This window comes from Aurantibrevibacter litoralis (assembly GCF_034651555.1).
Classification (GTDB): domain Bacteria; phylum Bacteroidota; class Bacteroidia; order Flavobacteriales; family Flavobacteriaceae; genus Aurantibrevibacter; species Aurantibrevibacter litoralis.
Map to the genome: position 1 here is coordinate 1 of NZ_JAYEEQ010000025.1, position 43,097 is coordinate 43,097.

Here is a 43,097-nt window from a genome sequence, read left to right on the forward strand (position 1 = left end):
TCTATGCTCCATAGTATAAGATATTATTTGCTCTAATTTAATGACTTTATATCTAATAACAAAGTGCCTAAGTCAATTGTTTCATTTGGTTGGCCTAGTACATAGAAACTATTCTTTTAAAGTGTGGTAAAGCGATTTCAGGCTCGGCCAATTCGGGATGCCATCGTTTTTCCCATTCAAAACTAAGATACCCATTATAATGGGTACGGTCTAAAAGTGCTAAAATTTCTGCAATAGGCACTTCGCCGTTACCGGTTAGCGTATATTTTGTAGCTGCGTCATTTTTAAAATAACCGTCTTTAAGTTGTACTAAACTGATGTAATCTTTTAAGGTATGATACATTTTTTCGGGGCTTTCTCCCGTTTGTAGATGCATATTAAAAAAGTCCCAGATAATACCGGTGTGTTCATTGCTCATACCTTGCATTACAAAGCTAATATCGGTTGCCCATACCAAGTCACTATGTGTATCTAACAAAACTTTTACTCTAGAACCGCTACAATAATCAGCAAGGATAGCCAGATTTTCTTGTATGGTAGCTAAGGCAAACGCTTTGGTTTTTTCTTTCGGAAAATAGTTGGGAAAAACACGGATATAAGGGCAATCGAGTTCCTGAGCCATATCAATATAGCGTTTCGCAGTATCTAAATTGAGGTTTTTTTTCGATGGTTCATACTCATGGAGTACCGCAGATGAATTTAAATTGAGGATGTTTACATCAAAATTTGCAGCCATTTCTTTGATCTTGTGCCGTTGACTCTTTTGAAAATAGGGACTTTGAAGCAAATCTACTTCGTTTAATATCCCTCTAAATTCAACAGCTTGATACCCCATTTTCTGGGCATTTTCAAAAATTTCCGGTAAACTCCAATCCGGACAGGCCAACGTATTGAAACATAATTTTCTTTGGGGTGCTGTTGTCGGCTTTGAAAATAGTGCGGGAGCTAACAGGCCAAGCGCGCTTAGTTGAAGAAAAGACTTTCGGTTCATTCCGTTTTTTTATAAAATTAAGCAATAGGCTTTAAATTAACTAGAGTACATTTTTGGAAGTTAGGTATAGGCCTATATAATGCATAGCAAAAACTCCATTTGTAGGCTAAGTGAAAAAAACACAAAATAAATTGATGAAGATTTTTGTGCGTTAATATAACATTAAAAGGAATTGGTGTTAAATTTTTTAAAAGTCGTTTCAATTTGAGTATTTTCGATTTGTTAATCTTTAACTCGCTACAATGCACCAAAAATTAATTTACCTTTTTGGGATATGGATATTTTCCGTCCCAATTTGGTCTCAAACAAATTACCCCACCATCCCGCAAATTGCCCAACGGCTTCAAAAAATAAATGCAAATTCCGATGCTACCCTATCATCTTTAGTAAAAACGGAAGGGGGGAATGATATCTGGGTACTTAAGATAGGCATAGGAGATTTAGATAACAAACCAGGAATTGCAGTTGTAGGAGGTACAGAGGGCTTTCATGTGCTTGGTGTAGAATTGGCGCTTCAGTTTGCAGAACGATTGGTGGCGAATCATTCAAAAATTTTAGAGACTACTACCTTTTACATATTTCCTAATATGTCTCCCGATGCTTATGGTCAGTACCATACTTCCTTACAATATGAGCGAAGAGGAAATGCGGTAAAAGTTGATCATGATAGGGATGGCATGGCAGATGAAGATCCGTATGAAGATTTAAATAACGATGGTTGGATTACCAATATGCGGGTAGAAAGTCCGTTAGGCGATTACAAACTACATCCAACTGATCCAAGGGTTTTGGTTAAAGCCGACCGATCGAAAGGCGAATCCGGAAATTATTTGTTGTACTCCGAAGGAATAGATAATGACAAGGACGGGAAGTTTAATGAAGATGGTACCGAGGGCATCGCTTTTAACAAAAACTTTACCTATCAATTTCCGGTGTTTCAGCCTTTAGCCGGAGATTATCCGGTGTCGCAAAAGGAAACTAGGGCACTTATAGATTACCTTTTTCAACAGTGGAATATTTTTGCATTTGTTACGTTTAGTCCGGCTAATAATCTTTCTACTCCTTTAAAATATGATGAGAAAGGGGCTAAAAAAAGAGTGATTAGTTCAATGCTAGAAAAAGATGTAGACTTAAATAAAATGCTTTCTGAACTTTATAATAGTACCATTTCGCAGAACGCTTTTCTGCAAGACAATCAGGGTACGCCTGGTGATTTTTATCAGTGGGCCTATTTTCATTTCGGAAGATTAAGTTTTAGTACGCCGGGATGGTGGGTGCCAGAAGTAAAGTCGGATAAAGAAAAGGATAAAAATGAGGAAGAAGCGAAACAAGAAAAGAAAGATTCAAAAAAGGAAGAAGACAAAGATAAACCAGTAATAACCAAAGAATCTAATTTTTTGGCATGGGCAGCACCGCATGGCCTCAATAATGTGTTTGTACCATGGACAGAAGTATCGCATCCGGATTTCCCGAATCTAAAGGTAGAAGTTGGCGGAATAAAACCATTTGTATTGCATAATGCACCCTTTAGGCAGGTAGACAGTATTGCCATTCAGCACACTAATTTTATTGTAAAATTGGCTGAAATTCAGCCTAAACTGGAATTTCACAATGTAAAAGTAGAAAAATTGGGCAACAGATTACATAGAATTACAGCAGATCTCTTTAATAATTCCCCCTTGCCAACGCATTCAGAATTGGGTGAAAAATCGCGGTGGCTTCGTAAAATTCGCATCGACATTACCAAAGATAAAAAAGAAGTATTGGCGGGCAACACCTTGAATTTGATAGATAAATTAGGTGCTTTTGAAACAAAAAAGGTTTCATGGATTGTTCAAGGTACCGGAAATGTAGTTATAAAAGCAGGTGCATCGCACTGTGGTATTGCCACACTAAACGTAAAATTATAATAATGATGAAGTCTTTTGTTTCCTTTAGTACTGTGGTTTGCTTGCTAACCATTTCTCTATCGCAGGCGCAAGAAAAGTTTTTTCGAGCCATAGGTACACCACATCAACCTAAAGTAGAAGTGAGCTGGAATCGTTATTATACTTATGATGGACTCGTAGATATTATGCAGAAAATTGCTAAAGCGCATCCTCAGCTCGCAAAACTTCAAAGTATTGGAAAATCCGTTGAAGGTAGGGAAATCTGGTCGCTTACCATTTCCGATTTTGGCACAGGTAATCCCAATCGGAAGCCCGCTATGTACATCGATGTAAAAATTTATGATGCCATAGCCAAAAAGGGAGAAGAAATGATTCCCGGTTATCGTTATTTAGTAGTATACAAAGATTTATATTCTGTATTTGGAGGAGAATTGGATTGGTTTTATGGAGGTAGAGGAATTTACACCTACACGAATGAGTTAATGGTCTCGTATCTATACTATCATAAAAATGAGGTGAGAGCCAACCAAGAAGAAGAATTAAAAGTAGATAAATACCTTACCTTTGGGGACGCTTTTGTTCCTTGGGAAACCTACCAGCATCCCCAATTTGGTGCTATTGAAGTTGGTGGATTTAAAAAGAATTTCAGTAGGGCACACCCCGGGTTTTTGTTAGAGCAAGATGCACATAGAAATATGGCGTTTACTCTGTATCATGGATATCACACCCCTAAATTAAGTGTCTTAGATGTTCAAGAAGAAGCTCTTGGTAATGGGCTAACGGCACTAACGGCAACCATTTATAACGAACGTCTTATGCCTACACACTCCGGTCAAGATTTAAAATACAACATAGAACGTCCGGATTACATTACCATTAAAGGGGCGAAAGTATTAGCGGGAATGATCGTGGAAAATGCGGATTTTAATATCGTTAAAGAACAAAGGAATTCGCCCGAAAAAATCGCCGTACCTAATATTCCGGGTATGGGTACCGTTAAAGTGCGATGGATCGTTTCTGGAAGCGGTAATTATTCCCTTACGGTAGATTCTGCCAAAGGCGGTGTTGTAGATTGGAAGAACTAAAATGGCCATAAAAAATGGGGTTTTCACCGTTCAGGTAAACCCCATTTAATCTAAAGATTCCCCGACCCGAAGGTCGGGGTTTCCTATTTACCTCTCCTTTGGAGAGGTCGGAACTGCCTTTTTGCAGTTCCGGGTGAGGTAAAATACAAAATTTCGGTTTTTGGCCCAAAGGCCAAAATGAAACTGGCGAAATACCCCTATGGCTTGCCTCGGGGATAGTCAGTTTCAAGAAATTTTTTATTACACGTGTAGTGATTTTACTTTTTAAAATCCCCTGCATTTACGACCGTCCATTTTTCAAAGGGCTTAATGTACTTTACTATCACCTTATTTACATCTTCCACGGTGAGTTTGCGTAGTTTTTCTTCTATCGATTTTTGAAAATCCATGGTTCTGTTGTAGAAAATGTTATTGTTGATAAGGCTCGACAGTTCATTGTCTTGTGCTCGAGATACCGTCTCTTCCTGAATCCACCCATTAACAGCATTGTCTAGTTCTTCCTGAGTAATTCCATCCTTAATAAAACGAGCCAGTTCCTCTTTAAAGCCTAATTGTACTTTGTCATAATTTTCCGGAGCATAAATAGCATAGAGATATAATTGCGAATTTTCGTCATCTTTATCAGAATCGGCCTGAAATCCCGCTCCGGCACCATAACTCACACCATCTTTCTGGCGTAGCCTATCTGCGAATCGGGAATTTAAAAATCCGCCTCCCAATATGGTAGCAGCTACCTGTACTGCCACATAATCATAGCTATATTCACTTAGTTTTAGGTATAGTCCGCCAAAAGTCATGGCGTTCTTCTTATCCGGTGTTACAATATTCTCATTCACAGCCTTTGAGGGCGTGTGAGGCGCAGAAATTTTAGCATAGGGTGTTTTACTGTTAAATTGCGCAAACTCGGTTTCTATAAAGGCCTTTATTTCGTCCGACTTTAGGTTGCCTATACCTACTAAAATGGACTTACCTAATCCATAAAAATCGTTATAAAATGAGGATACATCGGTTAATGTTACTTTTTTAATGGCATCAATGCGTTCTTCAATAGTCATTCTGTACAGCGGATGTCCCTTAGGGTAGGCATTATTGATTTCTCCAAATCGGGTTTGCGCTAAGAACTGGGGCTCCGTTTTGTTGGCTTCAATAGTTGCCAGCGCTTCCGTTTTTAGTTTTTCCAGTTCGCCTGCATCAAACGCAGGGTTTTTTAAGATATCGGCCATAAGCTGTAGTGTTGGCAGTAGGTTTTCTTCCGTAGAAGCTATATTGGCATAAACGTTACCGTTTCTAGCACTAAAATTTAAGGTCGATTTTAGTTTACTTAGTTCATCCTCTATTTGTTGTCTGGTTCTGCTTGTTGTTCCCTTATTTAATAAATCGGCAGTAAATGATGGAATAACTCCCTTATTAGATAAGGATTTTTCATCCCCATTACGGATGCTAAAACTAAGGGTTACTGTATTGCCTCGATTGTTTTTTTGTATAAAACCGTAATGAACCCCATTTTGCAAAGTGCCCCTTTCTAGCCGTTGTTCAATATGATCGTAAGCCACGTCAAATGCTTCCCCCATTCCCAGACTTTCTCTACCTTGATAATTTTGCACCAAGGAATCAAGGTTTTTAGTATGCGGAATTTCAATTCTTTCCGGGGTCTTTGTGGGCACAAAACGACCTATGGTTCTATTGGTTGGAATAAAGTACTTTAAGGCAACATCATTTATGTCCTCCAACGTACTATTTTCAATACGGTCACGGTGTATAAATCCTAGGCGCCAATCGCCAGCACCTATATATTCGCTCATATACCTCCCCAGACTTTCAGAGTCTCGCGTTAATACATCGATTTGCTTTAACAAATTGGCTTTTGCTCTATCTACTTCTTCTTGCGTAATGGGTTCTAATTTTAAATGATCTAGAACTTGTTTTAAAATCGTTTCTACCTCTAAGGCATTTTTTTCTGAAGGCACATTCACATTGATGTATAAAAATCCGGGCTCTTTTGTAAAAGGTAATGACGACCAAAGGGATGATGCTTTTTGTGTTTCAACTACAGCCTTGTACAATCTTCCTGATGGTTCTGCGGTGAGCACTTCTTCTAGGATAGCTACTGCAGCATAATCGGCGTGAGAACCGGCGGGCGTATGATATAAAGCCGAAACCAATTGTAAATCTCCTACGCGACTTACGGTGACCAATTTTTCTCCATCTTGTGCCGGTTCTTCGGTGTAAGAATCTCTAATAGGGGTATTAGGTCTTGCTATCTTTCCAAATTTGCTATGTAGTAAGGCTAGTGTTTCTTCTGTATCAAATTTGCCTGTTACCATTAAGACGGCATTATCCGGTCTGTAGAATTTTTTGTAAAACGCCTTTAAGTTTTCGATAGGAACACGCTCAATATCAGATTTGTTGCCAATGGTAGTATTACCGTAATTATGCCATAAATAAGCTGCATCAATGACTTTCTGCATCAGTACTCTGGAAGGACTATTTTCACCGGATTCAAACTCGTTCCGAACAACGCTAAACTCAGATTCTAAATCTTCCTTGGCAATGTAAGAATTCACCATTCTGTCGGCTTCCAAATCCAAAGCCCAATCCAAATTATCAACCGTGGCATTAAAGGTTTCAAAATAGTTAGTGCGGTCGTACCATGTAGTGCCGTTAGGTCTTGCGCCTCGTGTACTAAGTTCTTTTGGGATATCCGGATGATTGGGCGTACCTTTAAAAATCATGTGTTCCAGCAAGTGTGCCATTCCTTTTTCTCCGTAACCTTCATGCCTAGAACCTACCAGATAGGTAATGTTTACGGTGATGGTTTGTGCCGAGTTATCCGGAAATAAAAGCACTTTTAGCCCATTGTCCATGTGATATTCTGTAATACCTTCTACACTGGCCGTTTGTGTAAATTGACTTACAAGTGTATGGCTACATATTACTAAGGTAATTACGGTAAGAATCGATTTTATTTTCATTTGTTTTCGTTTTAATTGCATCTTGATACGCATAATTTAATAATTGATTGTATGAGAAACCATTCAATTAGAAAATAGTCTTCCTATTTCTTCAGTACAACAACATTTGACAGAATATTCGGCAAAATACAAAATTGAACCCAAAGTTTTAACCCTGTATGCATCATCTAATGCTAAAAATAAACAACCTATTTATTTTAGAAATTTTAGTGCTTACACACTAATTTAAGAATCCGTTTGAAGGATTTAAAAGATTCGTTAAATTCCGTATTTTGCTAATAGATAAGTCTTTAAACCAATTTAAATACGCTTAAGAATGGGAATCAAAATAGGTGTTTATCCGCATAGCTTATAATATTCCCAATCAGGAATAACCCTGCCCAACACTGTTAGTTCGCAGTTCTTAAAGTTTTACGACACAGTTCTGTGCTGCCGAGGTATAAATGGCCTCAACAACCCTTATGTCCCGAAGACCTTCCTCGCCGGGCACTACCAAAGGAGCATTGGTTAAAATCGCTAGAGCGTCTGCATCCATTTGATTGGCTTGCTGATTTTCCAAAGGAAAATTAATGATGGTACCATCAGACATACTACCCTTATTGCCGCTGTACGAAGAATGTGGTTCCATTTTTAGCCAGCCCTTTTCGTAGTTTACTTGTAAATGGTTCATATTAATCCCAAAACTGGTTTGACAGGCGGCTCGTGCACCACTTGGAAATTCTAATTGAAACATCATGGTTTCTTCTACTTCATGGTATATTTCTGGACGTGTAGTTGATGCCTGAGCTATAACAGAAATGGGTTCCTCTCCGGAAGCCAAACGCGCTCCTTGCAATGCATACACGCCCATATCGCCCATAACACCGCCACCAAGAGCTTTGTTTTGCTTCCAATGGGTAGTTCGGCCATCAAAATAACCTGCGGCAGAGGTAATCATTTTTACTTTCCCGAATGGCCTTTCTTTGGCAACGTTCATATACGCCTTAATGTTGGGATCGTGTTGACAGCGATACCCTATAGCTAATTTTACCTTGTTATCTGCGCAGGCCTTAATCATTGCTTCACAATCTGCTACGGATGGCGCCATTGGCTTTTCGCACCACACGTGTTTTCCAGCCTTGGCAGCTCTAATGGTATATTCTGCATGCATGGAGGGAGGTAGCACTACATAGACCACATCAATATCCGGATTATTAGCAATTGTATCAAAATTAGAATACGAATACACATTCTTGTCTTTTATGCCGTAATTTTTCTGCCATACCGGAATTTTTTCAGGACTGCCGGTAACAATACCTCTTAATTCACAATTTTTGGTTAATTGCAATGCCGGTGCTAACAAATCCGTACTGTAATAGCCCAGGCCTACCAAAGCGATGCCTAATTTTTCTTTTTTCTGAAATGTAGAAGCCCATAAACCATTGGGCAGTAAGGCGGCTGAGGCGCCTACAAGGGTTGCTTGTTGTACAAAGTGTCGTCGTCCGTTTTTCATATTTTAAAGAAGTGTATTTTGTACGGTCAAGATACCTAAAAAAAAAGAAAGTGCAAACGAGAGTCGAAAATTTTTAAGTAGCTCACGATCGTGAAGCATAGGCAATGTTGAACCGTATAGTAGATTGGAAATAGTTGAGTGTTTTTAAACTGCTTTGGCTTGGCCTTACAAAATTTTTGAAAGGATCACATATAGAGCCCATAACAGACAAAAGGCACAGAAAATATAGACAATACAATTTATCGTAGTTTTCTTATCCATAGGGCATTGTTTAACGTATAAACGCCGCATAGCACACGATCTTCTAATTTCTCCGTGTATGGTAGGAAAATTCGACATAATTCCCTGAGATTCGATAAAAACTAGGAATTAAACGATAAAAGTCTATAACAGATATTTAGAAGGAAAGCACATTCAAATCATTACAATCCGTATTAAGTCATCGGATACCTAATGGTCGTAGGCTGCTTTTCCGCCTCAACAACAAATCATGCTAAAAAAATGAGTTGCTTTGCAATGAGGATCTAATTCAATATTAAAATGGTTGGTGTACATTCTTATGCACTTAATTACTTTTTGTTTAAAAACCGATTTTTCGTTATCCCAATACTTTTTTCAAAGCATCGGCAAAACGTTGTACTTCGGGCAATCTGCCGGTGCTTACACGCGCCCAGTCTGTTAAAGGTGGGAAAGGCCTTCCAATAAGTACGTTTTCTTTTCGCATTTTTTCGACAAGTTCCGTAATGGGTTTACCCGTTTTAAAGAAGACAAAATTGGTGTGAGAAGGAATATATTCTAAGCCGAGGTGGTCTAAGGTTTGGTAAATCGCAGTTTTTGCTTCGGTATTTTTCAGGATGCTGAATTTATAAAAATCGGTATCGTGTAATGCTGCTTTTGCCGCAGCAATCCCCAAAACATTGGTGTTTGCCATAACGCTTTTTTTTAGACGATCTGCAATATCCGGTCGTGCTATGAGATATCCGATACGCATGCCCGCAAGACCGAAAATTTTTGAAAAGGTTTTAGATACAATGATGTTCCTTCCTTCCTTTACCAAGGAAACCATGGAAGGATAATCGGGTTCGGTGATATAATCGTAGTAGGCCTCATCGCTAAATAATAGGGCTTGATGGTGGTGTGAAACACAGAAATCTTTTAGTTTGTTAGGCTCTAGTAAGGTGCCGGTAGGGTTATTGGGATTACAAATAAAGATAAGTCTAGTGCGATTGTTGATGCGATGCGCCATCGCTTCCAGATCGTGTTCCATTTTAGCGTTTAAGGGCACCCTGTGCACATAGCCACCAAATGTTTCCGTATAGGTGAGCATGGCTTGAAAAGTTGGGTCGGCTGCAATGACTTCGCCTCCAGATAACGCATAGGTGAGCCCTGTCGCCCTTAGTCCTTCAGTGGAGCCCCCAGTAATTACAATATGATCTTGGGAAACCCCTTCTTTAATAGCAATCATTTCAGTTAAACTAGACAAATATCCATGGGGATATCTACACGCATCATCGAAGCTGTTTAGGATTACATCGCGTACTTTCTTAGAAGGACCGAAAGGATTTTCATTAGAACTCAGTCGCACAAGATTATTTAAGGGATTCGACTTTTCCGGAGTATGGAATGCCATTGCTTCCAGTCCACCTAATAAGGCAAAAGAGCCCGATAACCCTATGGTTTTAAGCCAGTTTCTTCGATCTATCGTATTCATAACCCGTTTTTTGGTTTGGTTAAGGTACGAATTATGAAGTAGAAATAAAGTTAAGAATGGCAACTTTTTGCTGCGTGGGTATAATTGTAAATAAAAATGAGACTACAATCTATTTTGTGCTTAAGGCATCTTATATTCTTCGTGGAATTACAGTAGTAGTACGGGCTTCGACTTCATGCATTGATGGTCTTTACACCCGCTGCACAAGTTTCACATTTGCCTTTAACCCTTCCATAATGCCCAAAATATTATCTACGGTTTCGTTGAGGTAGTATTTAATTAATACATGAGGAATGCGTATGGTGGTAAAACCGTTTTTAAAAGAATTCATGGCTTTTTCCAAATCCTTTATCGCTTGTTGGTGCGTAATGCGCTGGTAGTTGGTATCAATTTCAATATTGAGCTTTACTCTTGAAATGGATAGATCCACAAATTTGGAGCCGTCCCACCATTCTAACGTAGGTTTTATTCCGGCCGCTTTGAGTCCAAAATAGAGTTGCACTGCTTCTTTGGGGGTATTATTGGCAGCCATTAAGTTTAGGATAAGCGATGTATGCCTATCGCACAATGCCACCCCCAATGTGGAAATGGATTTTTTGTATTGGCTATCCTGTAGTTCTTTTTTACATTCGAAACAATTCATTTAAATAGGTCAATTAGTAGATTTGGGATAATTATAACCGCTTTTTTTTACGAATAGTATTTTAAGCCATGCCTTAGGAAGCGTATTTTAGATGAAATGCAAACTTTTAGATGAACGGCATATTAAATTAAGATTATGCACAGTATTAATACGATCAGAAGCCGGCGTTTTTGTACCTAACGCTTTATCTTTACTCGATAATCGAGATGTATATGCGCCGACGCTTGCGTGGAAAGTTACTATAAAGATCCCTTTCTATTCCTCTTGAGCTTGCTCCAAGGTCGTTTGCTGCAAAATAAACATAGCAAAAGAGAATCAATGTTTAAAAAAGTAGGTCCAGGTGTTTTGGTAGCAGCTGCTTTTATAGGGCCGGGAACGGTTACCGTGTGCACTATGGCCGGTATTAGCTTTGGGTATACGCTACTTTGGGCCATGCTCGTTTCGCTGTTAGCGACCCTAATACTGCAAGAAATGGCAGCCCGTCTTGGCATTATAACGCAAAGAGGTTTGGCCGATGTTATTCGAAGCGAAGTCCATATTCCATGGTTGCGAAATACGATTAGTACGGTGATTTTGATAGCAATAGTGCTGGGGAATGCTGCTTATGAAGCCGGCAATATTGGCGGGGCAAGACTTGGTTTGGAAGCACTTTTTGGTGCGACATTGGCCTCCTACTATCCGTTTGCCATAGGGCTTTTGGCATGCGCATTATTGTATTTCGGGAATTACAAGCTTTTGGAAAAAACGCTGATAACACTCGTCGTACTAATGAGCCTCTCTTTCATTATTACCGCTTTTATGACCAAGCCCAGCCTGCTCGCTATTCTTAAAGGCCTGTTTGTTCCTACAATTCCTGAAAACGGTATTTTAACTGTAATTGCCTTGGTAGGTACCACAGTAGTGCCTTACAATCTCTTTTTGCACGCTTCGTTAGTCAGCGAAAAATGGAAGAACAAAACAGATTTGCCAAGTGCAAGAACCGATACTTTAGCATCCTTAACGGTGGGAGGTTTCGTCTCTATGGCTATAATAATCACTGCAGCTCCTATTGTAGGTAGCGGTGTTTTTTCGGTACTGGACTTGGCTAAAGGACTTGCCCCGTTATATGGAGATTACGCCACCATACTTATGGGGATTGGGTTATTTTCAGCAGGAATTACCTCGGCAATTACGGCACCGTTGGCTGCGGCTTATGTGGCCAGCAGCTGTTTTGGATGGAAGGAAGGAATGCAGGGAAAGCGCTTTAAAATCGTATGGATATGCATAATTGCGATGGGCGTTCTGTTTTTGTCTTTTGATATCCATCCTATTAAAATCATAGAAATGGCGCAAGTGGCCAATGGTATTTTGCTTCCGGTTACTGTTGTTTTTCTAATATGGGCCGTTAATAGAACTGGATTGATGGGCCATTACAAAAATAACCGCTTACAGAATTTCTTAGGATATGGCATTGTAGTGTTGGCGGTATTGCTGGGCGCAAAAAGTATTTTAACCGTATTTCAATTGTTGTAAAATGTATAGGTCTATCGATATTAATTGTGATGTAGGGGAAGGTTTGAATAATGAAGCCGATCTCTTGCCTTATGTGTCCTCGTGCAGTATTGCCTGTGGAGGACACGCAGGAACCTTGGAAACCATGAAGCATGCGGTGCAATTGGCAAAGCAACATCACGTAAAAATAGGGGCGCATCCCTCATACCCGGATCCCGCTAATTTTGGTCGAAAATCTATGGCGATTTCAGAAGCAGAACTAACCAAAAGTATTCAAGAACAAATTGAAAACTTAACAGTGATTTTGCGCGCAGAACGAGCGGAGTTATTCCATATTAAAGCACATGGTGCCCTGTATAATGACTTGGCGGTAGATCATCGCTTGGTTCAGCTTTATCTGAATGCTATTGCTGTGTATAAGGACAGTACCTATCTTTACGTTCCCTACAAGTCATTGATAGAAACCGAAGCATTACGCAATGGATTTCGCATAAAACGCGAGGCCTTTGCAGATCGTAATTATCATGCCAATCTCAGGCTCGTAGCAAGAAATGTCCCTAACGCCCTAATAGACAATCCAGAAAACGTTCTAGCCCATGTAGTGCGCATGGTCAATGAAAAGGAGGTGCAAACCATAGCCGGTACTAACGTAAAAATCGAGGCAGATACGTATTGTATTCATGGCGATACCCCATCCGCTTTAAAAATATTGATGTATCTTTCTAAAGAATTAAGAAAATATAAAATAAACTTTAGAGGTGCATAATTTTCCAATAACCATAAAACCTTTTGGTGCCTATGCCGTTATAATAGAATGGCCAAATAGGGTAGAAGAACCTATTTTGGATAACATATTACAGAGTATGGATGCGTTTCAAAAAGGGGGTTTTTTGGCTCCAAACTGGGAAATGATTCCCGCCTATAATTCGCTTACGCTTATTCATTGTCAAGCGATTAGTTCATTCAAAGAAATTCGCAATACACTAATTACGTTATATAATATAAAGGAAACTAGGCTCTTGCGTCAAAAGTTTTTATGGCGCTTGCCGGTCTGTTATGATTTGGATTTTGGCATAGACCTGCCTATGGTTTCAGAACAATTAGGATTAGACGTAAACCAAATTATTGAATTGCACACCACAAATGTGTATATCATTTACGGAATCGGGTTTTTACCCGGATTTATGTACTTGGGAGGCTTGCCCGATGCCTTGATTTTACCGCGAAGGGCTGCACCCCGGCCTAAAGTGCAAAAAGGAGCTGTTGGTTTGGCAGGAAAGCAAACAGGGATTTATCCACAAGAATCTCCGGGCGGATGGCATATTATTGGAAATTGCTCTGTTTCTATGTTTAACGCCGCAGCGGAAAACCCCTGCTTTGTTTGCGTGGGCGACAAGGTACAATTTTATCAAATCTCTAGAGCAGAATACGATTTGCATAAAATTGAAAGTGAAGTGGGTATTTATAAATTGGAAAAAATTAAGATAGATGCTTAAGTTACTAAAACCCGGATTCTTTACTACGCTTCAAGATTCCGGTCGTTTTGGATACCGGGACAAAGGCGTCCCTGTTTCGGGAGTAATGGACGCTATTTCTGCTAAATGGGCTAACCGTATCCTGCAAAACGACGCACAGGCTGCTTTACTCGAAATTACCATGACCGGTCCTGAACTCATTTTTGAGCAGTCTACGGTTTTTGCAGTTACAGGCGCAGAATTTGATATGCAATTAAATGAAACAAGCATCACAACGAATATGGCATATAAGGCGACTAAAGGCGACAGCGTCCTTTTTGGAGCACTGCGCAAAGGGTTTAGGGCCTATCTTGCCGTAAAAGATGGTTTTGCATCTCCGGAGGTTTTGGGTAGTAAATCACTATACGTGCCTATTACGTTGGAATCTCATTTTAAAAAGAATGACATTATTCCTTTCAAAGCCTACAAGGGTATTTTGCCCCCAAATCAAATGCCGTTTGCATTAAATTCCGTTACAGCGGAACCTGTATTAGAGGTATATCCTGGTCCGGAATATGCAATGTTATCAGATAGGCAATTAGCACAATTATTTTCTGAAAATTGGAGCATAGCCAAAGAGAACGATAGAATGGCGTATCAACTCAACGAGAATTTGGGAACTCACACCGTCTCTATGCTAACATCGGCCACCTTACCGGGTACAATGCAGTATACGCCTTCGGGTAAATTAATACTATTAATGAAAGATGGACAAACTACAGGCGGGTATCCTCGCATTTTACAATTAACAGAAAAAGCCATCTGCATATTGGCGCAAAAAAGAACAATGGAAAAAATTACGTTTAAATTGATGCGGTGAAAATGGCAATATGAGTCAAAAATATTAAAATTCGATAATGCTATTTTCGTCCATTCCTTTTTTTCGATCTTTTTTTCGTTGTCGTTTTAATTCTTTTTTTGAAGCGCCTAGTTTCGACGTATTTTTGGCTTGTTGTTTCATGGCATTCCTCGGAACTTCGCCATTTTCGCCACCTTCTTGTTCATCTATCGGAATGAGCACATCTTTGTGCATATCTAAGCGATAAGAAATTCCGACCGTGCCCTGAATTCGAGTAGGCGTGTCCTTGTAACTGGCAGCGATGTTGATATCGGCCTGTAAATTTTTGGAGATAAGATAGGCCGTTCCGGTTCTAAAAAGCACATCGGAGTACCGATCACTATCCACGATCTGGGTTTCTCCAAAAACACTCCATTTTGGATTTTTTAAGGCATGCGAAAGTGAAATAATATAGCTCCACTCCGGAAAATCGCTCGAAATACGGTCATACGTAATGTTCGAGATCAATACGAATCGCGGTGATAGTCGACTTTGAGTGGCCAGCATAATACGGGGCGAAACTGTAGGGTCTCCTGAAAAAAACGGATTATCTCCCAAATTAAAGGTAGCTCCGGCATACACCGAAATGGCAGGAATTAAATTTTTCCATTGAAATTTGTTATTGGCTCTCCAACTGTACAAATTGGGCGTATTGCGTTCCGGATTTTTATAGGGATCGTAGAGTAAATATTTTAGTCCCAATCTATTTCTCGAAAAATCGGTTCGGGTCTGTGATTCTCCAAAATTAAGGAAGCTAATGTTTTGAGTTTGGTAGGTGCCCTCCCAAATGAGTTCCAACGTTTCAAAAAGTAATCCATATCGCAGGGACAGATCGGATCCCCATATATTGGAGTCGGTTCGCAAAATATCGTGGTCTTGTTTTTCGTACGATACGCCAAATTCGGCTTGTAATACATTTTTGCCTACGGCATACGCACTTACCGTTTGTCCGGGCCGGTTAGAATTGATCACATCTGTGTATTGCGACATAAGGGAAAAGGAAGAAAAAAGCACCATACACAGTGCTAGATATAAGGTGTAATGGGGGGTTACAAGACTGCCTTTATGCATGATTTTATTATTATTTTAGGGATTTTACGCATTAAGTACGCTACTAGAATTGTATTTTTGATGTAAAATTGTGTTCATGATAAGTTTCATTACAACGGTATTAATCATACTATTAGTATATTATTTCTTTAAAATACTGGCAAAGTGGTTGGCTCCAAAAATCCTTGCCTATGTAGCGCAAAAAGCTGAAGCGCGTATTAGGGAACAGTTTGGTACTTTTAATTCCTATAATACCCCCGAAAAGGATGAAATAGACGATATTAGTATCGACAAGAAACCCGCTAAAAAATATAAAACCTCAAAAAAAGTGGGCGAATACATCGATTTTGAGGAAATAGAATAACCTTTACCACCAAACGCATATATGAAAAACGGAATAAAAGTATTGTTTATCCACTTTTTTGTGGTTGTATTTTTTGGTCTCGCGGCACTCGCTTATTTTCATCCCGTTCTTCAAGGAAAAGTAATTCTGCAATCGGACATTGAACAGTTTACGGGCATGGCGAAAGAGCAGATTGATTTTCGTATAAAAACAGGCGAAGAGCCGTATTGGACCAATAGTGCTTTTGGGGGTATGCCAACCTATCAATTAGGGGCATACTATCCTCATAATTATATCAAAAAGTTAGATTCGTATATTCGTTTTTTACCACGTCCGGCAGATTACCTTTTTCTCTATTTCATAAGTTTTTATATTTTACTATGCTGCCTTAACGTAGATTATAAACTGGCTATAGTCGGGGCTTTAGCTTTTGGATTTTCAACCTATTTAATTATTATACTTGGTGTAGGTCATAACGCCAAAGCACATGCATTGGGCTATTTGCCGATGCTTTTAGGTGGTATCGTGCTTACCTTCCGAAAGAAATACCTTTGGGGCTTTTTGTTAACCGCCATTGCCATGGGATTGGAAGTCAGCGCGAATCACTACCAGATGACCTATTATTTTATGCTTCTAGTGTTTATTTTGGGAATCGTTTACCTCATAGATACCATACGCCATAAAACGTATGCCCATTTTTTTAAGACTATTGGGATTTTAGTGATCGCCGTACTTTTAGGGATAGCGACCAACGCTACCGCCATTTTAACAACGAAAGAATATGCCGATTGGAGTACAAGGGGAAAATCGGAGTTAACCCTGCAGCCCAATGGCGCACCAAAGGAAAATACCCAGGGGTTAGAGAAGGCCTACATCACCCAATACAGCTATGGCATTACAGAATCTTTAAATTTATTTGTACCCCGTCTTTTTGGTGGATCCAACGGGGAGGCGCTGGGCGAGGATTCAAAAACGTTTCAATTCCTTATAAATCAAGGACTTCCAAAGTCTAAAGCACTGGAATTTACCGGTGCGTTACCTCTTTATTGGGGAAAACAACCCGGCACGGCAGGTCCTGCGTATATTGGCGCAATTGTATTTTTTCTATTCGTTTTGGGATTGTTTTTGGTAAAAGAAAGTACAAAATGGTGGCTATTAGGAGGTACTGTAATGTCTTTGGTACTATCTTGGGGGAAAAATTTTGGAGGATTGACGGATTTTATGATTGATTATTTTCCGCTGTACGATAAATTTAGAGCCGTTTCCTCTATTCAAGTAATTTTAGAATTATGTGCACCCATTCTGGCCATTTTGGCATTGGTAGCACTCGGTAAAACCGCAATAGCCACCGCTGTGAAACTAAGAGCGCTAAAATGGTCATTGGCTATTGTTTTTGGAATAGGAGTACTTTTAATCATAGCGAAAGGCATGTTCAATTTTGAAGCAGCCAATGATCGCATGTATCTACAGTATTTTGGAGCTGAGGTGATGGAGATGATTACCTTAGATAGAAAGACCGTTTACACAAATGATATTTTTCGTTCGCTGATCTTTGTTTTTTTGGCGGCGTTACCTATTTGGTTGTTTATTAAAGCTAAAATAAAGCAACCCGTTTTGGCTTTGTTGATAGGCATACTCATTGTAGTAGACTTAGTTGGCGTGAATCTGCGGTATGTGAATAGTTCCGATTTTGTGGCTCAAAAACGAATGACAGAGCCCTTTCCTAAAACGGCATTGGTGCAACAGATTCAGCAAGACGATGGTGTTTTTAGAGTTTATAATCCGTCAGAGGGATTAAATGGGGCTGCTACTTCCTATTACCATCAATCTATTGGAGGATATCATGCCGCCAAACCGGCCGGGATACAAGATTTGTTCGATTTTCATATTTACAAAAATAATATTCGGGTACTGAATATGTTGAATGTAAAATATGTAATTCAAGAAGATGAGGAGGGCAGAAGTTATCCTGCTTTAAACCCTAATGCCAATGGAAATGCTTGGTTTGTCTCCAAATTAATTGCTGTGGCGAATGCCGATGAAGAAATTAGGGCATTGGATAGTTTGGATGTACAAAACGAAGCAGTGGTGCAGGCAAGCAGGTTTAGTACGCTTAATAGATTTGATTTTCAGAAAGATACTTTGGCTAGTATCCAACTAATAGATTACAAACCCAATCACTTAAAATATCAATCTACTAATTCTAATTCGGGAGTGGCTGTATTCTCGGAAATGTATTATCCTAACGGTTGGAATGCGTATATCGATGGTGTTCTAACACCCCATTTTAAGGTGAATTATACCCTTCGTGCACTTCAAATACCGCCCGGTGAGCATCAAATAGAATTTAAGTTTCAACCTGAAATTGTTGCAACAGGGGCAAAAATATCCTTAATAAGTTCTTTAATTCTAGGGTTATTAGTGGTGGGTGTAATCGGTATTGCTGGCAAGGATTTAAGAAAAACCAATTAGTACGAAATGAGAAAAGTGCTCATTATCACCTACTATTGGCCACCGGCCGGCGGCCCGGGGGTACAACGTTGGCTTAAATTTGTTACCTACCTTCGGGATTTTAATATAGACCCTGTGGTCTATATTCCTGAAAATCCGGATTACCCTTTGGTAGATTTGTCGTTATGCAACGAGGTACCCGAAGGAATTACCATTTACAAACAACCTATTTGGGAGCCAAATAAAATTGCCGGATTTTTTTTTAAACAAAAAACTAAACGGATCAGTTCGGGGGTTATTCATACCAAAAATCAATCTGTATTAGAGCGAATTCTACTATGGATTAGGGGAAATCTTTTTATTCCCGATGCCCGTAAGTTTTGGGTGAAACCTTCAGTAAAGGTTTTATCCAAGATTATTGAAACAGAAGGCATCGATACCATCATTACCACTGGACCCCCACATAGCCTTCACCTTATAGGGTATCAGTTGCGCAAAAAACATCAATTGCAGTGGTTAGCCGATTTTAGAGATCCATGGACTTCAATAGGATATCACAAAAAATTAAAACTGACTAAAGCATCAAAAAAAAAGCATAAGTGTCTGGAGCGTCTTGTACTGCAACAGGCAGATAAGGTAATTGTCACCAGTACGGGCACCCAACGGGAATTTGCACAAATACGAAAAAATTCCATAAAAGTGATTACAAATGGCTTTGACAGGGCTTTTTCGGGCATCAGAAGCCTAGATACATTTTTTAGTATAGTCCATATTGGTTCTTTACTAACCGGAAGAAACCCCACAAAACTATGGGCGGTATTGCAAGAGTTGTTGATGGAAAATGCCGATTTTAAAAATAGTTTCAAACTTCGGTTGGTTGGGGTGGTCAGTTACGATGTGTTGGATGCCATCTATAGCTACGGCCTAGAACAAAATCTGGAATTGGTAGGCTATCTTTCTCATGCCGAGGCAGTAGCGTGTCAAAAATCGGCTCAAATACTGTTGTTGATTGAAATAGACTCCGAAGAAACCAAGTGCATTATTCCTGGAAAATTATTTGAGTATATGGCGGCGCAAAGACCTATTTTAGCCATAGGTCCGAAAGGTTGGGATGCAGGTACCATCATTAACGATACCCATACCGGTTTCGTTTTTGAGTATAAAGAAAAAGAGCATCTAAAAAGTCAGATTTTAACTTGGTTTTCCCTTTATCAGAAAAAACAATTAAGGGTCAACTCCAAAGGCATAGAAGCCTACAGTCGTAGCGCACTCACAGGAAAATTGGCCGAATATATCGCATGGGAATAATTTTCAAACAGTCTTTCCGCAATACCATCATTACGTACCTGGGTTTTGGTGTGGGTGCCATAAACACGCTTTTTTTGTATACCCGTTTTTTAACACCTGAATATTATGGATTGGTAAATGTAATTCTTTCTGTATCGGCAGTGCTGATGCCTTTGTTAGCCTTTGGCGTACCCAATACAATCGTAAAATATTACAGTGGATATTCGCGTACAGATGATGCCCATGGTTTTTTAACCTTGATGCTTATTTTGCCCTTGTTTTTAATTGTACCCATTGCGGTGTTATCCTATGGTTCTCATGAAGCCATTGCCAATTTCTTGTCTAGAGAGAACTCCATCGTAAAAGGTTATGTGTGGCATATTTTTTTTATTGGGGTAGCCATGGCCTATTTTGAAGTTTTTTACGCCTGGACTCGCATTCAGATGAAATCGGTTTTCGGGAACTTTCTGAAAGAGGTCTTTTGCCGGGTAGGGGTTACGCTTTTTTTAGGATTACTTTATTTCGATTTTTTTTCGGTTAACACATTTCTTACCCTATTGGTACTGCTGTACGTATTACGTGCTCTGGTAATGCTGAGTTATGCATTTTATTTGAAACCTCCAAGACTACGTTTTAGGTTTCCGCCCAACACCGCGTCTGTACTAAAGTATAGCACATTAATTATTTTGGGTGGCTCTGCCGCCATTGTGTTGTTAGAAATTGATAAGGTAATGATCAATCAATTTATTAAAATTGACAATGTGGCCTTTTATAGTGTAGCTGTATTTATTGCCACAGTTATTGCTGTACCTTCTCGAGCAATGCATCAAATTACCTACCCGCTAACCGCTGAACTTATTAATAAGGGCAATGCAACCGAATTGAAACAATTGTATCAACGTAGTTCACTTACCCTTTTTATAGTATCCGGACTTCTATTTGTTTTAATCATACTTAATTTGGAAGATCTATACCGCTTATTACCCGAGGCTTACAGGGGTGGATTTACGGTTGTTTTTCTTATCGGCATTAGCCGAGTGTACGATGCGCTATTAGGAAACAGTAATGCGCTGTTGTATAATTCAGATTATTATACTGCCCTTTTGTGGATGGGGGTTTTGTTGGCTGTTAGCACTATTCTTTTTAATTTATGGCTTATTCCTGCCTATGGACTTAATGGAGCTGCCTATGCTAGTTTCGCTGCTTTTTTTATCTATAATACCCTTAAGTTAGGGTTTGTGCAATGGAAATTTAATATGCTTCCCTTCACTCTAGAAACGCTTAAAATTTTAATGCTATTGTTTTCTATTACTGGGGGTTTTTATCTTGTTTCTTTTGCGCTGCACCCCATAACCAATATCTTAATAAAAAGTAGCTTAGTCGTTGTGTGCTTTGTGTGGGTACTATACAAATTTAAAATATCCCAAGATATCTACGCGCGCTTACATCATTATCTAAAACGAAAAACCCCGAAGGAATAAATTCGCATCGGGGCTTTAAACAACCAACCAACCTAAAAACTATTTTTGAACTCTAGAAGTACTTCTGCTAGAGGCACTTCGGGTGTTTGTAGAAGTACTTCTGGTGTTCGCAGTTACAGTTCTAGTTCTTGATTTAGAAACGGAGCTTCGCGAGTTTTGGGCAACCTTTGAAGTTTTAGTACCTACTGATCGTACCGATTAGGTGCGTTGAGGTGTACTGCTATTGTTTCTTTTTACGGTACTTCCTGTACTTCTGCTCGCAGCTGGTCTAGAGCTGGCATCGTTTATTTGACGCGTATTATTGCTACGGGTCACAACGCCTTTAGTCTGTGCATTCGCAGTGCTTCTATTGCTTACAGAGGCATTATTTCTTGTCGTGCTGCTGACCCTTGCAGGAACGTTATTACGTTCTGTTGACCTTGTGTTTACGGCTCGACTTTTTGGTGCAGTGCTTCGAGATGTAGCGGCATTTCGTTGTGTGCTGGTTGCCGATCTGGAAATAGCATTAGAACGGTTAGCCACACTACTTCGTTGCGCAGCGGTATTGGTTCTAGGGGTAGTAACATTAGACCTATTTACAGTGTTATTTGGTCTAATAACTTCTGTGCGTCTAGCATTGTTCACTGCAACCCTATTGTCATTTCTATACACATGAGCACGTTTATTGTGATGGTTTACATTGTAGTTATGGGTATGGCCTATCTGCGCATAAGCCCTTCTATAATTGTTGTGATACGGCCTGTAGTAGGTATAACGGATAGGCATATAATAGCGTCTGTACGGATTACCTAAAACTAAGGAAAATCCCAAAGCAGGTCTTACAAAATAAGCGTGATACGGCGCATACACATAATGTCTGTTATACACATTAATAAACCCTCTGTGGTGACTGTACAACCCTCTGTTATTGTAATAGACATGTAAACCACCTAATCTGGATACTCTGCCGTTCATATAATTTATATTAACACCTCCAATTTGGGTAACCCTACCGTAATAGTCATAATAAACCGGTACGTTTTCTACCTGTATTACTGCACCATAATCATCATACTGCACGAAAGGATTATAGTTAAATCCGGAATTAAAGGTGATATTGGCATTTCCGAAACTCACGTTGGCATTTATGGTATTTCTTTGGTCTATATAAAAATCGAACTCACCATCGGGATATACGGCAAATGAAATTCCGTTTTCCACAAAAATAAAGGAGTTGTTATAACCATAAGCATTGCTGAGAGCAACCTTATCTTCTAACGAAACAGCCGATGCACTTGAGGCACCAAAAATAAGAGCTGTAAAAATGAGTGCTAAATTTCTCATGATATAAGGTTTTAAGTTTCTAAAGACAACCATTTGTCTTCCCTTACTACATTACAAACAGCGTGCCAAAAAAACAACACCTAATGTAATAAATTGATTATCAAAATATTAATTATAAAAAGTGTAAATTTTAAACTAATAGTAACACTATTAACACCTCAAAAGTTAGGAACAAAAACCGAGCGTAGAACGCTTTGCAGCATGGATTTAAAGGCACTTTTTTACCGCAGCGTCGGACTCAAAGAACATCTTTATGTATCTAAAATGAGCATTGTTAAAAGAACAGATAATAAGAATTCTGTTGCCTAAGAATAAAACACGCCGGTTTTTTGCAAATAGAGCAGCCGCTTATAGTTTTTCTCGTAAATACCGCGCTGTATGCGATTTGACATCTTTGGCAACTTCTTCAGGGGTACCTTGAGCCATAAGATACCCGCCTTTATCACCACCTTCCGGCCCTAGATCAATGATGTAATCGGCACATTTAATGAGATCCAGATTGTGTTCGATAACTATAATGGAATGCCCTTTTTCAATTAAGGCTTCAAAAGCGGTGAGCAATTTTTTTATGTCGTGAAAATGAAGACCGGTGGTAGGTTCATCAAAAATAAACAATGCCTTTTCTGCCGCAGCTCCCTTTACAAGGAATGAAGCCAATTTTATGCGTTGTGCCTCACCACCCGAGAGGGTAGAGGAGGACTGTCCCAACTGCACATAACCCAAGCCTACATCTTGAAGTGGTTTTAATTTATTCCTTATTTTCGTCTGTTTATGCCCTTCAAAAAAGGCCAGAGCATCGTCTATGGTCATGTGCAATACATCGTCTATTGAACAATTTTCAAACTTTACCTCGAGTATTTCTTTTTTAAAACGCTTGCCTTGGCAGGCATCGCATTCTAAATGTACATCGGCCATAAATTGCATTTCTATCGTAATTTCGCCTTCCCCTTTACATTTTTCGCAGCGGCCGCCGTCTACGTTAAACGAAAAGTGTTTGGTTTGGTATCCTCGTATTTTGCTGAGCTTTTGATTGGCAAATAGAAGGCGAATATCATCATATGCCTTTATGTAGGTAACAGGATTAGATCTGGACGATCTGCCGATAGGATTTTGATCTACAAATTCGATGTGCTTTATACCCTTGTAGTTTCCTTTTAGTTCTGAATATTGTCCCGCTTTTTCACCAAAACCGCCTAAAGTCTTCCCTAAAATGGGATACAATAATTTCTTAACCAAGGTTGTTTTTCCACTACCGGAAACTCCGGTGACTACCGTAAGAACGTTAAGCGGGAAAATGACATCGATATTCTTTAAATTATTTTCGCGCGCTCCAATGAGTTCAATTGCATTTTTAATAGGTCGTCTTGTTTTTGGCACTTCAATTTTTAAACTGCCATTAAGGTAGCTCGCCGTTAAGGAGGCCGATTTTAAAATTTCAGATAAAGGACCTTGAGCAACGACCTCACCGCCAAAGGTACCGGCTTCCGGGCCAATATCAATTACTTCATCAGCAGCCTTCATAATGTCCTCATCGTGTTCTACAACAATTACGGTATTGCCTAAATTGCGCAAGGATTTTAACACTGCGATTAAATTTTCGGTGTCCTTTGGGTGAAGGCCTATACTGGGTTCATCTAAAATATACATAGAACCTACTAGACTGCTGCCAAGAGAGGTGGCTAAATTAATGCGCTGACTTTCACCACCGGAAAGGCTGTTCGATTTCCGGTTTAGCGTCAGGTAATTTAAACCCACTTTTTCCAAGTAGGATAGCCTATTTTGAATTTCCTTTAGCAATCGAGAAGCAATTTGTTGCTCATAATCACTTAAAGTAAGTGTTTTAAAAAAAGGCGTCAGTTGGGTAATGGGCATTTCTACCAGATCGGAAATGGTTTTATCTCCTATTTTAACGAAATCGGTTTCTTTTCGTAACCGCCGTCCTTTGCAAAGCGGACATTTTGTTTTCCCCCGGTATCGAGAGAGCATTACCCTATTTTGTATTTTATAGCTCTTTTCTTCTAACATTTTAAAAAAACCGTCGATACCCATAAAATGTGAATTTCCAGTCCATACCACTTGTTTTTGTGTTTCGGAGAGTTGAAACCAGGGTTTGTGTATGGGAAAATCGAACTTATAGGCAGAATTTACCAAGGCATCTCTGTACCATCCCATTGACTCGCCTCGCCAGGGAAAGACGGCATTTTCGTACACGGAAAGCGACGTATTAGGAATTACCAAATCCTCATCAATACCAATAACATCGCCATAACCTTCACATTTTGGACAGGCTCCATAGGGATTATTAAAACTAAATAAATGTACATTCGGCTCTAGAAAGCTGAGATCGTCTAATTCAAATTTATTGTTAAACACGGCCTGTTTTCCGGAGGTTACCTCTTCTATAAGGCAACTACCCTTACCTTCAAAGAAAGCCGCATCAACGGCATTGGCCAATCTGTTATAAAAATCTTCTTCACTTTTAGTAATAATCCGATCTACAACTAAAAAGAATTCCCGACCAATTTCGGTTACGGAATCGTCTATACGTAAAACCTCACCCTTGTACTTAATTCTGGCAAAACCTTGTTTGGAAAGTAGTTGTAACGACTTTAAAGGATCTCTATCTTTATGAATATGTACCGGAGCAAGCAACAATAATTTAGTTCCATCGGGGTACGTTTTAACACAATCGATAACATCGGTAACGGTATGCTTTTTTACCTCTTTGCCCGAAACCGGAGAAAATGTGCGACCCACTCTTGCAAATAACAGTTTTAGGTAGTCGTAAATTTCTGTGGTTGTACCCACGGTAGATCTCGGATTGGTTGCATTTACTTTTTGTTCTATTGCAATGGCCGGCGATATCCCTTTAATATAATCTACTTTAGGTTTGTCTAGTTTTCCTAGAAACTGTCTGGCATACGATGAAAGACTCTCCACATAGCGTCGCTGACCTTCGGCATACAAGGTATCAAAGGCCAAACTCGATTTTCCCGAGCCCGATAATCCCGTAATAACCACCAATTTATTTCTGGCAATTACAACATCGATATTTTTTAAATTATGCAGTCGAGCACCTTTAATAATAATACTTTCCTTCGGGTTTGCTTCGCTTATTTGAGACATAGTGTTCCTAAAAGCGGCAAAGATACATTATGCTAATTTCAATAACTAACAACAAATAATCAGATGGGTATTTTTCCAATCCGTTAGAGGTAATAATTTTTTTCTTAACAATATTTTTTTATATTTGACCTTTCATTAACAAAAACCAAAAACGCGTATTCGTCAACAATTACTTTTTAAAATTAACCTATTAGTACAAAATCTTCCGCTTGGGAAGATGCCCCTAATTTTAACTAAAAGTAATTGGTATGGAACTACAAAACGACGATTCGGTCTTGGTAAAAGCGTATATTGGCGGTGATGAGAAAGCACTTGAAACACTAATAAATCGCCACAATCAACGTATTACAAGTTTTATTTATTCTAAAGTGTTGGACAAGGAAGTTACCGAGGATATCTTTCAGGACACCTTTATGAAGGTAATAAAAACACTTAAAAAAGGAAGCTACAGTGAAGAAGGTAAATTCTTGCCCTGGGTGATGCGCATAGCGCATAATTTAATTATAGATCATTTCCGAAGGAACAAGCGTATGCCTATGCACCGAGGCACTGAAACCTTTAATATATTTTCGGTGTTGGGAGATGATAAATTAAATATGGAAAAGCAGCTCATCAAAAATCAAATTGACAAGGATTTAGCGTTGATGATTCAGGTGCTGCCCGAAGATCAGCAAGAAGTTATTGTAATGCGGCTGTTTCAGGATATGAGTTTTAAAGAAATTTCTGAAAATACAGGTGTCAGTATTAATACAGCACTAGGGAGAATGCGCTACGCCTTAATTAACCTCCGCAAGATGGTAGATAAACATAATATTGTTTTAACGAATTAATTGGTCATAGATCGGGTAAGATGCCATTTTTCCAATGAAGTGTCGTTCTTTAATAAAACAACACAGAAATAGTATGGAAAAAATTTACCCTAAAAAAGAAGATTATTGTGAAATCGTAAAAACAAGACCGGAAACTATTGCGTTTTTGTTGAACTATTCCAAGGCACTTCATATTGTTGATTACGGTGATGTGCAATTCGAAAATACCCTGAACTAAAGCGAGGAGTTCATTCTTACTTAAAATTAGTTTCCTTATGTATGGCAGGGGTATTTTTGCATATAACCATTTTTTTTTGGGATGCCTGTAGTATACGATTTAACATACGGCATCAAGACCAACATATTTGTTGAATCAAAAAATCCGTTTTGTGAATAAAAAGCGAGCCCTTTCTGCATAGGGTACGCGTATACATTATTACGGACGAATTCGAATCCTTTCTTCTTTCTTTACCTTGCGTACCCCTTGCGCTATCGGCAAAATGTAGAATAACCTAATGCATTGCAACTAGTTACTCCATATTCAGGGCAAGTATACCGTATTCTTTTCGTATAATTCCCTTTTGCACAATACAAATACTGCAAATTATCATCTGTTTTTAGGAAAAACTACATTCCGTTAGGTAATTTCAAGTTTGGCTAGGTACTACGCACAGTGCGCAACTCCTTTTTTTTAAATTTATTTTATTCAAAAAGCGAATATTCGTGTTTCACATCATATTTGTGGTGTTTTACAACAATGTTTTTCCTACAGAACGCTCTTTAGCTACTTTTAAATCAGAATTATAAAACGAAACCCATTTCGAAACGTAATTCAGCAGGAATTTAACCAAAAACAAAACCTTTATGGAACTACAAATTGATGATTCGGTATTAGTAAAAGACTACATTAACGGAGAAGAGAAAGCACTGGAAATTCTCATTAACAGACACAACCAAAGAATCACTAGTTTTATTTATTCTAAGGTTTTGGACAGAGACGTTACCGAAGATATTTTTCAGGATACTTTTATTAAAGTAATTCGTACCCTTAAAAAAGGAACCTATAGTGAGGAAGGCAAATTTTTACCCTGGGTGATGCGTATAGCCCACAATTTAATTATTGATCATTTTAGAAGGAATAAAAGAATGCCTATGTTTGAGGGTACAGACGATTTTAATATATTTTCTGTGATCAGCGATGACAAATTAAATGCCGAAAAGCAACTTATTAAAGATCAGATAGACAGTGATCTTACCTTACTAATAGAAGAACTTCCGGACGACCAAAAAGAAGTACTTTTAATGCGTATCTATCAGGATATGAGCTTTAAAGAAATTTCAGAAAACACCGGAGTGAGCATCAATACGGCCTTAGGAAGAATGCGCTATGCCTTAATCAATCTTAGAAAAATAATAGACAAACACAATATTGTGTTAACCAATTAGGAAAACCCAAAAAACATAAACAATATTTCCATTTCTATGGCGTTATTAGTTCATAACAATGCTATATACTATGGAAAAAATTTACTCACAACCGCAAAATGCATGCAAGCTGGCTAAAGCTTGCCCGCAAACCATTCAGTTTTTGTTAAATTATTCTAAGGCCATTCAAATTGTGAACTACAAGGAGATGCAATTTGAAAATGTCATGAACTAGCACAAGCCTATTTTAGCTATTTGTTCCTATTTTTCTTATAATAGGCTTCCAAAACACTGCTTCGGCCAATGGTTTTGGTTATGATGTCTTTTTCCAAATCCCATCCTCTTGCCGGAGAATACTCACGTCCGTACCATATCATCTGTAAATGCAAATCATTCCATAATTCATTGGCAAACAATCTTTTAGCATCTTTTTCTGTTTGCACTACGTTTTTACCATTGCTAAATCCCCAACGATACATAAGTCTGTGAATATGAGTGTCTACCGGAAATGCAGGGATGCCAAAAGCTTGTGAAACCACTACACTTGCTGTTTTATGTCCTACAGCAGGGAGTTCTTCTAAAAGTGCTATTTCTTGAGGCACTTTTCCGTTGTATTTTTCAATTAAAATTTTGGAAAGGCCATGAATTCCTTTAGATTTCATAGGAGAAAGTCCAACCGGTTTTATGATCTCTCGTATTTCTTCCACCGATAGTTTTACCATATCATACGGATTATCCGCATATTGAAATAACAATGGGGTAATTTTGTTCACGCGAACGTCCGTACTTTGAGCCGACAGCAAAACCGCAATTAAAAGCGTGTAAGGGTCTTTATGATCTAAAGGAATCGGTATCGTGGGATATAATTTTTGAAGCGTATTTATGGTAAATGTTACCTTTTCGGCTTTGGTCATTTGTTTTATTTTTGATTCGATGCGTAGTTTAGTATCTTTGAAAGGCTTTGAGTCTCATTAGTAAGAAAATCAAAAAAAGGAAACCGATATTGTATGTAAAACATGGGGAGTTACATAGGAATATCGTTAAAAAATAACTGCGAATTTAAGTAAAAATGGCTATGAAAACATTACAAAAGGGGGATAAAGTACCCGAATTTTCTGCAAAAGATCAAGATGGGAGGGAGGTTCACTGGTCCGATTACCGTGGCAAAAAAGTGATTGTTTTTTTCTATCCCAGAGCCAGCACGCCAGGATGCACCGCTGAGGCTTGCAATCTTCGAGATCATTATGAAACCTTTATAGAACGCGGATACGCGTTATTGGGGGTAAGTGCAGACCCACAAAAAAAGCAATTAAATTTTAAGGAAAAATATAACCTTCCGTTTCCCTTAGTAGCCGATGAGGATCTTACGGTAATTAAAACCTTCGGTGTCTGGGGGCCAAAAAAGTTTATGGGCAAAGAATTTGACGGTATACATAGAACTACATTTGTGATGGATGAAAACGGTGTAGTAACCGAAGTCATCTCTAAAGTGAATACTAAAGCGCATGCCGATCAGCTTTTATAAACATAATTCGAGTACCGCCAGAAGAATAACAACATAGGAGGAGGTTATACTAAAGTGTACTGCGTCAAAAGAATACCATACTCGTTTGAACCCTTAATGCAGAAGTTTCGTCTATGATTGATCATACCTTAAAATCTATATTTCTTGTAGATGATGATGAAGTCGCTACCTTTTTAAACAAAATCCTTATCAAAAATCTTGGGTTAGCCGTTACGGTGCATACCGCCGGTGATGGAGCGGCTGCTATTGACCTCTTGGAGGAACGGAATTTAATCCAGAACACCGGATTTACCCCTTGTTTACTAATTTTAGATATCAATATGCCTAAGATGAACGGATGGCAGTTTTTGGAGGCTTTTGATAAACGGTATCCTAACGAAATAAAGACCAAGATAACCATCGTAATGATCACCGTAAGCGAAGATCAGCGAGACGTTATTAGAGCCTCTAACAATTCCTTGGTATCAGATTATATTCAGAAACCCCTATCGGAAGATCGTTTGCAGGAGCTTGTGGCGACGTATTTTAGCACAAAAAAGTCAGAGTAGCATTTGTGATTCGGAAATGAAGCCACCCTCGTAAACTATTACGCTTCTTTTTCTACGTTACTCATTTTTGGCGCAAAAAGATTTTTCTTTTTGATGATGTCTGCCACGCCTAAAGGTAATTCGTCTTCCCACCCTTCTTGTTTTGCACTTATTTTTTTCAAAACATCCCGCGAAAAAATATGTAAAATATCGGGGTCATAATCAATGATATCTACCACTTTACCATTATATTTAAAAAACTTGTAAAGTTCTTTCATTCTGGGGTGTACCTTTACATTGTTGCTGGTCATTATTTGCCCTGTTTCCTCATTTTTCATAGGATAGAGGTACACTTTCAAATCTTTAAAGAACAATTTGCCAAAGGCTTCTAAAATACCACCACTTAAATGGCGGTAGTATTTTTCATCAAACACATCAACTAAATTATTAACGCCCATGGTTAGTGCCATGCGCGCTTTTGTAAAATCACTATAATATTCTACAAGCTTATAATATTCCTGAAACTTAGAAATCATTACCGTATGACCCAAAGAGCATAAGAGTTCGGCTCTGTCCATAAAATCCTGTTCATCAATCTCACCGGATGCGCGCAGGTTGGACAGTGTAATTTCAAAAATAACGATGGCATTGTCCTCTTCCACTGTTTGCTCCCGAATAAAAATGTCGTAAGATTTTTGCAACATGTCCATATTTACTTTGGTCACCGGCCTAAAACTTCCGCGAATCGTCAAAATATTTTTTTTGTACAAGACTGCGGCAGGTTGTAAATTGTTACCGTCCGATCCAAACATTACGGCATCGGTCATGTCATTGCGTATGAGTTGTAGACTCATTAACCGGTTATCCACATCTTTAAAATGTGGTCCCGAAAAATTCACCATATCAATCTCCAAGGTATCCTTATCAATATGGTCATATATATATTTCAGTAATTTTCTTGGGGTATCGTACTTATAAAAGGCTCCGTAAATGAGATTGACTCCCACAATGCCTAGGGTTTCCTGTTGTAGCCTAGCTTCATTTTGTTTAAATCGAATATGCAATACAATTTCGTCATACTCCTTCTGTTTCGGATCTAATTGATACCGAATTCCCAACCATCCATGTCCCTTATAACGTTTCGAAAAATCTATAGTGGCCACAGTATTAGCGTAGGAAAAAAAAAGTCGATCCGGATGCTGTTCTCGGCTTATCCGTTCTTCCATATTCCGCATTTCATGAGAAAGCATTTTTTTTAGACGCGATTCTGTTACGTAGCGGCCATCTTCTTCTTCTCCATATATGGCATCACTAAAATCCTTGTCATAAGCACTCATGGCCTTGGCAATGGTTCCTGATGCACCGCCGGCTTTAAAAAAATGAGCCGAAGTTTCTTGACCCGCGCCAATTTCGGAAAAGGTGCCGTAGATATCGGGGTTTAGATTGATTCTCAGGGCTTTCGACTTAATAGATGGAATGTTTTCAAAGGCGGTTTCCTTACTTACAAAAGAACTCATGTAAATCAATTTTTGAATAGCAAAGTTAACAACATTGGTCAATCTACTAAATAAATAAGTTATAAATTTGAATAAAATAGATGTTGCGTTGAAAATTACTTTTTTAGGAACAGGTACGTCGCAAGGGATACCGGTAATTGGGAGTAGGCACCCTGTTTGTTTAAGTCAAGACCCCAAAGACAAGCGGCTTAGGGTATCTGTCATGATCTCTTGGGATACGTATACCTATGTCATAGATTGTGGCCCTGACTTTAGGCAACAAATGTTGACCCATGCCGTAGAAAAGATCAATGGCATTTTGTTTACCCACGAACATGCAGATCATACGGCCGGAATTGACGATATACGGCCTTTTTTCTTTAGACAGGGCGATATCCCTATTTATGCTCATAAACGGGTAATAGACTCCCTAAAACACCGATTTGATTATATTTTTGCAGATGAAAATCGATATCCAGGTGCCCCGGCGGTACATGTAAATCTAGTGAAGAATAACGTTCCTTTTAAGGTAGGAAATCGAATGGCGATTCCTATTGAGGCTTTTCACAATAGGCTTCAGGTTTTTGGGTATCGCATCACAGATTTTGTATACCTCACCGATGTAAAGCGCATGGCCACTGAGGAGATGAGCAAGCTAAAAGATGTTCGCGTATTAGTCATTAATGCGCTGCGAGAAGAACCCCATCATTCTCATTTTAATTTAAAGGAGGCCATAGAATTTATTGAGGCGGTGAAACCCACAAAGGCGTATCTTACCCATATTAGCCACGTTATGGGTTTTCATGAAGAGGTACAGAAAAAATTGCCTAAAAATGTGTATCTGGCATATGATAATCTAAGCGTTACCGTTTAGACTATAGTGGTTTTAGCCCCGTTGTTCATTTTGACTTGATTTCTTCAATTTTTGCCATGCCCTAAAGGGGAAATCGAAGAAATCTTCGTTACTTCCTTCAGGATCGAGGCAAACAATGAAAATTTTAGTATCAAATAAGCACTAAATAATCAAAATGCACAACGCACCCAAGGACATAGTATTAATTTTGAAGGATAAACATCAAAAAAACGAAACGGAATATAATTTGTTATATATATGAAATCTAAAATCTACTTGTATCTTTTTATTTTTGCTGCATTAATAGCACTGTATCAATTTATCAGTACCCGAAAAATGCTGAATGTAACTAATGATAAGCTTGTAAAACAAGATCAGGCATTGGGAGAAATGAAGGATTCAATTCAAAAATTGCAGATAAAGTTGTTGGATATGAACTATTTTTCGTTGGAAAATAACGATGACGCTTTGGCGTATTACGATCATTTAAACCTTTCGGATCCTGCACGGTATATAGCCGATAAGCTATTAGAGACCAATGAGCAAAAAGGAAGCAATCCTTTAGTACCCTATGAAGGTATGGAAGGCGATTTTAAAATCAATAAAATTAAAGTATTAAATCAAAAATGGATTTTAGCCGATTTCTCCGATGGTTCTTTTTGGGGCGAAGTATTTTTAAAGTATGAATTAAAGGATGATTTAGGGGTAGATTTTATACTATTAGACCATCTATTATATACTAGAAGCAATTAAATTCTATTTTTTAACCACTTTTTGAACGCAACAAAGTTTTGTGGAGATACACCATGACCCACAGGAAATTCTTCATAGGTAAAAGGAATCTTAAGTGCTTCTAATAAAGCGGGTGCATTTTGTGCCCATTCCACCGGAATAACCTGATCTACAGAACCATGAGAAGCATAAATTTGGACTTTGCTATGGTCTTTTTGCGCATAATCTTCTACTAAAATAGACTCGTTAATGTAGCCGCTTAAGGCAATGACATTTCTTATTTTTTCAGGATAGGATAAGGCCACGGCGTAACTTAGAATGGTTCCTTGACTAAAACCAAGTAATGTTACGTTGTTCTTGTCTAAATAATAAGCAGTGCATGCTTCTTCTATAAAATGTACAATTTTTTCTCTTGCCCATCGGGCTTCGTCTTCGTCGCTCCATTTGCCAAAAGCGGCATCAAAATTAATGGTATACCAGGCATATCCAAAAGTAGGTAGTGTCAAAGGAGCTCTAACCGATATAATGCAAAATTCCGGGGGTAAATCGCTGGCAAAGGAAAATAAGTCTTCTTCATTGCTGCCATATCCATGAAACATAAAAAGAACAGGGATTTTCCCTTCTTTAAGGCTAGAGGGTTTTAGGAGGTGTTCTAAAGATAATGCGGCTGTTGTCATGCTAAGAAATAAAGGTAAACCACTTTTGAAAATAGGAACCAAAAACAGGGATCAGGTGCTTTTTGTCGGTAAGGGCACCGATAAAACCATAGCCCCAAAGCACCATATAAAATACATATAGACCGTACCAAGCCCACTCACTAAACCAAACGCTTAGAAACAATGCCAACGCATGAAAAAGTAAGTGAATCCCAAAAGCCTGCCTCGTGTGGAAACGGGCAAATTCATTTTTAGAATCAGAGTTCATACTTATTGCTATGAGGGTACCAACCAATGTGAGGTATGCAATGATAGCGGTTGATTTTCCTTTTTTTTCTTGGGTCATCCCTATAATCTAATTTTATAATCGGGTGTAGGTTATACTTCTATTAGGCGCCAATAGTACCAATTATAGGTAATGGCTTAGTGCTTAGATTAACGGCATTAATGATACCGATAACGAGTAAGGCAAGTGCACCTAGACCAATAATAGAGTTAATTATACTCAAGGAATAGGGGAGTATTTGCCCTAAAACCATATTGGCGACCACTAAAATAACCACCCGTACCGATTGGCCAATATGAAATTTGGCAAATTCATTTTGCGTATTGTTATTCATAAGATAGGCAATAAGAAGGCCAATAAAGGTGATATAACAAATAATAGCCATTGTTTTTCCGTCTTCTTTTGTTTTTTGATCCATATTGTTTTGAGGTTATAATGTTGAAATATTTAGGGTAAATATAGTTAAATGACCATAGTATTTCCAGAAAATACGCCATAAACCTGCCCTTTAAGTTGAGTTCCTAAGAACATACTGTTTTTGGATGTAGAAAGAATATGCCCTACATTGAAAACATAGGACGTATCCGGGTCAAATAGCGTCATATTGGCAGCTGCACCTTCCTGAAGTTTCGGGGTTTTTATGCCGAAGCGTTCTCGTCCTTTGGTTAAAAGTGTTATCGCCCTAGGGGTGTCCAAGATGGTGTTGAGGATGCCAAAGGCAGTTTCTAAGCCCAAAGTACCCGGCATAGCTAGATCAAATTCAATTTGTTTTTGCTCAATAGCTACCGGTAAATGATCTGAAGTAACAAAATCTATAACTCCGTCTTTAACACCATTAATCAGCGCTTTAATATCTGTTGAAGTACGTAATGGAGGCATCACTTTATATGCCGTTTCAAATTCTTTTAAGACCTCATCCCCATAGAAAAGGTTATGCAGTGCTACACTACAGCTCACGTTTAGCCCTTTTTTCTTGGCTTCGGCAATTAAGCTCACGGCCTTGGCTGTAGAAATGGTAGGTATATGAAGTTTGCCCCCTGTATATTCCAATATAAATAAATCTCTAACCATTTGGAGTTCTTCTGCCAATGCCGGGATACCTTTGAGCCCCAAGTGGGTAGAAACTTCACCCTCGTTTACTACACCTTTTCCTGAGATTGCCGCATCTTGGGGAAAAGAGTGTATCAATCCATCAAAATTTTCTGCATATTGCAAGGCTATTTTTAGCAGATTGGAATTGCACAACGGGTTTTTATAATCATAAAATCCAACTGCTCCGGACTTTTTCATATCAAATAGTTCGGCGAGTTGCTTTCCTTCCGATTTTACAGTAACGCTGCCCAAAGGATGTAATCGTGTCGCCTGCCCCTGGGCTGCATTTTTCAAAAATACGATATCCGCGCTGCTGTCCGGAACAGGGTAGGTGTTGGGATTAAGTACAATATCGGTAAATCCGCTTTTAGCCGCCACCTGTAAACCATGGGCAATGGTTTCTCTTTCTTCATAGCCCGGTTCGCCAAAGCTAACACTACTATCAAACCAACCCAGAGAAACGTGTAAATTGTTGAAGCGGATAACTTTTGTATTGGTTTCTTCCGTTATTTCTGAGGCGATTTTAGAGATCACTCCATTTTCAATTAAAATATCACGTGTTTTAAGATGATGACCCTTATTAGAAGCATCGATAATCTTAGCGGATTTAATAAGTGTATTCATTTTACTATTTTTTGAATCAGGATTTCTGTCAGCATAAAAAGTAAGGCTAAAATAACAAACCATTTCCATAGCTGCGTAATCCTATTTTCCTTTTCTAAATCCTTAAAAAGTGATGCGACCGATTGATGCACCAGTTCTGCCGGAAGTTCTTTTTCCGGAATATAGGTAAGCTCACTTTCTTTACGCATAAAATTGAAGCTACTTTTCTGTAGTGTTGCTTCTCCTTTTCGTAACGTATATATGCCCGCTTCTGTAGGGTTGTCTTGCAAGGTAATACGCACTCGGTTCGCAAACGATTGCTGCAAGGGTATAAACTCAAAATCGTCTTTGTCCATCCTCAGAATTTCGTCCTTTTCTAAAACCACGGGAATATCCAGTTGGGTAGTTTGCCCTAGCGTATGGTACAAGTCGGGTAATTTTAAACTGGAACTACCCATTTTGTACAGCGTGGGGACGATTAAAGGCGAATTTTTAAAATTGGAATTCTCTTCGGAGAGAGACGCTGTAAACAGATACGTGCCCATATCGCCTGCGAGAAAGGGTTCTTTATTTTCAAAGTAAAGGATGCCCGAAGCTCGCGTTTTTATTCGGAAATAGGAGGCTACACTAGGATATTCAAAATTGGTTACTTTCTTCTCAAAAACATTCCGGAACAATGGATGGTCGTACGCAATGGTCGTTATTTTTTTATCAGAATTTATTTTCTCCTCTATCGACGTGGTATAGAAATTAGGCAGGAATGCATTATAGTTCGATACATCGGTGTCTAATGCAGGAATGATAACCAAACTACCGCCTTCTGCCTGAAAAGATAGTAAGCTGTTTTGTAAAGGTGTAGGAAGCGCATCAAGTTCGTTTAGTACAATAAGGTTTTGCGAAGGTATGAGGGCGTAATTTAGATCTTTGATGCCAAATTTTTGAAGCGTAAGCACATCATCAGTAAAAATGCGTTCTAAGAACGTTGTATTGCCGTCGCCAATGAGGAGCACCTTTATTTTTTCTTGCGCATTGATATTAAAGTAAAATTGATTGTCATAGGCTAACCCGGTATCTGATAGGGTAATTTTACCATCTATAATTTCGTCTGCCGGAAGTGTAAAGGCTAGCAGCGCTTTATTTTGTTCGTCGAAAAAGGCAGCCGTTTTGGCAATGAGCACGTCGCCGTTAAAAAGCGACACCGGTACACTTTCTACAGCATAGTTGCTAGAAAGTACGGCTTTAAGTTCTCTGTTGGTAGCACCCGTATTTTCCACATACACAGAATCTATGGCAATATTATCAGTTGCGGTAGGACGTAACTGCACCGCATACTTTTTCGCAAAACCCAAGGTGTCTATTTGGGCAGATTGCATGCGTTTCTGAAAATCGGAAATTAAAATGATGTGCTTTAAGGTGCTAGAATTTTGACGAAACAAAGTGGCTCCTTTCAGAAAAATATCGTCTAACCCCAATTGGTTAGGTGTAAAAGGCAGCGCGAGTAATTCGTTTTGTATTTCAAAAATAGTAACATTTTGAAACACTCTAGTGTTGGTAAAAATGGTTAGCTTTTCATCTTTTGGTACTGTAGCTAGCAAATCTTGTACCGCCATTTCCAGTAAAGTACCGTAATCTGTTTTGGCTTGCATGCTAAAGGAATCATCTAAATAAACAACCGTCTCTCTAGCCTTTAAGGCATTTTCTGCCATAAAAAAGGGTTGGGCAAAGGCAACTATCAAGGCAGCAAGCAGTAGTAGTCGGGTGCAAAGCAACAACCACTTTTTTAAAGTGCTACTTTTTCTAGATTCCGATACTACCTTTTGTAAAAGTTTTACGTTCGTAAAAGGCGTTTTTTTGAATCTACGTAATTGAAAAAGATGAATGAGTATAGGAATTAGCAGTGCGAGTAAAGCCCAAAGAAGTTCCGGATATTTAAACTGCATTTCCAATTTTGATTTGCCAAATATAGTAAAATATGATCTTACATTATAGGCTTATTCATCGAAACTTAGGCCTTGTTTATAAACTTGGTAAAGACGTACGGTACGAGATTTCAATAAAATCTAGCAAAAAAAGAAGGAATCCGTCGTGGCGGTATATCCTAAACCGTGTAAGTGATTTCGAATGTGTTTTTGAGCGTCGTAATTGGCAACGGTAATAATACTTTGAGGTTTTTTTAGTTGACTTAGCACATTGAAATGAAGCATTTCTATACCATATATTTTTTTGCCAATCTTATTCGGATTATCGCAAAGCCAATAAAAATGAATTTGTGACTCAATAAGCTTTTTAGCAATGCTTTTGCCTTTACCGCCTGCACCCCAAAGCACCAAGGGTCGCTCTGCATCACGATCGAGCTTTAAAAAATAATACAGTTTTATATCCAGAAAATAATTCTGAGCGTAATGCACACTGGTTCGGGACGTTCTATGGGCATAATCTCGCCACAAATGTAAGATTTCGGAGCAAGGAATACATTGTAGTCCCATTTCGTAAAAACGAAACGCAAGATCATAATCTTCAGGATATCGATCCAAATCAAAGGCATTGCACCGATCTAAATCGGTTTTATACACCATCCAGCAAGGAGAAGGAATAACACATTCCTTGTAAATTTCGGTGTAGTTGGTGCCGTTTTGCGTTAACCCATTAAGCCATTTTTCATAGCGGGCATATCCGTCGCTAATACCGCTTTTTGAAAAGTAGCGTACCTTACCTATCGCCACATGTCCCGCACCTTTACGCAGTAAAGACGTTGCCAACACGTTTAGTTTGTTGGCGGTCATTATATCATCAGAATCCATGCGTGTAATAAGATCCCCGCAGGACGCTTTATACGCCGTTTGTAATGCCGGGATAATCCCCTTTCCATGATTAGAACGAAGTTTAATATTTGAATGTTTCGTTGCATACGATTGTACTAGGGACCAACTTTCATCTTCGGAACCATCGTCTACCGCAATTATTTCCCAGTGGGTATAGGTTTGGTTAAGAATTGAATCGAAGCATTCGGGCAGGAATGCAGCTGTATTCTTAAAGGGTATTAGAATAGAAATTAGAGCAGTTTGCGACATTTACATCGGTTCATCCTAAAACAACCAGGTCTGAGAAAAACTTCAATCTAAAGATTCCCCGACCCAAGGGTCGGGGTTTCCTATTTACCTCTCCTTTGGAGAGGTCGGAACTGTCTTTTTGCAGTTCCGGGTCAGGTGAAATGCAAAATTTCGATTTTTGGCCCAAAGGCCAAAATGAAACTGGCCAAATACCCCTATGGCTTGCCTCGCGGATAGTCAGTTTCAAGAAATTTTTTATTTATACAGCGATCAATTGTTGCCAAGCGCCTTTTCAATAGCTTTTAACGCCAAGGGTTTCATGATATCATATCCCTTTTTATTTGGATGAACCCCATCATCGCCCAAATCCTTTCTGAGTCCGTTCCGGGCATCAGCCATGGCCGAAAAATAATCTACATAAACGATGTCATTGGCGTCCGCGTATGTTTTTATAAGTTGGTTTAAAGCTACTATTTTTGGCGCAGGTTCTAACCCGGGTTTCCAAGGATAATCAAAGGCCGGTACTACGGAGCACAAAACAACCTTAATACCGTTGGCTTTGGCCAATTGCGACATCGAGATGATGTTGTCCCGAATCATTTCTATGGTAGAAGGACCAGTATTTCCTGCAATGTCATTGGTGCCCGCTAAAATTACGACCACCTTGGGTTGCAGGGCAATCACATCCTGACGAAAACGGACCAACATTTGCGGCGTGGTTTGTCCACTAATGCCTCGGTTGACATACGCCGGATTCGCAAAAAAATCAGGATCAGCAGATTGCCACCCAATAGTTATGGAATTCCCCATAAAAACGATACGATTTTTATCTGTCGTAGGTGTTTTCAATTTTGAATTTGCCTCTTTAAATCGATTTAAATCTGCCCAATCTTGGGCATAGGATGAGGCCGGAAAGATCATTGCCATAAGCAGTACAATAAAAGTGATGTTACGATGTACCATGTGTATTTCAATTTAATTAAGTCCTTTGCGCTGATGTTTAATATCTGCCGGAACAATAGTACCCTTTGCTTCTCCAAAGGCAACTCTAATATAGTTTAAGATATTGGTTATTTCCCTATCTTCCAAATTGCGATACGACGGCATTTCTCCATGATACTCAATGCCATTTACCGTAATGGGTGTTTGTAATCCGCGCAAAGTTACATCAATTAAACGGCTTACATTTCCGGAGACCCATTCACTTTGTACTAATGGCGGAATTTGCCCCACATTTCCGGATCCATTTGCTCTGTGGCAGGAGGCGCAATGGGTTAGGTACGACGCCTGTCCTTTCTCAAGTTCCGCTGTGGTCGCATTAAAATTAAAATTTTCTGTAGGAAGTGTAATTGGCCCTTTATGCGCTAGTACAGGCACCGGATTTTTTAGCGTAGCAAGTTGTTTTTGCATGGCTTTGTTGGCGATTTCAATTTTTAATATACGATCGCCATTGGCAGTAGATAGGCTATCGTACATCCAAGGTTGATGTCCCGGATGCCAATCCAAATTGCTGGTGGCAATATATACCTCACCTTCAGTACCCACTGCTACATCCCTAATTCTACCAAAAGTACGGTAAAAATAAATTTCCTCTGCCTCAATGTTGTCGCCGTATTCATCGAGTTGAAGCACGCGTAAGGCTTGCCCTTTTAAGGTAGCTAACAAAAGACTGTTGTTCCATTCCGGGATGCTCGTGTGGTCGTAATATACCAATCCGGCAGCCGCAACGGTGGGTGTCCAAGCAAAAAGTGGTTCTTCAATGGCAACATCCGTGCAATAGGTTTTTTCCCGTTCTTGGTCACAAAATCCTTCTACGTTGGGCCAGCCATAATTGCCTCCTTTTACAATAATATTAATTTCATCGTCGTTATTTGGACCATGCTCAGACGCATATAGTTTAGCGTTGCCAAAGGCAATACCTTGTATATTCCGATGCCCCATACTCCAAAGCAAAGAATTAGGATAAGGGTTGTCTGCCGGTACAGTGCCATCGAGTTCCATCCTCAAAATTTTTCCATGGTAAGACGCTATGTTTTGCGTAAGCGATATGCTGCCCGCATCTCCGGTACCTAACCACAGTTTCTTATCGCTAGTAATGATCATTCTTGAGCCATTGTGATAGGTGTTGCCTGGAATACGATCTACTACCGTATAGGCATCCTTTAACTGTTTGTCTTCAAAGGTATACCGTACAATTTTAGAGAAAATTTCATCATTGTAGTGTGCATCTTTAACAGCATAGGTATAATGGATAAAAACATAAGGGTTATACGCAAATTCCGGATGCAAAACCATGCTAAGCAAGCCGGTCGATTTTCTATAAAATACATCGGTAAGCTGCATTAATTCCTCTATTTTGCCGGTAGCCAGATGTAGTCTGCTTATGGTTCCTTTCTGTTGTGTAAACCAAATCCAGCCCGATTCCTTCGTTTCAAGATCCCAAGGCACTTCTAAGTTGCGAGCAACTTCGGTGACTAGTAAGGTTGTATTGGCTAGGAGTAAATGGGCTACATAGCTATTTTCATCAAATTTTTTTTCAGGAGGTTTACATGCACCAAACAACAACAAGTACATAAGCACACAGAAACCACAAAAAATGCTTTTGAACATGCTCCAAATGGAAGGTATTATGTTAATTATCAATGTCCTCAAAAGTTGCCTTAATACTTGGCCGGTTTTCCATTGGCAGCCGTTTGCTTAATAAATTGACGAAGGTCGTTGTTCGCATTTTGTAAATCTTCTCGCCGTAAATACATCATGTGACCACTCCGGTATCCTTTAAAACTAAAACGATCTTTTAGGCGTCCACTGGGATCCGTTTGCCACATACTGTATTTGGTGTTGAAATAATTGGTAGCTCCATCAAAATACCCTGCCTGGTAGAGTACATTTAAATACGGATTCTGCGCCATGGCTTGTCGTAAATCGTCTCTAGTGGTATCGTCTTTATTGTCCCACGGATGTACAGGACCAAACATATAATACTTTATATCTGTCTTAAATTTGAGTTCTTCTTGTAAATAATAGTTAATGGCCGGGGTAAAAGAATGCAGCCAAGAGGTAAGCTCGGCACTATAGTCGGGGCCGGTACCGGACAATTGCCTGTCTAGGCCAAGATATCTCGAATCTAACCTTCCTGTAGTGTACCCCGATGCATCGCGCAATAATGCCTTCCAAAAATAACGGGTAGGAACTACTAAATTATGTTCTAAAATCTCCTTTTCTGTAAGTCCCGAATAATAGGCCATTTTCTTAGCTACTGCCTGCTTTTCTGCCTCGGAAATGAATCCTCCTTTGGCAAGAGCCGGAATTAGGGTATTAATGGTATATGCCTCCGATTCCGGAAGGATCTCTAACAAGTCTTTTTGTTGCAATTCGGGCACCAATGCCTTATGATACCAAGCAGTGGCGGTGTAATAAGGAAGGGTAATGGCACTGGCCGTAGGGTCATCGTTTCGAAGTACTTTATAATCAGCCGGCGAAACCATAATAACTCCATTCAAGTACATCCATTGTTTGTTTTGAAGTTCCAAGGCCAAACCGGCGACACGAACGCCCCCATAGCTTTCACCAATAATATATTTCGGGGAGTTCCAGCGATTATTTCGGGTAACAAACGTATTAAGCCATTCTGCCAAATAGGCAATATCTGCATTAATTCCAAAAAATTTGCTGCGATCTACCTCCTTACCACTTTCAGGGATCGTTCTGGAATAGCCCGTGTTTACAGGATTTACATATACAATATCGGCCACATCTAAAATAGAATACGGATTTTCCTTTACACCGTATGGCTGCACCGGATACCCTTCATCATCAATTTTTAAAACCCGAGGCCCGGTATAGGCAAGGTGCATCCATACCGATCCCGAACCGGGACCTCCGTTGAAGGATATCACCAATGGCCGCTCATCCCTACTCCTAATATTATTCCGAGTGTAATACGTGTAATGTAGCGAAGCAATGGGTTGGCCAAGCTCATCCCATACGGGTTGGGTACCTATTTTGGCTGTATAATTAATGAGTGTACCGTTAATAGTGACGCTATTTTGGGTAACCACGGTAGTATCTACGGGGAGTTTTCTACCCTGAGCAAAAGTGGTTGGCACTAGACCAATAACAAACAGGATAGAAAGACATATTTTTAATTTCATGGTAGTTTTATTTTGATGTGGTCTAAAATAAGAAAATAATTCTTTGTGTGTAGGTACATTGCAACTATCTTTAGGGGTACTACTAGAATGGTGAATGGTTAAGGGTTAATTGTGAATGGTTAATATATAATTTCCCCCAAAAATAGGACAGTAATTTAAGTTTAATTTTTTATTCTAAATTTACTGTATTATGGAACGCAGA

The 43,097-nt window shown here is 39.1% G+C and carries 36 protein-coding genes; 17 read left to right on the forward strand and 19 right to left on the reverse strand.

All coding sequences use genetic code 11. The features are described from left to right. Positions 1 to 94: 94 nt before the first annotated feature. Positions 95 to 991 carry a sugar phosphate isomerase/epimerase family protein gene (locus U1E44_RS15200; RefSeq protein WP_322931963.1) on the reverse strand — a complete coding sequence of 299 codons (897 nt, stop codon included), beginning with the start codon at positions 989 to 991 and terminating at the stop codon, positions 95 to 97. Between the two features lie 242 nt (positions 992 to 1,233). Here U1E44_RS15200 and U1E44_RS15205 point away from each other — a divergent pair, with 242 nt between their 5' ends. Together U1E44_RS15205 and U1E44_RS15210 are read left to right on the forward strand one after the other, a co-directional pair. Beyond that, a complete protein-coding gene (locus U1E44_RS15205) occupies positions 1,234 to 2,901 on the forward strand; it encodes a M14 family metallopeptidase (protein WP_322931964.1) in 1,668 nt (555 codons plus the stop codon). A gap of 2 nt (positions 2,902 to 2,903) precedes the next feature. Then, on the forward strand, positions 2,904 to 3,965 hold the full coding sequence (locus U1E44_RS15210; RefSeq protein WP_322931965.1) for a M14 family zinc carboxypeptidase: 1,062 nt from the start codon (positions 2,904 to 2,906) through the stop codon (positions 3,963 to 3,965). A 257-nt stretch (positions 3,966 to 4,222) separates the two neighbouring features. Here U1E44_RS15210 and U1E44_RS15215 read toward each other — a convergent pair whose 3' ends face one another. The 4 genes from U1E44_RS15215 to U1E44_RS15230 form a co-directional block, all read right to left on the reverse strand. Continuing rightward, the gene (locus U1E44_RS15215; protein ID WP_322931966.1) at positions 4,223 to 6,937 is read right to left on the reverse strand and encodes a M16 family metallopeptidase; all 2,715 of its coding nucleotides are present in this window, start codon (positions 6,935 to 6,937) and stop codon (positions 4,223 to 4,225) included. A gap of 403 nt (positions 6,938 to 7,340) precedes the next feature. Then, on the reverse strand, positions 7,341 to 8,429 hold the full coding sequence (locus U1E44_RS15220) for a Gfo/Idh/MocA family protein (RefSeq protein ID WP_322931967.1): 1,089 nt from the start codon (positions 8,427 to 8,429) through the stop codon (positions 7,341 to 7,343). A 598-nt stretch (positions 8,430 to 9,027) separates the two neighbouring features. After that, positions 9,028 to 10,140: a pyridoxal phosphate-dependent aminotransferase gene (locus U1E44_RS15225; protein ID WP_322931968.1), complete on the reverse strand. Its 1,113-nt coding sequence runs from the start codon at positions 10,138 to 10,140 to the stop codon at positions 9,028 to 9,030. A 190-nt stretch (positions 10,141 to 10,330) separates the two neighbouring features. Further along, positions 10,331 to 10,783: a hypothetical protein gene (locus U1E44_RS15230; protein ID WP_322931969.1), complete on the reverse strand. Its 453-nt coding sequence runs from the start codon at positions 10,781 to 10,783 to the stop codon at positions 10,331 to 10,333. Between the two features lie 318 nt (positions 10,784 to 11,101). On the opposite strand from U1E44_RS15230, the gene U1E44_RS15235 reads away from it, so the two are divergent. The 4 genes from U1E44_RS15235 to U1E44_RS15250 are packed head-to-tail and all read left to right on the forward strand — an operon-like array spanning position 11,102 to position 14,608. Then, on the forward strand, positions 11,102 to 12,295 hold the full coding sequence (locus tag U1E44_RS15235; RefSeq protein WP_322931970.1) for an Nramp family divalent metal transporter: 1,194 nt from the start codon (positions 11,102 to 11,104) through the stop codon (positions 12,293 to 12,295). Between the two features lies 1 nt (position 12,296). Then, positions 12,297 to 13,040, forward strand: a complete 744-nt coding sequence (gene pxpA / locus U1E44_RS15240) for a 5-oxoprolinase subunit PxpA (protein ID WP_322931971.1) — start codon at positions 12,297 to 12,299, stop codon at positions 13,038 to 13,040. Continuing rightward, complete coding sequence (gene pxpB / locus U1E44_RS15245) at positions 13,033 to 13,770, forward strand: 5-oxoprolinase subunit PxpB (protein ID WP_322931972.1); 738 nt, start codon at positions 13,033 to 13,035, stop codon at positions 13,768 to 13,770. The genes pxpA and pxpB overlap by 8 nt, the downstream gene beginning before the upstream one ends. Then, positions 13,763 to 14,608, forward strand: a complete 846-nt coding sequence (locus tag U1E44_RS15250) for a 5-oxoprolinase subunit C family protein (RefSeq protein WP_322931973.1) — start codon at positions 13,763 to 13,765, stop codon at positions 14,606 to 14,608. Before pxpB ends, U1E44_RS15250 begins: the two co-directional genes overlap by 8 nt. Positions 14,609 to 14,632: 24 nt before the next feature. Here the strand turns inward: U1E44_RS15250 and U1E44_RS15255 are convergent, their stop codons facing one another. Then, positions 14,633 to 15,697: a transporter gene (locus U1E44_RS15255; protein WP_322931974.1), complete on the reverse strand. Its 1,065-nt coding sequence runs from the start codon at positions 15,695 to 15,697 to the stop codon at positions 14,633 to 14,635. Positions 15,698 to 15,773: 76 nt separating this feature from the next. Between U1E44_RS15255 and U1E44_RS15260 the strand changes: the two genes are divergently transcribed. From U1E44_RS15260 to U1E44_RS15275, 4 genes are read left to right on the forward strand one after another with little or no spacing between them, the layout of a single operon-like run. Continuing rightward, positions 15,774 to 16,040 (forward strand): DUF4834 family protein, encoded by a 267-nt coding sequence (locus U1E44_RS15260; RefSeq protein WP_322931975.1) that lies wholly within the window; start codon positions 15,774 to 15,776, stop codon positions 16,038 to 16,040. Positions 16,041 to 16,061: 21 nt separating this feature from the next. Continuing rightward, positions 16,062 to 18,491 carry a YfhO family protein gene (locus U1E44_RS15265; RefSeq protein ID WP_322931976.1) on the forward strand — a complete coding sequence of 810 codons (2,430 nt, stop codon included), beginning with the start codon at positions 16,062 to 16,064 and terminating at the stop codon, positions 18,489 to 18,491. 6 nt (positions 18,492 to 18,497) lie between these two features. Further along, positions 18,498 to 19,778, forward strand: coding sequence for a glycosyltransferase family 4 protein (locus tag U1E44_RS15270; RefSeq protein WP_322931977.1), 1,281 nt, complete (start codon positions 18,498 to 18,500; stop codon positions 19,776 to 19,778). Then, positions 19,769 to 21,238 carry a lipopolysaccharide biosynthesis protein gene (locus U1E44_RS15275; protein ID WP_322931978.1) on the forward strand — a complete coding sequence of 490 codons (1,470 nt, stop codon included), beginning with the start codon at positions 19,769 to 19,771 and terminating at the stop codon, positions 21,236 to 21,238. Before U1E44_RS15270 ends, U1E44_RS15275 begins: the two co-directional genes overlap by 10 nt. Before the next feature lie 198 nt (positions 21,239 to 21,436). On the opposite strand, the gene U1E44_RS15280 is transcribed toward U1E44_RS15275, so the two are convergent. Together U1E44_RS15280 and uvrA are read right to left on the reverse strand one after the other, a co-directional pair. Beyond that, positions 21,437 to 22,561, reverse strand: a complete 1,125-nt coding sequence (locus tag U1E44_RS15280) for a hypothetical protein (protein WP_322931979.1) — start codon at positions 22,559 to 22,561, stop codon at positions 21,437 to 21,439. A 348-nt stretch (positions 22,562 to 22,909) separates the two neighbouring features. Beyond that, a complete protein-coding gene (uvrA, locus tag U1E44_RS15285; protein WP_322931980.1) occupies positions 22,910 to 25,687 on the reverse strand; it encodes an excinuclease ABC subunit UvrA in 2,778 nt (925 codons plus the stop codon). Between the two features lie 248 nt (positions 25,688 to 25,935). On the opposite strand from uvrA, the gene U1E44_RS15290 reads away from it, so the two are divergent. The 3 genes from U1E44_RS15290 to U1E44_RS15300 all read left to right on the forward strand — a co-directional run bounded on the left by U1E44_RS15290 (position 25,936) and on the right by U1E44_RS15300 (position 27,942). Continuing rightward, the gene (locus tag U1E44_RS15290; RefSeq protein WP_322931981.1) at positions 25,936 to 26,517 is read left to right on the forward strand and encodes an RNA polymerase sigma factor; all 582 of its coding nucleotides are present in this window, start codon (positions 25,936 to 25,938) and stop codon (positions 26,515 to 26,517) included. Positions 26,518 to 26,590: 73 nt separating this feature from the next. Continuing rightward, on the forward strand, positions 26,591 to 26,734 hold the full coding sequence (locus U1E44_RS15295) for a hypothetical protein (RefSeq protein ID WP_322931982.1): 144 nt from the start codon (positions 26,591 to 26,593) through the stop codon (positions 26,732 to 26,734). 626 nt (positions 26,735 to 27,360) lie between these two features. Then, entirely contained in the window at positions 27,361 to 27,942 is a 582-nt protein-coding gene (locus U1E44_RS15300; RefSeq protein ID WP_322931983.1) for a sigma-70 family RNA polymerase sigma factor, read from the forward strand. Between the two features lie 230 nt (positions 27,943 to 28,172). Here the strand turns inward: U1E44_RS15300 and U1E44_RS15305 are convergent, their stop codons facing one another. Beyond that, complete coding sequence (locus tag U1E44_RS15305) at positions 28,173 to 28,835, reverse strand: endonuclease III domain-containing protein (RefSeq protein WP_322931984.1); 663 nt, start codon at positions 28,833 to 28,835, stop codon at positions 28,173 to 28,175. 161 nt (positions 28,836 to 28,996) lie between these two features. Between U1E44_RS15305 and bcp the strand changes: the two genes are divergently transcribed. Both bcp and U1E44_RS15315 read left to right on the forward strand, forming a co-directional pair. After that, entirely contained in the window at positions 28,997 to 29,446 is a 450-nt protein-coding gene (bcp, locus tag U1E44_RS15310; RefSeq protein ID WP_322931985.1) for a thioredoxin-dependent thiol peroxidase, read from the forward strand. A gap of 113 nt (positions 29,447 to 29,559) precedes the next feature. Further along, a complete protein-coding gene (locus tag U1E44_RS15315) occupies positions 29,560 to 29,994 on the forward strand; it encodes a response regulator (RefSeq protein ID WP_322931986.1) in 435 nt (144 codons plus the stop codon). Positions 29,995 to 30,032: 38 nt separating this feature from the next. Here U1E44_RS15315 and U1E44_RS15320 read toward each other — a convergent pair whose 3' ends face one another. Further along, on the reverse strand, positions 30,033 to 31,490 hold the full coding sequence (locus U1E44_RS15320) for a hypothetical protein (RefSeq protein ID WP_322931987.1): 1,458 nt from the start codon (positions 31,488 to 31,490) through the stop codon (positions 30,033 to 30,035). 88 nt (positions 31,491 to 31,578) lie between these two features. On the opposite strand from U1E44_RS15320, the gene U1E44_RS15325 reads away from it, so the two are divergent. Beyond that, positions 31,579 to 32,343 (forward strand): MBL fold metallo-hydrolase, encoded by a 765-nt coding sequence (locus U1E44_RS15325; RefSeq protein ID WP_323673916.1) that lies wholly within the window; start codon positions 31,579 to 31,581, stop codon positions 32,341 to 32,343. A 237-nt stretch (positions 32,344 to 32,580) separates the two neighbouring features. Beyond that, positions 32,581 to 33,075, forward strand: a complete 495-nt coding sequence (locus tag U1E44_RS15330) for a hypothetical protein (protein WP_322931989.1) — start codon at positions 32,581 to 32,583, stop codon at positions 33,073 to 33,075. On the opposite strand, the gene U1E44_RS15335 is transcribed toward U1E44_RS15330, so the two are convergent. The 9 genes from U1E44_RS15335 to U1E44_RS15375 all read right to left on the reverse strand — a co-directional run bounded on the left by U1E44_RS15335 (position 33,072) and on the right by U1E44_RS15375 (position 42,895). Continuing rightward, positions 33,072 to 33,731, reverse strand: coding sequence for an alpha/beta hydrolase (locus U1E44_RS15335; RefSeq protein WP_322931990.1), 660 nt, complete (start codon positions 33,729 to 33,731; stop codon positions 33,072 to 33,074). The two genes, U1E44_RS15330 and U1E44_RS15335, sit on opposite strands and share 4 nt — an antisense overlap. A gap of 1 nt (position 33,732) precedes the next feature. After that, a complete protein-coding gene (locus U1E44_RS15340; RefSeq protein ID WP_322931991.1) occupies positions 33,733 to 34,056 on the reverse strand; it encodes a hypothetical protein in 324 nt (107 codons plus the stop codon). A gap of 43 nt (positions 34,057 to 34,099) precedes the next feature. Continuing rightward, entirely contained in the window at positions 34,100 to 34,414 is a 315-nt protein-coding gene (locus U1E44_RS15345; protein WP_322931992.1) for a hypothetical protein, read from the reverse strand. 44 nt (positions 34,415 to 34,458) lie between these two features. Continuing rightward, on the reverse strand, positions 34,459 to 35,712 hold the full coding sequence (locus U1E44_RS15350) for a dihydroorotase (protein WP_322931993.1): 1,254 nt from the start codon (positions 35,710 to 35,712) through the stop codon (positions 34,459 to 34,461). Further along, positions 35,709 to 37,631, reverse strand: a complete 1,923-nt coding sequence (locus U1E44_RS15355; protein ID WP_322931994.1) for a BatA domain-containing protein — start codon at positions 37,629 to 37,631, stop codon at positions 35,709 to 35,711. Before U1E44_RS15355 ends, U1E44_RS15350 begins: the two co-directional genes overlap by 4 nt. 120 nt (positions 37,632 to 37,751) lie before the next feature. Then, the gene (locus tag U1E44_RS15360; RefSeq protein ID WP_322931995.1) at positions 37,752 to 38,762 is read right to left on the reverse strand and encodes a glycosyltransferase; all 1,011 of its coding nucleotides are present in this window, start codon (positions 38,760 to 38,762) and stop codon (positions 37,752 to 37,754) included. Between the two features lie 249 nt (positions 38,763 to 39,011). Next, a complete protein-coding gene (locus U1E44_RS15365) occupies positions 39,012 to 39,704 on the reverse strand; it encodes an SGNH/GDSL hydrolase family protein (protein WP_322931996.1) in 693 nt (230 codons plus the stop codon). Between the two features lie 12 nt (positions 39,705 to 39,716). Then, a complete protein-coding gene (locus U1E44_RS15370) occupies positions 39,717 to 41,351 on the reverse strand; it encodes a PQQ-dependent sugar dehydrogenase (RefSeq protein WP_322931997.1) in 1,635 nt (544 codons plus the stop codon). Positions 41,352 to 41,401: 50 nt separating this feature from the next. Next, positions 41,402 to 42,895 carry a S10 family peptidase gene (locus tag U1E44_RS15375; RefSeq protein WP_322931998.1) on the reverse strand — a complete coding sequence of 498 codons (1,494 nt, stop codon included), beginning with the start codon at positions 42,893 to 42,895 and terminating at the stop codon, positions 41,402 to 41,404. Between the last annotated feature and the right edge of the window lie 202 nt (positions 42,896 to 43,097).

What these genes read in the sequence shown, in the direction of transcription:
- U1E44_RS15200 (WP_322931963.1), bottom strand. Translation starts at nt 991, where the DNA reads ATGAACCGAAAGTCTTTTCTTCAACTAAGCGCGCTTGGCCTGTTAGCT.
- U1E44_RS15205 (WP_322931964.1), top strand. Translation starts at nt 1,234, where the DNA reads ATGCACCAAAAATTAATTTACCTTTTTGGGATATGGATATTTTCCGTC.
- U1E44_RS15210 (WP_322931965.1), top strand. Translation starts at nt 2,904, where the DNA reads ATGATGAAGTCTTTTGTTTCCTTTAGTACTGTGGTTTGCTTGCTAACC.
- U1E44_RS15215 (WP_322931966.1), bottom strand. Translation starts at nt 6,937, where the DNA reads ATGAAAATAAAATCGATTCTTACCGTAATTACCTTAGTAATATGTAGC.
- U1E44_RS15220 (WP_322931967.1), bottom strand. Translation starts at nt 8,429, where the DNA reads ATGAAAAACGGACGACGACACTTTGTACAACAAGCAACCCTTGTAGGC.
- U1E44_RS15225 (WP_322931968.1), bottom strand. Translation starts at nt 10,140, where the DNA reads ATGAATACGATAGATCGAAGAAACTGGCTTAAAACCATAGGGTTATCG.
- U1E44_RS15230 (WP_322931969.1), bottom strand. Translation starts at nt 10,783, where the DNA reads ATGAATTGTTTCGAATGTAAAAAAGAACTACAGGATAGCCAATACAAA.
- U1E44_RS15235 (WP_322931970.1), top strand. Translation starts at nt 11,102, where the DNA reads ATGTTTAAAAAAGTAGGTCCAGGTGTTTTGGTAGCAGCTGCTTTTATA.
- pxpA (WP_322931971.1), top strand. Translation starts at nt 12,297, where the DNA reads ATGTATAGGTCTATCGATATTAATTGTGATGTAGGGGAAGGTTTGAAT.
- U1E44_RS15250 (WP_322931973.1), top strand. Translation starts at nt 13,763, where the DNA reads ATGCTTAAGTTACTAAAACCCGGATTCTTTACTACGCTTCAAGATTCC.
- U1E44_RS15255 (WP_322931974.1), bottom strand. Translation starts at nt 15,697, where the DNA reads ATGCATAAAGGCAGTCTTGTAACCCCCCATTACACCTTATATCTAGCA.
- U1E44_RS15260 (WP_322931975.1), top strand. Translation starts at nt 15,774, where the DNA reads ATGATAAGTTTCATTACAACGGTATTAATCATACTATTAGTATATTAT.
- U1E44_RS15265 (WP_322931976.1), top strand. Translation starts at nt 16,062, where the DNA reads ATGAAAAACGGAATAAAAGTATTGTTTATCCACTTTTTTGTGGTTGTA.
- U1E44_RS15270 (WP_322931977.1), top strand. Translation starts at nt 18,498, where the DNA reads ATGAGAAAAGTGCTCATTATCACCTACTATTGGCCACCGGCCGGCGGC.
- U1E44_RS15275 (WP_322931978.1), top strand. Translation starts at nt 19,769, where the DNA reads ATGGGAATAATTTTCAAACAGTCTTTCCGCAATACCATCATTACGTAC.
- U1E44_RS15280 (WP_322931979.1), bottom strand. Translation starts at nt 22,561, where the DNA reads ATGAGAAATTTAGCACTCATTTTTACAGCTCTTATTTTTGGTGCCTCA.
- uvrA (WP_322931980.1), bottom strand. Translation starts at nt 25,687, where the DNA reads ATGTCTCAAATAAGCGAAGCAAACCCGAAGGAAAGTATTATTATTAAA.
- U1E44_RS15290 (WP_322931981.1), top strand. Translation starts at nt 25,936, where the DNA reads ATGGAACTACAAAACGACGATTCGGTCTTGGTAAAAGCGTATATTGGC.
- U1E44_RS15295 (WP_322931982.1), top strand. Translation starts at nt 26,591, where the DNA reads ATGGAAAAAATTTACCCTAAAAAAGAAGATTATTGTGAAATCGTAAAA.
- U1E44_RS15300 (WP_322931983.1), top strand. Translation starts at nt 27,361, where the DNA reads ATGGAACTACAAATTGATGATTCGGTATTAGTAAAAGACTACATTAAC.
- U1E44_RS15305 (WP_322931984.1), bottom strand. Translation starts at nt 28,835, where the DNA reads ATGACCAAAGCCGAAAAGGTAACATTTACCATAAATACGCTTCAAAAA.
- bcp (WP_322931985.1), top strand. Translation starts at nt 28,997, where the DNA reads ATGAAAACATTACAAAAGGGGGATAAAGTACCCGAATTTTCTGCAAAA.
- U1E44_RS15315 (WP_322931986.1), top strand. Translation starts at nt 29,560, where the DNA reads ATGATTGATCATACCTTAAAATCTATATTTCTTGTAGATGATGATGAA.
- U1E44_RS15320 (WP_322931987.1), bottom strand. Translation starts at nt 31,490, where the DNA reads ATGAGTTCTTTTGTAAGTAAGGAAACCGCCTTTGAAAACATTCCATCT.
- U1E44_RS15330 (WP_322931989.1), top strand. Translation starts at nt 32,581, where the DNA reads ATGAAATCTAAAATCTACTTGTATCTTTTTATTTTTGCTGCATTAATA.
- U1E44_RS15335 (WP_322931990.1), bottom strand. Translation starts at nt 33,731, where the DNA reads ATGACAACAGCCGCATTATCTTTAGAACACCTCCTAAAACCCTCTAGC.
- U1E44_RS15340 (WP_322931991.1), bottom strand. Translation starts at nt 34,056, where the DNA reads ATGACCCAAGAAAAAAAAGGAAAATCAACCGCTATCATTGCATACCTC.
- U1E44_RS15345 (WP_322931992.1), bottom strand. Translation starts at nt 34,414, where the DNA reads ATGGATCAAAAAACAAAAGAAGACGGAAAAACAATGGCTATTATTTGT.
- U1E44_RS15350 (WP_322931993.1), bottom strand. Translation starts at nt 35,712, where the DNA reads ATGAATACACTTATTAAATCCGCTAAGATTATCGATGCTTCTAATAAG.
- U1E44_RS15355 (WP_322931994.1), bottom strand. Translation starts at nt 37,631, where the DNA reads ATGCAGTTTAAATATCCGGAACTTCTTTGGGCTTTACTCGCACTGCTA.
- U1E44_RS15360 (WP_322931995.1), bottom strand. Translation starts at nt 38,762, where the DNA reads ATGTCGCAAACTGCTCTAATTTCTATTCTAATACCCTTTAAGAATACA.
- U1E44_RS15365 (WP_322931996.1), bottom strand. Translation starts at nt 39,704, where the DNA reads ATGGTACATCGTAACATCACTTTTATTGTACTGCTTATGGCAATGATC.
- U1E44_RS15370 (WP_322931997.1), bottom strand. Translation starts at nt 41,351, where the DNA reads ATGTTCAAAAGCATTTTTTGTGGTTTCTGTGTGCTTATGTACTTGTTG.
- U1E44_RS15375 (WP_322931998.1), bottom strand. Translation starts at nt 42,895, where the DNA reads ATGAAATTAAAAATATGTCTTTCTATCCTGTTTGTTATTGGTCTAGTG.